A 57671-nucleotide genomic window follows, 5' to 3' on the forward strand; every position below is an offset into this window, starting at 1 on the left:
CAGGCCGGCCAGCCACTCCCCCGCCGCCGCGCGGCGGCCCATCGCCGTCACAACGCCGACCGTGCCCGGCACCTCGGCGAGCAGCCGGGCGGCCTCCGCGCGCACCGCGCCGGACAGCCCGTCCGGCTCGGGCGCGGTGGCGAACCGGGGCGCGAGGCCCGTTTCGCGCACCGCCCGCGGCGGCCGCGCGCCGGGCATCGCGCGGGCGAGCACCCCGTCGGCGACCCGGGCGATCTCGGCCGGGTTCCGGTAGTTGACCGTCAGCTCGAACTGGCGGCGGCGCCGGCCGCCCAGCGCCGCGTCCCGTTCCGCCGCCGCCTCCTCGGGCGCCGGCCAGGAGCTCTGCGCCGGGTCGCCGACGATCGTCCAGGTCGCCTGCCGACCGCGGCGCCCCACCATCCGCCACTGCATGGGCGTCAGGTCCTGCGCCTCGTCCACGATGATGTGCGCGTAGTCCACGCGCTCCCCCTCGCGCTCCGGCGCCTCCCGGCGCCCGGCCAGGCGATCGGCGTAGGTGGTGACCTCCTCCAGCCCGGTGAGCTGGTCCAGCGGGTCCGCCTCGCGCGGCCGGGCCGGCTTCGCCGGGGCGCCGAGCAGGACGCGCAGCTCGTCGAGCAGCGCCACGTCGTGCGCGGACAGCCCGCCGCCGGCCGGCGTGATCCGGCGCAGCGAGCGGGCGAGCAGCCGCACCTCGCGGGGGCGCAGCAGCCGCCGGGCCCAGCGGCCCAGCCGCTGCTCGTCGGTCATCGCGGTGAGCACCTGGAGCGGGGTGACCTCCGGCCACCAGGCGTCCAGGAAGTCCTGGAACGAGTCCTCGGCGCCGATGTCCTCGTTGAACGCCTCCCGCGCCTCGGCCGCCAGCGCCGGGTCCGGGTAGCGCTGGGGCGCGCCGGAGGTCTCCCACAGCGCGTCCAGCAGCAGCCGCCGGGCGCGCGGGCGCAGCAGGTTGACGGGGGCGGTGCCGGCCAGGGTCGCCTGCCGGACGCGCGCCAGCGCCTCGCCGGTCAGCTCCACCCGGCGGCCGAAGGCCACCACCCGCAGCCGGCCGGGCGCCCCGGGCCGCTCCAGCACGCCGCGCGCCGCGCGGTGCAGCACCCGGGCCATGGCGGCGGAGCCCTTGATCCGGGCGGTGGGCGGGTCGTCGTAGGAGTCGGCCTCGGCACCCTCGACCAGCGAGCCCAGGGCGCGGATGGCGACCTGGCCCTCCTCGCCGAGCGAGGGCAGCACGCCCTCGGTGTAGGAGACGAGCAGCGGGGTGGGGCTGACGATGAGGATGCCGCCCGCGTACCGCCGCCGGTCCTGGTACAGCAGGTAGGCGGCGCGGTGCAGGGCGACGGCCGTCTTGCCGGTGCCCGGGCCGCCGGTGACCTCGGTGACCGAGACGGCGGGGGCGCGGATGACCTCGTCCTGCTCGGCCTGGATGGAGGCGACGATGTCGGTCATCCGGTGGCCGCGGGTGCGTCCCAGCGCGGCCATCAGCGCGCCGTCGCCGACGATGGGCAGCTCGGCGCCCTCCCGCAGGGCCCGCAGCTCGGGGCGCAGCAGGTCGTCCTCCACGCCCAGCACGCGACGGCCCCGGCTGCGGATCACGCGGCGGCGCACCACACGGCCGGGCGCGACCGGGGTGGCGCGGTAGAACGGGGCCGCGGCGGGCGCGCGCCAGTCGATGACCAGCGGGACGTAGTCGGCGTCCAGGACGCCGAGCCGGCCGATGTGCAGGGTCTCGGCGATCTCGGCCACGGGGGCGCCGTCGCGCACGGTGACCGCGTCGTCGGCGGGCTCGACGGAGGTGAACGCGCCGTCCGGGCCGCGTTCCCCGTCCTTGCCGGCGAGCAGGTCGATGCGGCCGAAGAGGAAGTCCTCGAACTCGTTGTTCAGCCGGGCGAGATGGCGGCCCGCGCGGAACACCTGCGCGTCCCGTTCGGCCAGCGCGCCGGGCGTGCCGACATGGACGCGGCTGGCCGCGTCCGCCATGAGGTACTCGGCCTCGTCGATCTTCTCCGCCAGCCGTCGGTAGACGGCGTCCAGATGCCGCTGCTCCTCGCGGATCTCCCGCTCCCGCACATCCAACACTCGGCCCCCTTCTGGCTGTCGGCAGGGCAGCGGTCAACCGTACGCGACATCGGGCCCGTTTGCGCGGGTCGGAGCGGCTACTCGCCGTACTTCTGTCCGTCGAGGGTCGGGTCCAGGGCCAGCCGGTAGCCGCGCTTGACCACGGTGTGGATCAGCATGGGCGCGCCGAGTGAGCTGCGCAGCCGGGCCATGGCGGTTTCCACGGCGTGCTCGTCGCGGCCCGCGCCGGGGAGCGCGCGCAGCAGCTCCGCGCGGGGCACCACCCAGCCGGGGCGGCGGGCCAGCAGCCGCAGCATCGCCATGCCCGCCGGGGGCACGGGCCGGAGCGAGCCGTCGACGACGACGGCGTGCCCGCGGATCTCGAGCTGCCGCCCGGCCACCGGCAGCGGCCGGGTGCGGGCGGGCAGCTCATGGCACAGGAGCTGGACCAGCGGCCCGAGCCGGAACCGTTCCGGCTGGCGGGTGGCGACGGCGTGCGCCTGGAGCGGCAGCGCGGTCACCGGCCCCACACAGGCGGGCAGCACATGCTTCTGGAACGCGTCGAGCAGCTCCCCGAGCGCCCCGCGGTCCTCCGCGCGCCGGAGCAGCGAGGCGGCGGCGGGGGCGCTGGTGAACGTGACGGCGTCCAGCGACTGGGCGAGGACGGCGTCGATGAACCGGTCCAGGGGCGCCAGGTCCTCCGGCGGCATCCACCGGTAGACGGGCACGTCCACGACCTCGGCGCCGGCCTCCCGCAGCGCCTCGATGAAGCCGGGCAGCGGCTCGCCGTGCAACTGGAGGGCGACGCGGCGGTTCTGCACGCCCTCGTCGAGGAGGCGCTGGAGCACCTCGGCCATGGACTCGGAGGCGGGCGACCAGTCCTCGGTCAGCCCGGCCGCCCGCACCGCGCCGCGCACCTTGGGGCCGCGGGCCAGCACCTCGGCGGTGGCCAGGGTGGCGAGCAGGTCCTCGCCCAGCCCCCAGCCGTCGGCCGCCTCGATCCAGCCGCGGAAGCCGATGGCCGTGGTCGCGACGACGACGTCGGGGGCGTGCTCGATCAGGTCCCGGGTGGCCGCGAGCAACTGGTCGTCGTCGGAAAGGGGCACGATGCGCAGCGCCGGCGCGTGCAGCACCTCGGCCCCGCGCCGCCGCAGCAGGGCGACCAGCTCGTCGGCGCGCCGCGCGGCTGTCACGCCCACGGTGAAGCCGTCGAGGGGTCTGATGTCCTGCTGTCGTTCCGTCCGCATTTCCCGTTCCGCTCCGCCCAGAGTTGTGGGTGTCCGGATCCGAGCCTGTCAACACGGCGTGACAGGCTCGGATCGTCCCGGTTTCTCGGGCGTTACGCCCGGACCGTTGCGGGGCCGCTCAGACCCTCGCGTATGCCGGCCGCTCCTCCTCGCTGCCGTCCGTGCGGGCGGCGGGCCCGGTGGAGCCGGCGGCGGCGGAGGAACGTCGCAGGTATACGGCCCACGTGACCACGAAACACGCGGCGTAGAAGACGAGGAACGAGGTGAACGCGCCGGTGCCGGAGCCGGTGGAGAGGAACGACTGCCGGAAGGCGAGGTTGATGCCGAGGCCGCCCAGCGCGCCGACCGCGCCGATCAGGCCGATGGCGGCGCCGGACAGCCGGCGCCCGTAGGCGGCGGCCTCCTCGCCGGTCAGCCCCAGGGCCTCGGCCTTGGCCCGGTAGATGCCCGGGATCATCTTGTAGGTCGAGCCGTTGCCCAGCCCGCTGAGCACGAACAGGCAGATGAACCCGACGAGGAAGACGGGCAGCGACTCGCTGCCGGAGGCGAGGATCACCACGCCGGTGGCGGCGGCCATCCCCGCGAAGGTGTAGAGGGTGATCCGCGCGCCGCCGAACCGGTCCGCCCAGTAGCCGCCCACCGGCCGGATCAGCGAGCCCAGCAGCGGCCCGAGGAACGTGATGGACGCGGCCTGGAGCGGGGTGCGGTCGAACTGGTTTTGGAGCACCAGGCCGAACGCGAAGCTGTAGCCGATGAACGAGCCGAACGTCCCGATGTACAGGAACGACATGATCCAGGTGTGTGCGTCCCGGACCGACTCCCGGGCCGCGCCCGTGTCGTTGGTGACCGGCGCGAGGTTGTCCATGTAACGCCAGGCCAGCGTGGCGGAGACGAAGATCAGCGGGGTGTATACGGCCAGCAGCACGCGGGGCTGGCCCTCGCCCGCCGTCGCGATGACCAGCAGGCTGACGAGCTGGATCACCGGCACCCCGATGTTGCCGCCGCCCGCGTTCAGCCCCAGCGCCCAGCCCTTGCGGCGCAGCGGGAAGAAGGCGTTGATGTTGGTCATGGAGGAGGCGAAGTTGCCGCCGCCGACGCCCGTGAGGACGGCGACCAGCATGAACGTCGTGTAGGAGGTGCCCGGCTCCATCACCAGCCAGGCGGCGATGGTCGGCAGCAGCAGCATGGAGGCGGCGATGACCGTCCAGTTCCGCCCGCCGAACCGGGCCACCGCGAAGGTGTAGGGCACCCGGACGACGGCGCCGACCAGCGTGGCCACGGAGACGAGGAAGAACTTGCCGGCCGGGTCGATCCCGTACTCGGGACCCATGAACAGGACCAGCACGGACCACAGCGACCAGATCGAGAAGCCGATGTGCTCGGAGATGATCGAGAAGAGGAGGTTGCGGCGGGCGATGCGCTCGCCCTTCTCCTGCCAGAACCGCTCGTCCTCCGGGTTCCACTCGTCGATCCAGCGCCCCCCTCGTCGGGCGGCGGCGGGCTTGGGGGCTGACATGGCGCCTCCATCGAAGGGTCGGTCAGGGGCTCGTGCTGCCTGAAGGTAGGGAGGCCGCGTTTCGGCTCTGTGGCAGGACGTGACGTGGACGAAACCTTGCTCTCACCCGTCACGCTTCGCGCCCGTGAGCGGTCCCCGGCGGACCGCCGGAGTTAGTATTCCGGGCCCGCGACCGCCCCATTCCCGATGACTTCGGAGCTGTCAAGTCGCAGCGCCTGCACGGATGTTGGACCCATGGCATCCTCGTGATCCCCCGCACGACCCAACCGACACAAGGAGACAAGTGAAGGCGCTGCCCGTCGGCACCGGTGTGTTCCTCGCGGTCAGCCTCATCGCGCTGGCCGCCGTGCTCGGCTACCGGACGGGGCGGGAGGAGGTCCCCTACGAGTCGATAGCGGAGGTCTTCGAGGAACTGGGGCTGCCGCCGGCCGACGAGTTCCGCGCGCTGCACGAGGACGACGAGGACGCGCAGCGGGTCCAGTGGATCTACCCCACGATCGACGCGGAGGGCGCGCCGTTCTTCATCGTCGTGACCGACGGCGGCGAGGTGCGGGACACCGCGGCGCTGTGCGCGGGCGTCGCCGCCTATCTGGCGGAGCACCGCGGCATCGACTTCTCCGGCGGCCACACCGAGATGCTGTTCACGCCGGACGGCGAGATGCTGCGCCACTGGGAGACCACCCCGTGAGCGGCACCTGCCGGAAACCCTAGGAAGCGGACAGCCGCCCGATCTGGCCCGGCACGGGCACCGGGCCCAGGCTGGTGCTCTTCGGCGGCATCCCGGTGCCGCTGGCCGCGCCCGCCCAGATCTGGTCCCAGGTCGGCGGCGGCAGGATCAGGCCCGCCTCGCCCGGCCCCGGGTACTTGCTGGTGAAGCGGGGCACCGACGGGATGCCCTGGTCCTCGCACAGGGTGGGGATCAGCACGTGGTCGCTGATCGCGGCGGGCAACTCCACCCACTCCGGCGGCAGGAACCGCAGCCGCCCGGCCATGGTCGCCGGGGAGATCTCCGAAACGTCCCACGCGCGGCCGCCGCCGGTCAGCGTGAACGTGCCGGGCCGGGGCAGCGGCCGCACGCCCGGCGGGTGCGCGTTCACCCGGGCGATCCTCGACGCGGAGCGCACGGCCCGTTCGATGTCCAGGCCGGGCACCAAGCGGTGGGTCGCGGCCAGCCTCAGCGGATAGTGCCGGTGGTCCACCACCAGCGCGAGCAGCCGGTCGGCCACGGCGCCGGGGTGCGCGCGGTGCAGCCGCCGGGCCGCCTCCAGCCGGTGGTGGCCGTCGGCCAGCAGCACCGGGGGCAGCGCGGGCGGCGCGGCGGTCCAGGCGGCGGCGCAGGCCCACAGCCGCTGCACCCCGCCCTCGGGCGTGGCCAGTTCCTGGTCGGGCGGGCCCGCGACGGTCTGGTCGATGCACTCCTGGAACGCGCTCAGATCGGGCGCGGCCAGCACCAGCGGCTCGATGCTCTCGCCGCGCTCCTGGAGCAGCCGGGCCTGGAACCGCACGTCGGCGTCGGCCACCTGCTGGTGGCGCAGCACATGGCCGGTCTCCACGCCGTGCAGGCTGAGCGCGCCGATGACGCCGCGCTGCTCGACGCGGCCGGCGCCGTCGCGGCGTTCGAGCACGTAATAGCCGGCGCGGCCGAGGGGCCGGGCGAGCACGCCGTGGAAGGGGAGGAGCAGATCTGTCCGTGGGGCCGGGGTCCGGGGCGGGACCAACGCGGGGAACAGCTCAGACGGCAGTGTGCTCCTCCTCCCTCGCCGGCACGGGCACCACCGCGGGACGCAGTGTGTCCTGGGCCTTGCGGAGGACGACCTCCAGCTCTTGCGGTCCGTCGGCGACCGCGGTGACGAAGCCATGCCCGGCGACCCGGCTGGTGGTCTCCGGAACATGGCTGCCGATGGGAACGTCGATCTCCAGCCCCGTCACGCCCGGCAGCGCCCGCGCCTCCGCGATCCCGTCCACGGACTCCAGGAGCCCGGGCGGCATCCGCAGGAAGCGGATCCCCGCGTACCGGACGCCCTGTTCAACCGGGGGCGCGGGCACGGCGAGGTCGAGCACGGTGGCGATGGTCAGGGCGGCGATGTCCGTTCCGGTGGCCATCAGCAGCAGATCGCTGATGTGGTCCGCGCCCGGGTGGGCGTGGGACTCGATCAGCCGCGGCCCCGCCGGGGTGAGGATCACCTCGGTCTGCGAGGGGCCGAAACGCTGGCCCGCGGCGGAGAGCGTCGCGAGCACCAGGTCGTGAATCCCGGCGACGGTCCCGGGGTCCAGGTCCGCCGGCAGGTCGTAGCCGGTCGCCGGCCAACCCGGGGTCCCGGTGGTGTACTTCCTGGTCACGGCCAGCACGGTGTGCGTTCCGGCGCGGGAGTGCGCCTCGACGCTGTACTCCGGCCCGTCGAGGAACTCCTCGACGATCAGGGCCGGTTCATACGGCAGCTCGGCGGCCAGGAGCGCCGCGTCCGCCGCTGAGCGCAGCAGGTGGACGTCCTGGCCGCCGGAGCCGGTGCGCGGCTTGGCCACGCACGGGAAGCCGACGCGTTCGGCCACGGCCACCAAGTGCGCCGCGCGGTCGCAGTGCTCGAACCGGACGGGGGCACCGGTGAGCTGGTTGACCTTGCCACGCAGGGTAGCCTTGTCCGTGAGGTACGCGACGGCCGCATGGGGGTTGCCGGGGAACCGCAGTGCTTCGTTCGCACGAGCGGCGATGAGCGCGCTCTGCTCGGCGAAGCCGAACACCGCTGCCCTGGCGGGGAGGTGGGCGAGGTGACCGATGGCCATCATCAACCGGGGATGGTCCGACCAGTCCACGGTCATGGCTCCGTCCGCGGCCCGGGCGGCCTCCCGGATCCCGGGCACCGACAGGTCCGGCGCGAGCACCAGACTACGGGCGCCGACCCGGCGAGCCGCCGCCACCACGGCGGGCCGCGGGCTGAGCAGGACCGCCAGAGGAGCCTCGGGCGTCATCGTGCCGCCTCCTTGCCCTCACGGACAGCCGGATCAGAACCAGGTGTTCTGGGTGCCGACCGACTGCGGCGAGACACCGGTCACGCTCTGCGAGGACTGCGCGCCGGCCACGCCGGCCGAGGCCGCCGTGATGAGAAAAGCTGCGACGACACTGAGAACAAACTTCTTCACGGGTTCCCTCTTCCGTGTCCACATAGGCGAACATGAGTGGCATGTTGGCCCAATCATGCTCACGAGCTTTCACCAGGAAGTCGATAGAGTCGCTGTGGCATCATCTCGCCTGTCAGGTTGACGCCAAGGGGCTGGCTGTTGTCGTTCAAGGAAGAAGAGCGTGCACGAATCCGGCGAAATAGACGCAGCGGCCACCCGAGTTTATCGCCTCCGTGTGATCCATCCCACGGATTCCGTCGAACAGATCGCGGCGCGGGCGGGCCTGACGGCGGACGAGGTGACGGACGCCGAGTCGCGGCTCTTCGCGCTCGGACTGCTCCGGGCCTCGCCCGGCGGCGGGCGGGTGGCGATCAGTCCCGAGAGCGCCGCCGACGCGCTCCTCGCCCCCCTTGAACAGGACATTCTCCAGCGCAGAATCGCGATGGCCACGACCCGCGCGCGCCTGCATTCGCTGTCCGGGGATTACCTGGAGGCGCGCAGCATGCGGTCGGCCAAGACCATCATCGAGGTGGTCGAGGGCATCGACAACATCCGCGCGGTCATCGACGACTTGGCCCGCACCTGCGTGAAGTCGATCGACGCGCTGACCGCCAGCCGGCCCACCGAGGAGGCCATCCGCGCCTCGACGCCGCTGGATCTGGAGCAGCTCGAACGCGGCGTGCGCACCCGGCGCGTGTTCCAGCACGCGGCGCGCAAACACTGGACGAGCGTTCAGTTCCTGGAGACGCTGGCCGCGGCCGGCGCGGAGGTGCGGACCGCCACCGCGCTCCCCTCCCACCTGCTGATCTACGACCGGAGCTGCGCCGTTCTGCCGCTCGACCCCCAACGCACGGCCGCCGGCGTGGCGTTGGTCCGGGACCCGGCCGTACTCAACTTCCTGCAGCAGCTCTTCGAGCACTACTGGGACCGGGCGCTGGACTTCTCCGAGGAGGAGCAGCGCTCGGGCGCGGAGCCGACGGGCGTGGAGCGGGACGTGCTGCTGATGATGGCGGCGGGGAAGAAGGACGAGGCCATCGCGCACCAGCTCGGCATGTCGCCGCGGTCCGTCAGCCGGATCGTCGCGCGGCTGATGGACCGGCTCGGCGCGGAGAGCCGGTTCCAGGCGGGCACCCGGGCCGCGCTGAACGGCTGGCTGTCCTGACCGCGGAGGGGGGCACGGGGGTGACGGGGGAACCGGACGAGAGCGCGGCCGAGTCGTTCGACGACGAGCTGGACCCGGTGACCGTGCGGGTCTACCAGTTGCGGGTGACGCATCCGACCGACCTCGCCGGCCAGTTGGCCGCCCGGGCGGGGCTGACCGCGGCCGATGTGTCGCGGGCCGAGGAGCGGCTGTCCCGGCTGGGCCTGCTCCAGCCGTCGCCGGGCGGCGGCTGGGTGGCCGTCTCCCCGGAGAGCGCGGCGGAGTCCCTACTGGCGCCGCTGGAGCAGGACATCTTCGAGCAGCGCATCGCGATGGCCGCCGCCCGCGAGCAGTTGCTGGCGCTGTCCGGGGACTATCTGGAGGCGCGCAGCCTGCGGTCGGCCCGCAGCAGCATCGAGGTGGTCAAAGGCATCGACAACATCCGCGCCGTGATCGACGACCTCGCCCGCACCTGCACCGAGTCGCTGGACGCGCTGGTGCCCGGCGGCGGACAGAGCGACGCGGCCATCTCGGCCGCCACGCCGCTGGACCTGGAGCTGCTGGCGCGCGGCATCCGCATCAGGTCCCTCTTCCAGCACAGCGCGCGCCGGCACCGGGCCACCGTTCAATACGTGCAGACGATCAACTCGGCCGGCGCACAGGTGCGCACGGCCGGCGTGCTGCCGTCCCGCATGCAGATCTACGACCGCACGTGCGCCGTTCTGCCGCTGGATCCCCGGCACACGGGCGCCGGCGCCGCGGTGATACGCGACCCCGGGGTGCTCACCTTCCTGTGCAAGATCTTCGACCACTCCTGGGCGGAGGGCGTGGAATTCACCGAGGCGGAGCCCGCGAACGGCCGGGGCGGGGAGCCGTCCAACCTGGAGCGGGAGGTGCTGCACCTGCTGGCCGGCGGGCGGACGAACGAGGAGATCGCGCAGCGGCTGGGCATCTCCCAGCGGTCCGTCAGCCGGATCGTGGCGCAGCTCATGACGCGGCTGAAGGCGACCAATCGCTTCCAGGCGGGCGTCCGCGCGGTCCGCAACGGGTGGCTGGCCTAGGGCCTGTATCGAGTTCCCGGTCGGATCAGCCCGCGGCGTCAGACGCGGTGCCCCCCCAGGCCCTTGGGGGCCTGGGAGGTACCCCCAGCAAGGCACCGGATCGCAGCTCATACCCGGCCGTATTCGCGCGATTCGGCTGGGGGCACCTCCCAGACGGAGTCTGGGGGAGCGGCGAGGTGCCGTGACTGGCGTCGCGGGCCCGGACGGGAACTCGATACAGGCCCTAGGCACCCCTTGGCCGGTCAGCCCGCGGCGGGCAGGTCCAGCAGCTCGTGGTCGGCCGTCGGCAGCCACCAGTCGGCCGGACGCTCCAACCAGCCCTCGGCGGCGGCCAGTTCATCGGCGGCGGCGGTCAGCGCGGCCAGCCCGGGGTGGCGGAGGTCCCGGCGCCAGACCATGGAGACCGGCGACAGCGGCACGGGGTCGGTGAGCGGGCGCAGCACCATGCCCGGCACCCCGATGAACTCCTCGCTGGCCAGCACCGACCAGCCCTGCTTGCGCACCACCCGGTTGAACTCCGCCTCGCCCTCGATCTTGGGGAACGGCGGGGCCAGTTCGATGTCGCGCCCGGCGAACAGGCTGCGCGCGTAGTCCGTCCACTCGGTGGTCTCCTCGTTGCCCGCCGCCGCGTACAGCGTCTCGCCGGCCAGCGCGGCGAGCGGGATCTCGGACCGCGCCGCCAGGGCGTGGCCGACGGGCAGCAGCACCGCCAGCCGTTCCAGGCGGATCAGCCGGTGCGCGAGGCCGGCGCGCACGGCGGGCGGCAGGCCGGCGACGCGGCCGAACGAGACGTCCACCCGGCCGGCGGCGATCTCCGTCGCGCCGCGCGCGAGGCCGCTGTGGAAGCGGGCGACGAACTCCAGCTCCGGCGCGGCCCGGCGGGCCTGGACCAGCACCCGGTGCCCGGTGGCGACGGGCGCGGCCACGTCCACGACGAGCGGCCGGTCGCCGCCCGCGCCCAGGGCACCGGCCAGCTCGCCGTAGGCCGCCAGCACGCGGCGGGCGAGCGGCAGCAGCCGGGTGCCCTCGGCGGTGAGCGCCACATGCCGGGTGTCGCGGACGAACAGCGCCGTGTGCCACTCCCGTTCCAGGCGCCGCACATCGCGGCTCAGGGCCTGCTGGGCGACGAACAGCCGGGCGGCGGCGCGGGTGAAGTGCAGCTCCTCGGCGACCGCCACGAAGGCACGCAGGAGCCGGGGGTCGGTGTCGTGGCGCACGGGATCATTCTCGCCCACCGCCCGTGATTGACAACAGGAGTGCGTGAATGGGCGCTGATCAGGTGTTGGACGCCCCGCTGCGGGCGCGGCCAGGGTGGACGGCATGTCGCACTCCCGCACCGCCCCACCCGCAGTGGCCGGACGCTCCTCCCTGCTGACCGTCAGCGGCGGAACGCTGATCGCCGCCGGGCTCGGCGGCCCACCGCCGCGGCGGGGCCGCGGGCGCCGCGCGCCGCGCTGGCTGGCGCCCTACGCCCGGCTGTTCGCCGAGCCCGGGGCGCTGGCGTTCACCGTGCCCAACCTCATCGCGCGGCTGCCCTCCGGCATGTTCAGCGTGGCCGCCGTGATCATGATCACCGCGCACCACGACTCGTACGCGCTGGCCGGGGCCGTGGTGGCGACTGGTCTGGCGGTGTCCACCGTGACCGCGCCGCTGATCGCCCGGCTGGTGGACCGGCACGGCCAAGCCCGGATCGCCGTGCCCGCGGTGGCGACGTCCTGCGCCGGGCACGCCGCGCTGCTGGCCTGCGTGGTGTCGGGGGCGCCGGTGTGGAGCTACTTCTGCTGCGAGCTGCTGACGGCGGCCATGCCGAACACCGGCGGAATGTCCCGCGCCCGCTGGGCGCACATCCACCGCGGCTCCTTTCCCGAGCGGGTCGCCGCCCGGCACACGGCCAACTCCTTCGAACAGGCCATGGACGAGCTGTGCTTCATGTGCGGCCCGGTGCTGGCCGCGTTCCTGTGCACGGCGCTGTTCCCGGAGGCGGGCACGGTGACGGCCACGGTGCTGCTGTTCGGCGGGACGGTGGCGTTCGCGGCACAGCGGCGCACCGAACCGCCGGTGGCGCGGCGGGCGGCGGGCGGCCCCGCGCCGGTGCGCGCGCCGGGGATGGCGGCGCTGCTGGCAACGTTCGTCTGCACCGGCGCGCTGTTCGGCTCGATGGAGGTCGTGACCATCGCCTTCGCGGACGAGCGGGGACAGCAGGGCTGGGCGGGCGTGGTCCTGGCGGCGCAGGCCGCCGGGTCGGCGACGGCCGGACTGCTGTTCGGGCTGCTGCGGCCGGGCGGCTCGGTGCGGAGCCGGTTCGTGGTGTGCGTGGCGGCCATGGCCGTGCTGATGTCCCTGCTGGCCCCGGCGGCCCGTGCCGAGTCGCTGCTGCTGCTGGCGCCGGTGCTGCTGGTCGCTGGCATGGCCACCGCGCCGACCATGGTCACCGGGATGACGCTGGTCCAGGACGTGACGCCGGCCGGCCGGCTGAACGAGGGCATGACCCTGGCGGTGGCGGCGCTGCTGGGCGGCATCGCGCTCGGCTCGGCGGGCGGCGGCATGGTCGTGGAGGCGCACGGAGCCGTCGCCGGCTACTGGTTCCCCATGGGGGCGGCGCTCGTGGCCGCCGCGGTGGCCGCGGCGGCACACGGGCCGCGCCCGGGTCAGAGGGCGCGCAGGAAGTCCGCGGCGAGCGGCCCGGCGTCGGAGCCGCCGGAGCCGCCGTCCTCCAATATGACGGCGAAGGCCAGGTCGCGGTCGCCGAGATAGCCGATCATCCAGGCGTTGGTGGACAGTTCGCCTTCCTCGTCGGTGAACTCGGCGGTGCCGGTCTTGCCGTGCGGGTCGCCCGGCACACCCTGGAGGGCCGAGGCGGAGCCGTCGGTGACGGTGTCCCGCATCAGCGTCCGCAGCGCCTCGACGGTCTCCGGGGCGAGCCGGGCCTCCGCCTCGTGCCGCTCGGTGACCGCGTCGGGCACGAGCACCGGCTGCCGGAACGTGCCGTCGGCGACGGTCGCCGCGACGGACGCCATCACCAGCGGGCTGGCCTGCACCCGGCCCTGCCCGATCAGCGAACCGGCGAGCTGGTTGGGCGTCTCGGCGACGGGCACGGCACCGTCGAAGGTGACGGCTCCGACGTCCCACACCGCGCCGATGCCGAAGGCGGCGGCGGTCCGGTTCAGCGAGTCGTTCTCGAAGCGGTCGAGATTGTCGATGAACGCGGTGTTGCAGGAGGCGGTGAACGCGTCGTGCAGCGTGGTGTCCGGGCCGAGCTCGAACTCGTCCTGGTTCTCGAAGCGCTGGCCGTCCACCGTGACGTACTGGGGGCAGCCCAGCACCTCGTCGGGGGTCGCGCCGCCCTCCAGCAGGGCGGCCGTGGTCACCACCTTGAAGGTGGAGCCGGGCGCCAACTGCCCTTGCAGCGAACGGTTGAACCCGTCCTCCGGCCAGTCCGCGGCGGCCAGCACGTTCCCCGTGGAGGGCTGCACGGCGACGATCGACCCGGCCCGCCCCAGATCGGCGAGCGCCGCCTCGGCCGCCCGCTGCACCTCCAGGTCGAGCGTGGTCTGCACCGGCGTGCCGGGCTCGCCGCCCTCCTGCTCGTACAGCGTGTCCACGGCGTCGCCCGACTCGCGGTCGGCGATCACCACGGACGCCGCGGGCGTTCCGGTGAGCTGCTCGTCGTACCTGCTCTGGAGACCGGACGCGCCCGCGCCCGTCTCCGGGTCCAGCCCGCCGACCAGCGGCCGGGCAGCGTGCGCCAGCGGGCGGCTGCCCTCGGCGAACTGGAGCCCCTCGACGGCGCGCAGCGTGTCCTCGTGCTCCCGGAAGTCCGCGTCCCGCAGCGTGATCACCGGCACCGCGTCATCGGGCCCGGCCTCGGCCACGCGGTCACCCAGCGCCTCAGTGTCGATCCCGGCGTCGAGGCCGTCCAGCGCCCGGTACGCCGCGTCCGGATCGCTGAGCAGCGCCGGCCAGATGCTGATGTCCCACACGACCGAGGGTCCGGCCAACTGGCCGCCGTCGGCCGCGAGTATCGGCGCGCGCTCCTGCTCCTCAACCGAGAGGACCAGCGTCTGCCCGTCCTCCAGCTCCGGGTGCACCAGCGCGGACTCCCAGCGCACGGTCCACTCCTGCGCGCCCTCCTCGGCGGACAGCATCAGCGCGCTGGACTCATACGACCACTCCCCGACCCCGGCCAAGGTGAACGTGGCGGTGAACGGAACGGACAGCGCCCCCTCCTCGCCCTGCTCGGCGACCTCGTCCGATGTCTCGAACGCGACCGACTCGGGCCGCATGTTGGTCTGGACGGACTCCAGCAGCGACTTGGCGCCGGCCGGATCGTCGGTCAGCTCCGCGGCGGCGTCGACATCCCCGGCGGCCCAGGCGTCCAGAAACGCGTCGGCCTCGGCCCGCGCCTGCCCCTCCCGGTCCTCGCCATCGCCCCCACCCAGCAGAAGTACGGCGACCACCGCCAGCACGGCGACAACGGCGATCCCCGCGATGAGCGCGCTCAAACGCGCACGATTCCTCCCCATGACGCGCACCCTACCCCCGCCCACCGACAACATCCCGGAAGAGGGAATGTGACCCCGATCCCACCGAGGCCCCGAAGGGGGTGCGGGCGGCAAAGCCCCCGCCCCGCGAGGCGAAGCCGAGCAGAACACGACAAAGGCGACGCCGCCCGCACTTTTCCACCGGCACACACCGCCCACCCACCCCCAAAGGGGGTGCGGGTGGCAAAGCCCCCGCCCCGCGAGGCGAAGCCGAGCAGAACACGACAAAGGCGACGCCGCCCGCACTTTTCCACCGGCACACACCGCCCACCCACCCCCAAAGGGGGTGCGGGTGGCAAAGCCCCCGCCCCGCGAGGCGAAGCCGAGCAGAACACGACAAAGGCGACGCCGCCCGCGCTTTCCGCGGGCACACGTCGCCTGTCGCATTTGTGGAGATGGCGGGAATCGAACCCGCGTCCAACGAAGTGGAAGGAGGGCTTCTCCGAGCGCAGTCCGCTTCGATTTTCTCGGCCCCGGAGATCACGCGGACAAGTCTCCGACGGGCCCAGTCACTGTTTGTTGTCCCTCAGGCTCCCGTGACCGAAGCCCTTGGTGAGTTCCCTAGCTGATGCCAGGTCCCGGAGCGGGAACGCCCCCGGGCTGACACTTCGCAAGTCGCTGCTCAGGCAGCGAGGGCGAAGGAATCGCGCTTAGTGTTGGCGATTATTTTTTCGCGGCACGTGGTTAACGAGATCATTGCCGCGTTCCTCGGCTCGCTTCCCCTGCTTCGACATCCGCTGTCGAAACCGATCATCCCCATGTTGAGTTAACAAACAGCCCGCCGCGATGCTTCCCGACGATGCTCGGTCCAGTGTACGTCACGCGCGCTGCCGGCGGCGAGCCGCCGACACCGCGCGGTCCGCCTCCCGGCGGTCCTGCTTCTCCCGCAGCGTCTGCCGCTTGTCGTACTCCCGCTTACCGCGCGCCAGCGCCACCTCGACCTTGACCCGGCCGTCCTTGAAGTACAGGGCGAGCGGCACCAGCGTGACACCCGTCTCCTGCGTCTTCCCGATCAGCTTGTCGATCTCGGACCGGTGCAGCAGCATCTTCCGCTTGCGGCGAGCGCTGTGGTTGGTCCAGGTGCCCTGCGCGTACTCCGGAACGTGCACGTTGTGCAGCCAGACCTCGCCGCCGTCGATCTGCGCGAAGCCGTCCACCAGGGAGGCCCGGCCCATGCGCAGCGACTTCACCTCGGTGCCGGTCAGTACCAGTCCGCACTCGTACGTATCCAGAATGTGATAGTCGTGTCGCGCCTTCTTGTTCTGCGCGATGAGCTTGCGCCCCGTGTCTTTCCCCTTAGCCATGACCTTCCCACTCTACTGGCTGAGGAGTCCGAACCGCTCCGAATAGATCAGCGCCCGGCCGCCAGCCCGTCCAGCACCGTGCGGGCCTCGGCCTCCGCGTCCTCGCCCGCGTCGACGACCAGGTCCGGCACGATGCCGCCGTCGTCCACGGTCCGGCCGGAGGGGGTGGCGTAGTGCCCCACGGTCAGCTCGGCCACCGAGCCGTCCGGCTGCTCGCTCGGCATCTGGACGGTCCCCTTGCCGAACGTGCGCGAGCCGACGATCACCGCGCGGTTGCGCTCCTGGAGGGCGCCGGTCAGCAACTCGGCCGAGCTCATCGTGCCGCCGTCCACCAGCACCACCAGCGGGGTCGCGGTGTCGCCGCCGCGCTCCGCGTGCAGAGCGTGTTCGGTGCCGTACACGTCGTAGGTGGCGACCAGGCCGCCGTCGAGGAAGACGGAGGCGGCGTCGGCGGCCTCCGTGAGCAGCCCGCCGGCGTTCCCCCGGAGATCGAGCAGGATCCGGTCGCCCTCCGGCAGCGCCTCCACTGCCGAGCGCAGGGCCTCGGCGGAGCCCCGGGTGAACGCGCTGACGTGGATGCGGGTGACGCCGGGCACGTCCCGGTCGACGGTCACGGGCTCGACGGACAGCCGGGCGCGTTCCACGTCGGTCTCCCAGGCGCGGCCGTCCCGTTCGAGGCCGAGCAGCACCGTGCTGCCGGGGCCCGCCTGCTCCGCCTGGTCGCTGCCGCGCAGCCGCTCCACGGCATCGGTGACCGGGCGGCCGTCCAGGCCGGTGCCATCGATGGTGCGGATCTCGTCGCCGGGGCGGATGCCGGCGCGCTCGGCCGGGCTGCCCGCGTGGACCTCGCTCACCTCGATCCGGCCGTCGGCGGTGCGGATGACCGCTATCCCGGTCCCGACATACTCGCCGTCGAGGCGCTGCGCCACCTCCTCGTACTCCTCCGCCGAGTACGCCGCCGCCCACGGGTCGCCGCTCCGGCTCACCACCTGCCCGGCGTCCCCGCCGGCCGTCAGCTCGGTGCCGTCCGCGGCCTCCGGCCACGAGCCGGTGGCCGCGCCGGTGGCGAGCACGCCCGCGAAGACGCACGCCAGCGCCGCACCCCGCCGGACCCGGCGGCGGGACGACATATCGTGACACGGTCGTGACATGGTGCGGAGTGTAGGACACATAACGGGGGCGGATGGGAGTTGGACGAGAAGGCGCGGCAGGGAAAAATCACATCTGCCTTACACCTTCAGGTACTTGCGCAAAGCGAAGAAAGCTGCAATGGCGGGCATGAGCGCACCCACGGCCAGCACATAGGGCAGAACCGACAACACCGCGTCCCAGCCGATGAAGTCGATGACCGGGATCCGTTCGGCGAGGAAGTTGTTGATCGCGAAGTACTTGACGCCGACCAGCAGGAAGCAGGCCAGCACCGCGCCGAGCACGCCCGCGATCGTCGCCTCCAGGATGAACGGCAGTTGGATGTAGAAGCTGGAGGCGCCCACCAGGCGCATGATGCCCGTCTCGCGCCGGCGGCTGAACGCGGAGACGCGCACGGTGTTGACGATCAGCAGCAGCGCCACGACGAGCATGAGCGCCATCAGGCCGAGCGCCGCGTAGTTGACGCCGTTGAGCAGATTGAACAACGGCTCGACCGTGGAACGCTGGTCCGTCACCGACTGCACGCCGTCGCGCCCGGCGAACGCCGAGGAGATCACCTCGTACTTGGTGGGGTCCGTCAGTTTGATGCGGAACGACTCCTGCATCTGGTCGGGGGTCACCACCGCCGCGATGGGCGAGTCCTCCTGCTGTTCCTGGTAGTGCTCGTACGCCTCTTCGGCCGACTCGTAGTAGACCTCCTCGACCAGCGGGTGCTCGTTCAGCTCGGCCTCGATCTCGGCCTTCTGCTCCTCGGTGACCGCGCCCCGGGTGCAGCTCGGGTCCTCGGTCTCCGCGTCGTTGGCGTTGCAGAAGAAGATCGACACCTCGACCCGGTCGTACCAGTAGTCCTCCATGCTGTTGACCTGCTCGCGGGCGAGAAGCGAGCCGCCGAGCAGGCCCAGCGACAGGGCGACGGAAACGATCACCGCGAAGGTCATCGTGACGTTGCGGCGGAGACCGACCCCGATCTCCGACAGGACGAAGTGGGCGCGCATGGCGTCCTTTCAGTACTCGGTCAGTGCTGGTAGCCGTAGACGCCGCGCGACTGGTCGCGGACCAGCCGGCCCCGTTCGAGCTCGATGACGCGCTTGCGCATCTGGTCCACGATCTGTGCGTCGTGGGTCGCCATCACCACTGTGGTACCGGTGCGGTTGATGCGGTCCAGCAGCTTCATGATGCCCACGGAGGTCTGCGGGTCGAGGTTGCCGGTCGGCTCGTCGGCAATCAGCAGCATGGGGCGGTTGACGAACGCCCTGGCGATGGCGACGCGTTGCTGCTCGCCACCGGAGAGCTCACCGGGCATCCGGTCGTCCTTGCCGCCGAGTCCGACGAGGTCGAGCACCTCGGGGACGGTCTTGCGGATCTGGCCGCGCGGCTTGCCGATGACCTCCAGGGCGAACGCGACGTTCTCGCCGACGGTCTTGTTCGGCAGCAGCCGGAAGTCCTGGAAGACGGTGCCCAGTTGGCGGCGCACCTGGGGGACCTTCCAGTTGGACAGCCGGCCCAGGTCCTTGCCCAGCACGTGCACGGTGCCGGTGCTGGCCCGCTCCTCGCGCAGTATCAGCCGGAGGAAGGTGGACTTGCCCGAGCCGGACGAGCCGACCAGGAAGACGAATTCACCTCGTTCGATCTCCAGGGAGACATCGTGCAGCGCCGGCGCGTTCTGCCGGGGGTACGTCTTGGAGACGTTGTCGAATCGGATCACGGTTACACCATGTCAGGGCTGGGTACATGCGAGAGGCTCCCCCCTCGCTGGGGCAGACCATACGCGAAGCTGCGCTTGGTCCGCAGGCAGCGCCCCAAAGCATCCCCTTTGTCCAGATCTGGGTTCTGCGTTTCCGGCCCGACCCTGGCACAGTAGGAAGCGAGGGGAGATGAGAGGAGACGATCGCATGACCGCCGACTGGCTGGTATGCGCCAACTGCGCGGGGCGGGTGAGCGAAGGCCGCTGCGCCGTCTGCCGGGCCGAGCTGGCCCGGCTGCGCCAGGAGCGCGGCCCGTGGGCCGCCTTCGGCAGCCCGGCGGCGCTGGTCGCCCTGCTGCTGACGCTGGCCGCCGTCGCCTTCCTGGTGACGCGGCCCGCCTGAGAACGGCACGCGACGGGCCCGGAGCAACGTATCGCTCCGGGCCCGTCGCGCTGTGTCAGGGACTACCGGTCCGCCATCAGGCGGTGGTCATGCCCTTGTTGATCAGTCGCGGCAGGTAGCGGAAGGCCACACCGCCGGCGATCATGGTCGCGGCGCCGATGATCAGCAGCGTCTGGTTGGTCGAGGAACCGGTCTCGGCCAGCTCGCCCTCGCCCGCGTCCTCGGCCGGGGCCTGCGGCTCGGTGATGTCCTCGGTCGGGTCGTCCTGCTCGATGGGGGAGCTGCCGCCCTCGGTGTCGGGGTCGAGACCACCGCTGGTGGAGCCGCCCTCGTTCACACCCGCGACGGTGCCGCCCTGCTCGCCGTCCTGACCGCCTTCTTCGCCGTCCTGACCGCCTTCTTCGCCCTCCTGGCCGCCTTCGTCGCCGTCCTGGCCGCCTTCGCCGCCCTCGATCACGCCGACGATGGTGCCGCCGTCGTCCTGGCCACCTTCGTCGCCGTCCTGACCGCCTTCGTTGCCCTCGATCACGCCGACGATGCCGCCGTCAGCGCCACCGACGAGACCAACGATGGATTCTTCCTGAGCCTGAGGCCCCTGCTCGGCCGGGTCGTCCGCCGAAGCGGTGCCGACCACGGCGAGGGATGCCCCCGCGGCGAAGATCGCGGCCGCGGCCACGCGCGCCATGTTGGCCCGGGTCTTGGGACTGGCCATGTATCCACTACCCCCTGTAGCTGTTCGTTTGGTGACAACGTCCCGTCTCTGGGGCAGCCTCACGCAAGGGCAGCGCGGGCGGTAGGGGGTCTCCTGAGACTCTCACTCGGCCCTCGCGCAACACGCACCCCAGAACATAGGCATGCCAAGCGATTAGCTTTCCCGGTGAGCGGACAGTCGTCAAGCAGGATGTCCGGTAAATACCCGTCCGCTGGATGGAAGTTGCGTGAAGGTTACTTCTCGCGCTGCTTGCGCCAGCGGATTCCCGCTTCGAGGAAGTCATCGATATCCCCGTCCAAAACGCCCTGGGGGTTTCCGACTTCGTGTTCCGTGCGCAGGTCCTTGACCATCTGGTACGGCTGGAGAACGTAGCTGCGCATCTGGTTGCCCCAGGAGTTGCCCCCGTCGCCCTTCAGGGCGTCCATCTTCGCCTGCTCCTGGGCCCGTTGATGGGCCAGCAGGCGGGCCTGGAGGACGCGCATCGCGGCGGCGCGGTTCTGGATCTGGGACTTCTCGTTCTGGCAGGAGACCACGATGCCGGTCGGGAGGTGGGTGATGCGCACCGCGGAGTCGGTCGTGTTCACCGACTGGCCACCGGGGCCGGAGGACCGGAAGACATCCACCCGGATCTCGTTCTCCGGCACCTCGATGTGGTCGGTCTGCTCCACGACCGGCAGCACCTCGACGCCGGCGAACGACGTCTGGCGGCGGCCCTGGTTGTCGAACGGGGAGATGCGCACCATGCGGTGGGTGCCCTGCTCCACGGAGAGCGTGCCGTAGGCGTAGGGCGCCTTGACGGTGAAGGTCGTCGACTTGATGCCGGCCTCCTCCGCGTACGAGGTGTCCAGCACCTCGGTCGGGTACCCCTTGCGCTCGGCCCAGCGCAGATACATCCGCTGCAACTGCTCGGCGAAGTCCGCCGCGTCCACGCCGCCGGCCTCGGCCCGGATGGACACCATGGCCTCGCGCTGGTCGTACTCGCCGGACAGCAGGGTGCGGACCTCCAGTTCGGCGACCGCCTTCTGCACTGCCTCCAGCTCGCTCTCGGCCTCCCGGCGGGCGTCCGCGTCGTTCTCCGCCTCGGCCAGCTCGAACAGCACCTCGACGTCGTCGATCCGGCCGTGCAGCTCCTCGGTCTTGCGGAGCTGGCCCTGGAGCAGGGACAGCTTGCTGGTGACCTGCTGGGCGCGCTCGGGATCGTCCCAGAGCGTGGGTGCCGCGGCCTGCTCTTCGAGCGCGGCGATGTCGGCCCTCAGCCGGTCGAGGTCGATCACGGCCTCGATCGACTCCATGGTGGAGGTGAGGGACTTCAGAGCTTCGGAAACGTCGAGGAGTGCCACGCCCCCAGCGTAACCGCTGGCGCTCAGGGGGCGCCCGACTCGTCCATCTCCTCCACTCCGGGACCGCCGCCGCCGTCGTCGGCCGGGTCCTCGCCCCCGCCGCCGAACAGCAGCCAGCCGCCCAGCGCTCCGGCGGCCAGCAGCCCGGCGGCCGTCACCGCCAGGCGCCGCTTGCGGCGGGCCGCGGCGCCGTGCCGGGCGGAGCCGGCCCGCGGCTGCCCGGCCGGGCGGATGGTGCGCGCGGTGCCGTGCGCGCCGCCCGCCAGCTCCTCCGCGTCCGGAACCCGCATGCGGGTGTGGGTGGCGCGCTCGGAGTCGGGGGCGGCGCCGCGCACGAGCGGCACCGCGGCGCGGGTCGCGGTGCCGGAGGCGGCGCCCGCGGGCACGGCGGCGCGGTCCGCGTCCGCCGCGGCGGGGTCGGCGCCGGCGTCCCCGGTGGTGGCGGGCACCGGGTCGCCGATGTCCAGCGGCGGCAGCCCCTCCACTGCGGGCAGCAGCTCGCGCAGCCGGGAGGCGAGCTCGACGGCGCGCAGCCGGGAGGCGGGCGCCTTGGCCAGGCACTGCTGGATGATCTCCCACAGCTCGCGCGGGATGCCGGGCAGCTCGGCGGCCTTCTCGGTCACCTGGCGGCGCAGCACCGCGCCCGGGTGGCCGCCGCCGAACGGCGTGAATCCGGCGAGCAGTTCGTACAGGACGGTGACCAGCGCGTAGATGTCCACGGCGGCGCGCGGCGGCAGGCCCTCGACGATCTCCGGGGCCATGTAGTCGGGGGTGCCGACGACGCCGCCCTTGCCGCCGTGCCGGGGCTCGTCGATGAGCTTGGCCACCCCGAAGTCGGTGAGCAGCGCGGTGTGCCCGCCCGCGGCGGTGTCGAGCAGGATGTTCTCCGGCTTGACGTCGCGGTGCACGATGCCGGCCGCGTGCGCCACGGCCAGGCCGCTGGCCACGCCCGCGGTGATGGCGACGGCCTCGTGGGGCGCGAGCCGGCGCTCGCGGTCCAGGTGAGTGCGCAGGTCGGGGCCGCGGACCAGGTCCATCACCAGGGCGATGTCGCTGCCGTCGGGGCCGCCGATGATCAGCTCGCGGACGCCGACGATATGGGGGTGCTCCAGGCCGAGCAGCGCGTGCCGTTCATGCGCGAAGCGCTCGGCCAGCTCGGGATCCGCGGCGAGATCCTCGCGCAGCACCTTGATCGCGACCGGGCCCTCGGGACCCTCGCCGAGCCACACCGTTCCGGCGCTGCCGCGGCCGAGCACGCGATGGGTGGTGTAGTGGCTGCCGATGTTCCGTGCCATGGCGTGAGGCTACGACGCCGCTCCGACAACGGCGGCGGCAGCGCGCCCGGCTTGCCCGGTTTTATTGGCATGCCCCGGAGAAATTCCACCCCGAGAAGTCGATAAATCTCCGAGGTCATTCATTATTCGGCAGGCCGTCCTGGATCTCTTCGGTGCGCTGGTTCGCTTCTTCGATCAGTCCCATCCATTCGCGGACCTCGTCGAACCAGTCCGTGACCGTGTCCCAGAAACTCTTGCCGTCGGCAATCCACTCCTGAAGGGGTGTGAAGTTCCACACAAGAAAACAGATCACGACCAGGATGAGCACCATGAACAGGCAGCCCTTGAGACAGCCCAGCCCGGGGATCCGCATGGGGTTCGCGCTGCGTGACCGGGAACGCGGCTCGCGCGGCTCGCGGCGCGGCTCGGCACCCCGGCGGGGCGCCGGCTCCTGGTAGGGCGGCGGCACCGGGCGCTGGTACTGCTGGGGGTAGGGCTGCTGCGGCTGCTGGTACTGCTGCGGCGGGTAGCCGTAGCCCTGCGGGGGCGGCGGCGCCTGGCGGCGCTGCGGGCGGCGCGGGGGCTGCGGCTGCTGGTACTGCTGCGGCTGGCGGCGCGGCGCCCGGTGGAGCGGGTCCTGCCCCGGGTCCACCGGCTGGACGCGGGTGGGCTCGTTGCGGTCGCGGGCCGCGCGCATCTGGTCCTGCCAGGGGTGCGGGCCCTCGGGCTCGGGCGCCCCGGGGGTGGGCATCGCGCGGGTGACGTCCAGACCGGGGTCCGACTGCCGCGACGGCTGCTGGGGCGGCAGCACGCTGGTGGCCGCGAACGGGTCGGCGGAGCCGGAGCCGCCGGGCAGCGCCTGGGTCGGCTCGGCGGAGCCGGGCGGGCTGATGCCGGTGCCGGGCACCCGGACCGGCGCCGAGTCGGGCGTGAGCAGCGCGGTCACGCCGAGCGCGGCGCTGCGCTGCTCGGCGGTGGCGTGGTCGGTGATCCCGGCGGCCACGGTGCGCAGGGCGCGGGCCAGGCCGGCGGCGCCGGGGCGCTCGTCGGGGCTCTTGCGCAGACAGCAGTCGATCACCGTCCACAGCGGGCCGGGCATGCCCGCCGGCCTGCGGGGCTCCTCGGTGATGTGGCGCTGGAGGACCTGGAGGGTGCTGCTGCCGCTGAACGGCGGGTGGCCGACGACCAGTTCGTACAGGAGGATGCCGGCGCTGTAGATGTCCACGGCCGAGGTCTGCGGGCGGCCCTCGGCGGACTCGGGGGCGACGTAGGAGGGCGTGCCGACGAACTCGTGGGCGCGGGTGACCCCGGGGGAGTCCGCGAGGCGCGCGATGCCGAAGTCGGTGAGCATCGGGCGCAGCGGGCCGGATTCGTCCCCGGCGCCGGCGAGGAGCACGTTCGCCGGCTTGAGGTCGCGGTGGACGACGCCCTTGGCGTGCGCGGCGGCCAGCGCGTCGGCGATCTGGGCCGTGAGCAGGGCGGCGCCGACGGGGCTGAGCGGGCCGTTGTCCCGCAGATAGCGGTGCAGGTCCGGACCGTCGATCAGGTCCATGACCAACGCGATCAGGTCGCCCTCGACGACCAGGTCGCGGGTGCGCACGATGTTGTCGTGCTCGTCGCTGCCGAGCCGGAGCAGGACGGCACGCTCGCGGAGGAAGCGCATGACGACGTCGGGGTCGTGCGCGAGCTCTTCCTTGAGCACCTTGACGGCGACCTCTTCGCCCGGCTGCCCGGGGACGGCCGCCTCCTCGCCCGCGGCCTCCCGCTGGCGCGCGCGCCACACGGTGCCCGTGGCGCCGCGTCCGAGCGGCTCTTCAAGCAGGTACTTGCTGCCTACCGGCCGCACGTGTGCTCCCTGATGCTTCGCTGGTGGTACCGAGACCCGAGCCACCTACTGTAGTGGCGCCGCCCGGGTGACCGGCGGGCCGCCGAGGGGGCGGCCCACGGAGTGGAGGACGCGGGCGCGGGGGCGCGCGGTTGCCGCCGGGGGCGGGGCCGGGCTGGGTCGCGGGGGCGCCCCTGTTGGCCTTACGATCGCCGGGCCCCAGGCCGAGTTGGCGTTCCCCACCGATCAGATCTGGTCATATCCGGCCAATCAAGATCATTAAGCGTCGGTGACGGGACGAGCTGTCAGTGGCGGGTGCGAGGATGCTTTCAGCATCACCATCCGATGCGACGACTCACGCGGTCGGGAGCGTGAACGGCCGGGGCTGGCGAGTGACCGGGAGGGCCGCCGATGCAGATCAGGTTGACCGTTCTCGGACACGGCGACGCCACCACCGGCGTCGATGTCGATGTCACCGCTCCCGCCGACACCCCGCTGGCGGCCGTGCTCGGCCCGCTCGCCGCCGCGGTCACCCCGGGCGCGGCCCCGCCCGGCGCGGTCTTCTGCGAGGACCAGCGGCTGGACCCCAAGGACACCGTCCTGGGCCGGCCGCCGCTGGTGGACGGCGCGGTCCTGGCGTTCCACCGCCCGCAGGAGGGCCCGGGCCGGGAGCCGGTGCCCGCCACCCTCCAGGTCGTCTCCGGGCCGGACGCGGGCGGCGTGCACCTGCTGCGCGGCGGCGAGGCGCGGATCGGCAGATCCGCGGAGGCCGACGTGCCGCTGGACGATCCCGACGTCTCCCGGATGCACTGCGCCCTCGCCCTGGCCCCGGACGGCACCGTCACCGTCACCGACCTCGGCTCCACCAACGGCACCCTGCTGGACGGCGCCCCGGTGCGCCGCGGTCCGGTGCCCGTGCGCTCCGGCGCCCTGCTGCGACTGGGCGAGTCCGTGCTGCGCGTGGAGACCAGCGGCGTCGCCGCGCCACCGCCGCCGCCCCAGCCGCCGCGCGGCGGGCGGCGCGGGCTGGCCGGCTGGGCGCGCGGCCGGCTGGGCGGCGCGGCCGAGCCGGGCGAGCGGGCCCCGGCGGCGGCCGGGCCCCGCGAGGACGCGGGGGACGCCCGGTGGCCGGATCTGGCCGCCGTGCTGCTGATGGCACTCGACTCCGGACCCCGGCTGTGGGAGCGCGACGGGGACCACCCCGACGCGTTCACCGTCCGGCTCGGCACCACCCAGCAGGCCCCCGGCGTACTGCCGCCGGTCACGGTGGCCCTGCCCCGGGCCGGCTCGCTCGGGCTGGCCGGGCCCCGGGAGCGGATCACGGGCGTGGCCCGCGCGGTGCTCGCCCAGCTCGCCGCCCTGCACCCGCCGAGCGCGCTGGAGCTGGTGGCGCTGGCCGTCGGCCGGGCCCCGGACTGGTCGTGGCTGGGCTGGCTGCCGCATCTGCGCCCGGCGCGCGGGCAGGACTGCCGACTGCTGCTCGCCTTCGACGCCCGGCAGGCCGCGGCCCGCGCCCGGGAGCTCACCGATCTGCTGGACCGGCCGCCCGGCGGGCGGCGCACCGTCGTGCTCGTCGACGGCGACCCCGGCGAGCCGGAGACGCGGGCCGCGCTGGTGCGGCTGGCCGAGGAGGGCCCGGCCGTCGGGATCCATGTGCTCGCGCTGGCCGAGGCGCCGCCGGCCACCGCCCTCTCCCCGCTGAACGAGACGCTGGCCGCGGCCGGGGCGGCCTCCCCCGTCTTCCGCGCCTGCGGCACCGCCGGCGTCCTCAGCGGCCCGGTCGCCACGGCGCTGCGGCTGGTCGGCCCGGCGGGCGTCGCGGGGGCGACGGCCGGGGCGGACGCGGTGTCGCCGGCCTGGGCCGAGCGGTTCGCCCGGGCGCTGGCCGCGGTCGGCGAGGACGCCGCCGGGGTGGCGCCCGCGGCGGCTCCGCTGCCGGAGAGCTGCCGGCTGCTGGACGCCCTGGAGCTGGGCCGGGTGACGCCGGGCGCGCTGCGCGAGCGGTGGGCCACCGGCGCCGGGCTGCCGGTGGTGCTGGGCGCGGGCGTTCAGGGGCCCGTCACGCTGGATCTGGCGGAGGCGCCCGGGCCGGTGGCCGTCGAGGGCGGCGCGGGGTCGGGGCGCACGGAGCTGCTGAGCGCGCTGGCGGCGTCGCTGGCCGCCGCCCAGGCCCCGGAGGACCTGTCGCTGCTGCTGGTCGAGGGGTCCGGCGAGGGGCTGCGGCCGTGCGCCGAGCTGCCCCATGTCACCTCTTATCTGGGCGCGACGGATCCGGTGCGGATGCGGGCGTTCGCCCAGGCCCTGCGCGACGAGCTGAAGCGGCGGGCCGCGCTGCTGGGCGAGGCGGACTTCGCCGCGGCCCGGGCGCGCGGCGGCCGGGCCGCGCGGGCGGCGGCCGACGGGCCGCTGCCCTGGCTCGTCGTCCTCGTCGACGACTACGACGCGCTGGCCGCGCCCGCGCTCGGCGCGCCGGGCCGGCCCTCGGCCGGTTCGGTGGTGCGGGCGCTGGACGCGGCGGCCCGGGAGGGGCCGCGGCTCGGGGTGCGGCTGGTCATGGCCGGCGGCATCCCAGCCGCGGCGATACGCGTGGCCCTGAGCGGCCGGCCGCCCGGCCGGGCCGAGCTGCGGGGAGCGGCGGGCCCGGCCACCGCGTTCCAGGCGGGCCGGGTCACGGCCCGGATCCCGCGCACCTCGACCCTGCGGCCCACCGTCGCCCGGCTGGACTGGGCGCGGGCCGGCGACCCGCCCGCCCGCCGCCCGGTGCGCGAGCTGGGGAACGGGCCGACGGACGTCGCCCTGCTCGCGAGCGCCGCCACGCGCGCGGCGCGGACCGGCCACGCGGCCACCGCGAGCTTGGTCTGAGCCACCATCACCTGCCGCCCCGCGCCTCTACCGGACATGTCCGCCGATGACCATGCCCAGGGGTAACATCATGATCACAAAGGGCACTTGAGAGCCGTCCCGGTCTTGCTCGCATCCGCTGGTGAGCGTAGGAACGTTCGCCGTAGGACGTGCGGCGTGGCAGGCCCTGCGCTCGGTAGGGCATTGCCGCACCAGATGGGGTGAGGGCGGTGCTCATGCACGAACCGGGCCGGATGTCCCGGCGGAAAGGCACCCGCGTTGCGGCGGCGGTGATCGCGGCGGGCGCGCTGACGCTGACCGCGTGCAGCGATGACGGCGACGCGACGCCGAGCGGCAGGGAGTCCACGATCGAACTGCCCGACCTCAGTGGTCAGGAGCTGGAGGTCTCGGGGGTCTGGACGGGTGCCGAGCGGGACAACTTCATACGGGTACTGGACGAGTTCGAGGCGCTCACCGGCGCCTCGGTGAGCTATGTGCCCAGCGGGGACAACGTCTCGCAGTTCGTCGGCACCAAGATCGAGGGCGGCTCGCCGCCCGACATCGTGTTCGTGCCCCAGCCGGGCGTGCTGCACGAGTTCGCCGAGAACGGCTGGATAGCCCCGGTCGGCGACTCGGTGCAGGAGCAGTTGGACGCGAACTTCACGCAGGGCTGGCAGGACCTGGCCTCCCACGAGGGCACGCAGTACGGCGTCTATGTGAAGGCGGCCAACAAGTCGCTGGTCTGGTACAGCGCCACCGCGTTCGAATACGCGGGCGTCGAACCGCCGGAGACCTGGGACGAGTTCGTGGCCACCGCCTGGACGCTGTGGGAGTCGGGCACCACCCCGCTCTCGGTGGCCGGCGGCGACGGCTGGACCCTCACGGACTGGTTCGAGAACATCTACCTTTCCCAGGCCGGGCCGGAGATGTACGACCGGCTGGTCGCGCACGAGATCCCGTGGACGGATCCCAGCGTGGCCGACGCGCTGACCACGCTGGGCGAGGTGTTCGGGGAGTCCCGGCTGCTGGAGAACGGGACGGAGGGGTCGCTCCAGACGCTGTTCCCGGATTCCGTCACCCAGACGTTCATCGATCTGACGGCGCCGGACGCCGGGATGGTCTTCGAGGCCGACTTCGTCGGGGCCGTGATCACCGACAGCACGGACGCGGTGATCGGCGAGGACGCCCGGGTGTTCCCGTTCCCGGCGGTGGGCAGCGAGTCGCCCGTGGTCAGCGCGGGCGACGCGGCGGTGGCCGTGGCGCCGGACGGCGAGGCCAGCGAGGCGCAGCAGGCGATGCTGACCTTCCTCGCCTCCACGGACGCCGCCCGGGTCTGGGCGGGCGGGGGCGGCTTCGTCTCCCCCAACAAATCCCTGGAGTTCGAGGCCTACCCCAACGACGTGCAGCGCGGCATCGCCGAGGCGCTGATCGCGGCGGGCGACGACTTCCGCTTCGACCTGTCCGACCAGACGCCGGCCGCGTTCGGCGGAACGACGGGCCAGGGCATGTGGCGGGGCCTTCAGGACTTCCTGCGCAACCCCGAGGACATCGCGGGGGCCCAGGAGTACCTGGAGTCGCAGGCGGCCGAAGCCTACGGCGAGTGACGAACCAGACGGACGGAGACTGACTTTCCATGGCATCCGGCAAAGTGGCGGTGATCAGGGCCCGGCCCTGGGCTGCCGCGTGCTTTCTGCTGCCCGCGCTGCTGCTGCTGGGCGCGCTGGTCGTCTACCCCATCGGGTACTCGATCTGGCGGAGCCTCTACGACGCGTCGGGCGACTCGTTCGTCGGGCTCGACAACTTCCAGGAACTGTTCACCAACGACGCGATCAGGACCGCACTGCGCAACAACCTGATCTGGATCGTGGTGGCCCCGACGGTGGCCACCGCGCTCGGCCTGGTGTTCGCCGTACTGACCGAACGGATCCGGTGGGCCACCGCGTTCAAGCTGATCGTCTTCATGCCGATGGCGATCTCGATGCTGGCCGCGGGCATCATCTTCCGGCTGGTGTACGAGCAGAACCCGGACCGGGGCCTGGCGAACGCGGTCATGACCACGGTCCACGACACGTTCGCCGAGAGCTCCTCGTGGCCCGACGCGCAGCCCCGCCCGGGCGGCTCGGTCGAGGTCCAGGAGGACGGCTCGTACGTGCTGCTGCCGCCGGCCGACGCGAACGCCCCGGCGCTGCTGCCGCTGGTCGCGGTGCCGCAGCCGGAGCTGGCCGACGCCGAGCCGGCCGCCGTGCCCGAGAGCGGGAACGGCGAGATCAGCGGCGCGGTGTGGATGGACTTCACCCGGGGTGGCGGGGGTACGCCGGGCGCTGTCGATCCCGAGGAGAAGGCGCTGGCGGGCATCACCGTCGAGGCGGTGGTGGACGGCGAGGTGATCGCCGAGGCGGAGACGGCCGAGGACGGCACGTTCACGCTGCCCGCCGAGGCCGACGGCGCCCAGCTTCGGCTGCCGTCGGACAACTTCACCGCCCCCTACAACGGCGCCGAGTGGCTCGGGCCGAACCTCATCACCCCCGCGATCATCGGCAGTTGGGTGTGGATGTGGGCCGGGTTCGCGATGGTGCTGATCGCCGCGGGGCTGGCGAGCGTGCCCCGGGAGACCCTGGAGGCCGCGCGCGTGGACGGCGCCAACGAGTGGCAGGTCTTCCGCCGCATCACCGTTCCCCTGCTCGCCCCGGTGCTGGCGGTGGTCATGGTGACGCTGATGATCAACGTGCTGAAGATCTTCGACCTGGTCTACGTCATCGCGCCCACCTCCGTTCAGGACGAGGCCAACGTGCTGGCCCTCCAGCTCTATCTGACCTCCTTCGGCACCGACACCCATCAGGGCGTGGGCAGCGCGATCGCGGTGTTCCTGCTGCTGCTCGTGGTGCCGGTGATGATCATCAACGTGCGTAGGCTGCGACGGGAGAACCAGCGGTGACCGCTCCCACCAAGACCGCTCAACTGCCGAACCCGGCGGACGTCCCGGCGCCGGCCGGCGGACCGCCCCCGCGGTCCCTCGTCTCCCGGCTCGCCTCGCTGGCCGCGGGCGGCGGGGTACGGGTGATCCTCGTCGTGCTGGCCGTGGTGTGGCTGCTGCCCACCGCCGGGCTGTTCGCCTCCTCCTTCCGCGACTCGCGGGACATCGCCTCCACGGGCTGGTGGGAGGTACTGACCGACTTCGACCAGTTGACCTGGCAGAACTACGACGCCCTGATCAACAACGACAACTTCACCAGCTCGATCTGGACTTCGGTGGCCATCACCGTTCCCTCCACGATCGCGGTGGTGGTCCTGGGCGCGCTGGCCGCCTACGCGTTCGCCTGGCTGGACTTCCCCGGCCGCGACTGGTGCTTCCTGCTGGTCGTGGCGCTCCTGGTGGTCCCGGTGCAGGTGGCGCTGATCCCGGTGGCCCGGCTGTTCAACTCGCTGGGCATCTTCGAGACAACGCTCGGCGTGGTCATCTTCCACACCGCCTTCGGGCTGCCGTTCGCCGTCTTCCTCCTGCGGAACTTCTTCGCGGAGATACCCCGTGAGCTGCTGGAGGCGGCGCGCCTGGACGGCGCGGGCGAGCTGCGGCTGTTCACCCGGGTGGTGCTGCCACTGGGCGGCCCGGCGATCGCGGCGCTGGCGATCTTCCAGTTCATGTGGGTGTGGAACGACATGCTGGTGGCGCTGATCTTCTCCGACTCCGGCTCCCCGCCGATGACGGTGGCGCTCCAGCAGGAGATGCGGCAGTTCGGCAGCAACTTCGACGTCCTGGCCCCCGGCGCGTTCCTGACGATGCTCATCCCGCTGGCGATCTTCTTCGCCTTCCAGCGGCAGTTCGTCTCCGGGGTGATGGCGGGCGCGGTGAAGTAGCCGGGCCGGCCGGCGACCGCCGGCACCCGAGCACACGACGAAGTACGCGAACGAGCACACGACGGGCGGCCGCCGGCACACACAGCCGGCGGCCGCCCGCGTTGCTGAGCCGAACGGGCGAAAGGGGCACGACGACACCCCGGGCTCCCCGGAAACCCACACCGGAAGAGCGATTGTCGGATGGTCCGCTATTCCGTCACGCCGTTTCCGGAAGCCCCTGGATGTCATCGTGCCCCGCTTCAGCATCATCGTTCCCGCCCATCAGGTGCAGGCGTACCTCCCCACCTGTCTGACGTCCGTGCTCGCCCAGGACTTCCGGGACTTCGAGCTGATCGCGGTGGACGACGCGTCGCCGGACGCGTGCGGCGACATCATCGCCGAGACGGCCGCCGCCGACGCCCGGGTCACCGGTCTGCGCCTGCCCCGCAACGCGGGTCCCGGCCCCGCCCGCAACGCCGCCCTGGACCGGGCGAGCGGGGAGTACGTGCTCTTCCTCGACGGCGACGACACCCTGGCGCCCGGCGCCCTGGCCGCCGTCTCCGCCCGCCTGGCCGACGCCGGCGAGCCCGACCTGCTGCTGTTCGACCACGTCCGCGTCGCCTGGCACGGCGCCGTCGCGCCCGGCGTCCGGCCCGGGCTCCTCGCCGACCGCGGTCCCGCCGCTGCCGCCCGTCCCCTGGCCGAACGCCCCGCGCTGCTGCGGCTGCCGCCCGCCGCCTGGGCCGGCGTCTACCGCCGCGATCTCGTCGAGGGGCTGGACCTGCGCTTCCCGCCCGGCCACTACCAGGACCTGCCGTTCGTCTATCCCGCGCTCGCCGCCGCCGCGTCCATCGCCGTGCTGGACCGGGTCTGCGTGCGCCACCGGGGACGGCGGCACGGCGGCCGGACCCGCACCGCGGGCCGCCGCCGCTTCGACGTCCTCACCCAGTGGGACCGGGTCTTCGACCGGCTCGCCACCCTGCCCGACGGCGACCGCTGGCGGCCCGCGCTCCACCGCCGCATGGTCGATCACCTCACCGCCGTCTACCGCGCGCCGGACCGGCTGCCGGCCGCCGACCGCGCGGAGTTCTTCCGGCGCGGCGCCGCGCTCTGCCGCCGCCACCGCGCCGCCGCGGGGGCCACGGCCCTGGGCGGCGGGCGGCGCCGGAGGGCCGGGCTGCGGACGTTGCTGCTGCGCCTCGGCGCGCGGCGCGCGTTCTCCCTACTGCTGTCCTGGCACCGGCTGATGCGCCGGGCGCGCGCCCGCACCCGCGGCCGGCTGCGCGCCGCCCTGCTCGGCGCGCACTACCGGCTCCAGTTGTGCCGCCCGCTCGACCGCCGGCTCGCCGTGTTCACCAGCGACGGCGGCGCCTACGCGGGCGATCCGGCCGCCATCGAGGCCAAGGTGCGCCAACTCGCCCCCGCCATCCGGACCGCCTGGATCACCGGCCCCTCCCCCGGCCCGCTGCCCGCCGGCGTGCGCCCCCTGGTGCCGGGCACCGCCGCCCACCGGACGGCGCTGGCGCGCGCCCGTTTCCTCGTCAGCGACTGCGACTTCCCCGACACGCTCGTCAAACGGCGCGGCCAGCGCCGCCTCCAGACCCACCGCGGCACCCCCGTCGCGCACACGGGCCTGGACGCGCCGGGCCGCGATCTGCCCCGGCTGCTGCGGCAGATCGACGGCTGGGACTACTGCCTCTCGCCGAGCCGGCACGCCACCCTCGCCCGGGAGGGCGCCTTCCCGTCCGCCTATGTGACGCTCGAGTTCGGCTCGCCGCGCGCCGATCTGTTCCACACCGCCACACCGGCCGGGGTGCACCGCGTGCGCGCCGCGCTCGGCGTTCCCGAGGGCGTGCTCGCCGTGCTCTACGCCCCCGCGCCGCGCGGCTACGACCGCGCCCGGCCGCCGTTCGACCCCGGGCGGGTGGCCCGCGAACTCGGCCCCGGCTTCCTGCTGTTGGTGCACGCCCCCGGCGGTCCCCAACGCGCCGGCGCGGGCGTGCTCGACGTCACCGCGCACCCCCGGCCGGAGGAGCTGTGCCTGGCGGCGGACGCGCTGGTCACCGACTACGCGCCACTGCTCTTCGACTACGCCGGGCTGGACCGGCCGATCATCCTGCACGCCGACGACTGGGAGGCGTACCGGGCCGTGCACGGCGCCTACCTCGATCTGCCGGCCGCCGCGCCCGGGCCGGTCACCCGCACCGAGGCCGAACTGGTCGCCGCCCTGTCCGGTCCCCGGCTGTGGACGGACCCGGAGGTCGCCGCGCGGCGGGCGGCGTTCCGGCGGCGCTTCTGCCCCTACGGCGACGGGTTCGCGGCCGAACGCGTCGTGCGCCAGGTCTTCCTGGACGGCCGCGGCATCCCGCCCGTCGTGCCCCACGAGGACCGCCGTCCGGTGCCGGGCGCGGTCACCGTGCGCGGCGCCTCGGCCCCGCGTCCGCGTTCCGCCCACCCCGCCTGCGCCCGCGGCTGAGCCGCCTCGCGGCAATCGTTGTTGCCGTCCTGGGGACGGCCGGGTGGAATGGCCGCATGGCCCAGGAGTTCTCGGCGGAGATAGGCGACGTCCTGGCCGGGGTCGGTCCCCGGCTGCGGCGGCTGCGTTCGCGACGGGGGGTGACGCTGGCCGCGCTCTCGGCGGCCACCGGCATCTCCACCAGCACCCTGTCCCGGCTGGAGTCCGGGCAGCGGCGGCCCAGCCTGGAGTTGCTGCTGCCCATCGCCCAGGCCCACCAGGTGCCGCTGGACGAGCTGGTGGGCGCGCCCGAGGCCGGCGATCCGCGCGTCCGGCTCTCGCCGCGCATCGCCCACGGCAGGACGGTGGTGCCGCTCACCCGGCAGCCCGGCGCGCTCCAGGCGTTCAAGATCATCGTCCCGGGCGGGCGGCAGGATCCGGACCCGAAAACGCACGAGGGCTATGAGTGGCTGTACGTCCTGGCCGGGCGGCTGCGACTGGTGCTCGGCGACCGGGATCTGGTGCTGCGGCAGGGCGAGGCGGCCGAGTTCGACACGCGGCTGCCGCACTGGTTCGGCAGCGCTGACGAGCAGCCCGTGGAGATCCTCAGCCTGTTCGGCAGCCAGGGCGAGCGCATGCACGTCCGCGCCCGCCCCAGCGGCCGGTGATGAGAGGCCCCCTGGCTCAGCGGTTGGCCCGCAGCAGGGTGCGCATCGTCCGCATGGCCACCGACAGATTCGCCAGGTCGAAGCTGTCCGAGGACTGAATCTCCCCCAGGGTGTTCCGCGCCCGGCCGAGGACCGCGGCGTTGCGCTGGGCCCAGGCCGCGAACCTCTCCTCCGGGTCGGCGTCCGCGTCGCCCACCGCCAGCACATCGGCGGTGATCAACTGGTGCGCCGCGTACAGGTCCTCGCGGATCGCCGTGCGGGCCATGGACTGCCAGCGGTCGGCGCGCGGCAGCTCGCTGATCCGGTCCTGGAGCCGGGAGATGCCCAGCTCGTCGCTGAGGTGGTAGTACACCTCGGCGACGTCCAGCAGCGCGCGGCCGGTGCGGTCGGCGACGGCCACCACGTCCAGCGCCGGGAAGGCGGCCGAGAACCCGGCGACCTGATGCGCCAGCTCGGCGGGCACCCCGGCCCCCGTCAGCTCGTCCAGCACCGTGGCGTGCCACTTCAGATCCTGTCCGCGCAGCAGCTTGGGCAGCTCCTGCCAGACATGGCCGACCCGGTCGGCGAACAGGTCGATGGTGTCGGCCAGCTTCAGCGGCTGCGGGCGGTTGTTGAGCAGCCAGCGGGCGCCGCGCTCCACCAGCCGCCGGCCGTGCAGCCGGATGCGGGTGAGGGTCGTGGCCGCCACCTCGTTGTCCAGGCGCTCGGCGGTGTCCCAGATGTCGGCCAGGCCGAAGATGACGCGGGAGGCGGTGTGCGCCCGCACGATCTCCTCGGTGGACGCGCCGGACTCCTCCTGCATGCGGTGGACGAACGAGCAACCGCCCACGTTGATCGTGTCGTTGACCAGCAGGGTGGTGATGATCTCGCGGCGCAGCGCGTGCATCTCGACGCGGTCGGCGAACCGCTCGCCGAGCGCCGTCGGGAAGTACGCGTGCAGGAGCCTGCTGACGTACGGGTCGTCCGGCAGATCGGTGCCGATCAGCTCGGCGGTGACCGTCAGCTTGGCGTAGGCCAGCAGCACCGACAGCTCGGGCTGGGTCAGGCCGCGCCCGGCGGCCCGGCGCTCGCGGAACTCGTCGTCCGAGGGCAGGAATTCCAGCTCCCGGTCCAGCCTGCCGTCCGCCGTGAGCTTGCGGATGTAGCGCTGGTGGGCCAGGACGAGCCCGGGGGCGGTGGTGGCGCCGTTGGCCAGGGCGACGTTCTGCGCGTAGTTGTTGCGCAGGACGAGGGCGCCGACCTCCTCGGTCATCTCCGCCAGCAGCTTGTTCCGCTGCTTGACGGTCAGATCGCCGTTGGCCACCACCGAGTTGAGCAGGATCTTGATGTTGACCTCGTGGTCGGAGGTGTCGACCCCGGCGCTGTTGTCGATGGCGTCGGTGTTGCAACGGCCGCCGGCCAGCGCGTACTCGATGCGCCCGCGCTGGGTGAGGCCCAGGTTCCCGCCCTCGCCGACGACCTTGGCGCGCAGGTCGCGGCCGTTGACGCGGATGGCGTCGTTGGCCTTGTCCCCGGCGTCGGCGTGCGTCTCGCCGGACGCCTTCACATAGGTGCCGATGCCGCCGTTCCACAGGAGGTCGACGGGTGCCTTGAGGATCGCCTGCATCAGCTCGGCGGGCGTCAGCGCCGCCGCCCGGCTGTCGATGCCGAGCGCGGCGCGCACCTGGGGAGTGATCGGGATGGACTTGGCCGAGCGGGGGTGGACGCCGCCGCCCTTGGAGATCCGCTTGGGGTCGTAGTCGGCCCAGGAGGAGCGGGGCAGCTCGAACAGGCGCCGGCGCTCGGCGAACGACGCGGCGGCGTCGGGGCTGGGGTCGAGGAAGATGTGCCGGTGGTCGAAGGCGGCCACCAGCCGGATGTGCTCCGACAGCAGCATCCCGTTGCCGAAGACGTCGCCGGACATGTCGCCGATCCCGGCCACGGTGAAGTCCTGTGTCTGGGTGTCGTGCCCCAGCTCGCGGAAGTGCCGCTTGACCGACTCCCAGGCGCCGCGGGCGGTGATGCCCATGCCCTTGTGGTCGTAGCCGGCCGAGCCGCCGGAGGCGAACGCGTCGCCCAGCCAGAACCCGTAGGACGTCGCCACCTCGTTGGCGATGTCGGAGAACGTGGCGGTGCCCTTGTCGGCGGCGACGACCAGATACGTGTCGTCGCCGTCGTGCCGCACGACGTCCGCGGGCGGCACGACGCGGCCGTCCACCAAGTTGTCCGTGATGTCCAGCAGGCCGGAGATGAACGTCCGGTAGCAGGCGATGCCCTCGGCCAGCCAGGCGTCGCGGTCGGCGGCCGGGTCGGGCAGCCGCTTGGCGACGAACCCGCCCTTCGCGCCGACCGGGACGATCACCGTGTTCTTGACCTCCTGCGCCTTGACCAGGCCCAGGATCTCGGTGCGGAAGTCCTCGCGGCGGTCGGACCAGCGCAGTCCGCCCCGGGCCACCTTGCCGAACCGCAGATGCACGCCCTCCACCCGGGGCGAGTACACCCAGATCTCGAACGCGGGCCGCGGCTGCGGCAGTTCGGGAATGGCCTTGGGCTCCAGCTTCATCGACAGGTAGGCGTGCGGGGCGCCCGCGCTGTCCACCTGCCAGTAGTTGGTGCGCAGGGTGGCCTTCACGACGGTGAGGAACGCGCGCAGCACCCGGTCCTCGTCGAGATTCGCCACATGCTCCAGGGCGCCGTCCAGCTCCTCCAGCAGGCCGTCGGTCAACTCCCGGCCGGCCGCCTGCCGCTGCGGCGACAGCCGGGCCTCGAACAGGCTCACCAGCAGGCGCGTGGTGTGGGCGTTCTTTCGGAGGGTGGCCTCCATCGTCTCCTGGTTGAACCGGGCGCCCGCCTGCCACAGGTACTTGGCGTAGGCGCGCAGCACCATCGCCTCGCGCCAGGTGAGCCCGGCGGAGAGCACCAGGGCGTTGAAGCCGTCGTTCTCCGCGGCGCCGGTCCAGGCCGCGGCGAACGCCTCCTGGAACCGCTCGCGGGCGTCCCCGCCCAGGCCGGAGGCCAGCGTCTCGGGAACGCGCAGGCCGAAGTCGTAGATCCAGGCGGTCGGCCCGCCCGCCGGGCGCAGCTCGTAGGGCCGCTCGTCCACGACCTCGACGCCCAGGCACTGGAGGACGGGCAGCACGGCGGAGAGCGAGACGGGCTCGCCGGTGCGGTAGATCTTGAACCGCCGCTCGCCGGGCCCCGCGTTGACCGGCTCGTACAGGCTGAGCGCGAAGTCCTTGCCGGGGGCGGGACGCAGCCCGGCCACGTAACTCACGTCGGCGACGGCGACGCGCGGCGGGAAGTCCGCCTTGTAGCCCTCGGGGAAGGCGTCGTGGAAACGGCCGCCCAGCTCCGCGGCCTGCTCCTCGCCGCACTCGGCCAGCAGCGCGTCGGCGAAGCCGTCGGTCCAGGAGCGGGACGCCTCGGCGAGCCTGCGCTCGATGCGGTCCACGTCGGCGTCGGTGAGCTCGGGCAGCTCGGTGCCGGGCGCCACACGGATGACGAAGTGCAGCCGGGAAAGCACGCCTTCGGTGTTCCACGCGGTGAAGTCGACGCTGGTGCCGTCCAGTTCCTCGCGGAGGATGTCGGTCAGCCGCAGCCGGACCGAGGTGGTGTAGCGGTCGCGCGGCAGATACACCAGCGCCGAGTAGTACCGCCCGTACTCCTCCTGGCGCAGGAACAGCCGCAGCCGGCGCCGCTCCTGGAGGTGGAGCACGGAGGTGGCGATGCCGCGCAGCGTCTCGGTGGGCGTCTGGAACAGCTCGTCGCGCGGATAGGTCTCCAGGATCTGGAGCAGGTCCCGCCCGCTGTGGCTGTCGGCGGCGAACCCGGCGGCGGCCAGCACCTCCGACACCTTCCGCCGGATGACGGGGATCCGCCGGACGGACTCGGTGTAGGCGGCGGCGGAGAACAGCCCCAGAAAGCGGCGCTCGCCGATGACCCGGCCCTCGGCGTCGAACTTCTTGACGCCGATGTAGTCCAGGTAGGAGCGGCGGTGCACGGTGGCCCGGCTGTTCGCCTTGGTGAGGATCAGCAGCCGCGGCTCGCGCGCCTTCGCGCGGGCGGAGGAGGACAGCCGGCCGAACGCGGCCGAGGCGCCGGGGTCGCCGGTGTCCGGGCCGGGCGCGGGGTCGGAGCGCAGGATGCCCAGCCCGGTGCCGGGAACGGCGCGCAGCACGTCACCGGCGCCGCCGTTGTCCTCGCGGGCGAGCTCGTACTCGCGGTACCCGAGGAACGTGAAGTGGTCCGCGGCCAGCCACCGCAGCAGCTCCTGCGCCTCCTCGATGTCCGGCTCGCGCAGCTCCTCCGACAGCGGCTCGGTGGGCAGCCCCTCGGCGATGCGCAGCGCGGCGGCGCGCATCTTCCGCCAGTCCTCGACGGCCTCCCGGGCGTCGCTGAGCACCCGGCGCAGGCCCGTCTCCATCTGCTCCAGATCGGCCCGGTCCGTCTCCCGGTCGATCTCGACATGGATCCAGCTCTCGACCACGGCGTCGGGGGGCAGCTCGTCCGCGCCCCCCGTGGCGTCCAGTACCTGAAGGAGCCGGCCGGTCACGTCGCGGCGGACGGTGATCTGCGGGTGGATGACGAGGTGAATCCCCCGGCCCAGCCGGGACAGTTCATTGGTGACGGAATCGACCAGGAAGGGCATGTCGTCGGTGACGACCTCGACCAGAGTGTGGCTGCACGTCCAGCCCATCTCCTCGACGGTGGGGGTGTACACCCGCACTTCCGCGGTGCCCTGCGGCCGGTGTGCGGCCAGCCGGAGATGCGCGAACGCGGCGCCGTACACGTCGACCGGCTCGCGGTCGGCCAGATCCTCGGGGGCGATGTAGAGGTAGTAGCGCTGGAGGTACGCCCGGATCGCGGCGGAGTCCATGCCCGGCCCGGGTGGTGCCCCGGCCGTGCCCCCCTCCGCCACCTGGGCGGCCTGTGTCAGTAGTTCAGCCTTGGCTTCGTCCAGCTTGGTCTGCATGTCCTCTGGCTCCTGTCGCGCGCCGTTGCGTGACGTCGAGAATCGAATCACCGGGCACGCTCGATCTCGCGGCATGGTCGCGCCCGGCGGCACGGACCAGTGGCGAAGCTGGCCCGGGTGAGCACCGGGCGCCGAGGGGAGGCCGCGTCGCCTCCGGCCGGGACGCCAGCCGATATCGCACTGATCACAGGGGCAAGGCTAGCGCCCCGCCTTTGACGCGCGAGTCATCGCCAGGTGAAATCCGGACTGTCCGCACCCTCTCGAATCGCCGGTCGATTCACCCGTGAACCGCCAACTCCTCGGCCACCGCGACGGCTTCGTCCAGGCTGTCCACCACCGGCACCCCGGCCGCGAGCAGGCTGCGCCTGCTGTGCGAGCCACCGGTGTACAGCACCGCCCGGACCCCGGCGTGCGCGGCGGCGGCCGCGTCGTCCGTGGCATCGCCGATGACCACCACGCGCCCCGGGTCCACGCCGGCGAGCGCGGCCAGGTGGCGGGCCATCTGCTCGGCCTTGCCCGTCACGATGCTGTCCCCGGTGTTCCCGTCGACCCGGGTGAAGTGCGCCGCGATGCCCAGCCTGCTCACCCAGGGCAGCAGCCGCTCGTGCGGGGCGAGGGAGCACACCGACTGGGTGCGGCCCGCCGCCTGCCACTCCGCCAGCAGCCGCGCCGCGCCCTCCGCGAGCCCGGCCGTGTCGGACCGGGCGAAGTAGTGCCGGTGGAACGTGCTGTCCATCACCGCCCACTCCTCGTCGCTGGGCAGCCGGCCGAGCAGCCGCTCGTAGAACTTGGGAACGGGCACGCAGTACAGCTCCCGGTACCGCTCCAGGGTGATGGGCGGTATGCCGATCTCGGCGAAGGACGCGTTCGTCGCGTCGATCACCACGTCGATGTCGTGCAGGAGGGTCCCGTTCCAGTCCCAGACGATGTGCGCAGCCATGGGGCCGACGGTACGTCCTCCCACTGACAAACTCACACGAGGCCGTCGATCTCCTGCACCGCGTACCACAGCAGCTCGTGGTCGGCGGCGCCGTCCACGGTGAACCTCGCGTCGTCGTCGCCCAGGTCCGCCGCGCCCACGGCGTCGGCCGCCACCGCGATATCGGCGGCGGCGTCGGGCGCGTCCACGTGCACGGCCGCGATCTTCGCCAGCGGAACGGGCTCGGTCAGCCGCACCTCGCCCAGCGCCTCGGCGTCCAGGGCCCGGTCGGGGTCGGCGACGGCCGTCCGGTCGGGCACGTCCGCGGCGACCACCACGCGCCGCCGGGCGGCCGTCGGGTCCATCGCGAGCAGCCGCAGCGAGGCCTGGGCGGCGCGGCTGAGAGCGGCGTACTCCAGCTCCTCCTCGTTCCCCGAGAGGTACCACTCGCGCAGCGCCGGAGTGACGGCGTAGGCGGTCAGGGGCGCGGGTCCGGCCTCGCCGGCCTTGTGCAGCCGGGCGAGCCAGGAAAGTGTGAGGGGAACGTAGACGCGCATCAACTGCCGCTTTCTGTCCGACCCGCGAGCGGGGTCACTGTACCAGGCGGACCCGCCTTGCCTCTCTGTGATCACCCCATTACAATCCGCTTCAGTTACTGGTCGGTAGCTTCTCTCGGGGGGTGGTCTCACCATGAAGACCGGCAAGCGCGGCCCCAGTTCGCGCACGAACGCACGCCGCACCGACTCGCGCCGCCCCGCGCGGCGGATCACCGCCCGCCGCCGCGGGCCCCAGGACTGGTTCGCCGAGCAGCTCCTGCTCGTTCTCAGCGGCCAGCGCCCGGTGCACGTGATGCTCGGCCACGCGCACCAGCGCGCGTACGAACAGCTCAGCCGCCTCGCGCCGCGCGCCCCGCTGCGCCCGCCCCCGGGCGGCCGGGCCCCCGTCCTGGTCGGCGTCGGCGTCTGCCGCCCCAGCTCCGAGGCCATCGAGGCGTTCGCCCGCATCGGCGCCGGCGACCGCACCCGCGCCTTCGCGTTCCGCCTCGACCGCCGCCCCGGCGACGGCCGTTGGCAGTGCTCCGCCGTGGAGCTGGACACCGTTCCCTGAACCGCACGCACCGGACGGAACGCCGAACGCCCGCCCGGCCAGCGGCCGGACGGGCGTCGTGTTCAGCGTGCGGGCGTCACTTCTTGCGGCGCCGGCCGCCCTTCTGGGCCTTCCGCCGCTCCGCCCGGCCGCCCGTCGTGGGCGCGCCGCCCTCGGTCGCACCGGCGGTGTCCGCCGAGAAGTCGCCCTCGACGACGCCACCCGCGCCGTCCACCGTCGGCGCCGAGAAGTGCAGCCGGTCGGCGCGCTTGGGTACCTCCAGGCCCTTCGCGCGGATCGCCGGGGCCCCGGCCCGCGGCGGGGCGCCGGCCGGCACCGCCTCCTGCGGCTCGCCCGCCGCGACCTCCGCGGGCTGCTTCTCGCCACCCTGCACCGGCACCTGCTCGACCTGCCGCTCGACCTGGACCTCCAGGTTGAACAGGTAGCCGACGGACTCCTCCTTGATGCCGTCCATCATGGCGGTGAACATGTCGAAGCCCTCGCGCTGGAACTCCACCACCGGGTCGCGCTGCGCCATCGCGCGCAGCCCGATGCCCTCCTGGAGGTAGTCCATCTCGTAGAGGTGCTCACGCCACTTGCGGTCCAGCACCGACAGCACCACGCGGCGCTCCAGCTCGCGCATCACCTCGGAGCCCAGCTCCTCCTCGCGCTTGTCGTACTGCGCGTGGATGTCCTCCTTGATGGACTCGGTGAGGAACTCGGGGGTCAGCCCCTCGCGGCCGCCGGCCTCCTCCTCCAGCTCCTCCACCGTGACCTTCACCGGGTAGAGCTGCTTGAACGCGCCCCACAGCCGCTCCATGTCCCATTCCTCGGCGAAGCCCTCGACCGTCTCGGCCCGCACATAGGCCTCGATCGTGTCATCCATGAAGAACCGCACCTGCTCGTGCAGGTCCTCGCCCTCCAGCACCCGGCGCCGCTCGCTGTAGATGACCTCGCGCTGCCGGTTGAGCACCTCGTCGTACTTCAGAACGTTCTTCCGGATCTCGAAGTTCTGCTGCTCGACCTGGCCCTGGGCGGAGGCGATGGCGCGGGTGACCATCTTGTTCTCGATCGGCACGTCGTCGGGGACGTTGGCCATGGACATCACGCGCTCGACCATCTGCGCCTTGAACAGCCGCATCAGGTCGTCGCCGAGCGACAGGTAGAAGCGGGACTCGCCCGGGTCGCCCTGCCGGCCGGAACGGCCGCGGAGCTGGTTGTCGATGCGGCGCGACTCGTGCCGCTCGGTGCCCAGCACATACAGCCCGCCGAGCTCCTTGACCTCCTCGAACTCGGCGGCGACCGCCTGCTCGGCCCGCTCCAGCGCGCCGGGCAGGGCCGCGGCCCACTCCTCCGCGTTCTCCACGGGGTCCAGGCCCTTGGCGCGCAGCTCGCCCTCGGCGATGTCGTCCGGGTTCCCGCCGAGCTTGATGTCGGTACCGCGGCCGGCCATGTTGGTGGCGACGGTGACCGCGGCCCTGCGGCCGGCCTTGGCGACGATCGCGGCCTCGCGCTCGTGGTTCTTCGCGTTGAGCACCTCGTGCCGCACCCCGCGCTTGTTCAACTGCTGGGAGAGGTACTCCGACTTCTCGACCGAGGTGGTGCCGACCAGCACGGGCTGGCCCGCCTCGTGCTTCTCCACGATGTCGTCGACGACCGCGGCGAACTTGGCCACCTCGGTGCGGTAGATGAGGTCGGAACGGTCGGTGCGCGCCATCGGGCGGTTGGTCGGGATGGGCACCACGCCGAGCTTGTAGATCTGGTGGAACTCGGCGGCCTCGGTCATGGCCGTACCGGTCATGCCGGCGAGCTTGCCGTAGAGGCGGAAGTAGTTCTGGAGGGTGATCTTGGCGAGGGTCTGGTTCTCGTCCTTGATCTTCACCCCCTCCTTGGCCTCGATCGCCTGGTGCATGCCCTCGTTGTAGCGGCGGCCGGCCAGGATGCGCCCGGTGTGCTCGTCGACGATCACGACCTCGCCGTCCAGGACGACGTAGTCCTTGTCCTTCTTGTAGAGCTCCTTGGCCTTGATGGCGTTGTTCAAGTAGCCGACCAGCGGGGTGTTCACCGACTCGTAGAGGTTGTCGATGCCCAGCCAGTCCTCGACCTTGGTGACGCCCGCGTCGTGGATCGCGACGGTGCGCTTCTTCTCGTCCACGTCGTAGTCGCCGGTCTCGGCCTGCTGCCGGGTGGGCACGGCCGGCTCGCCCTTCTCCAGACGCTGCACCAGCTTGGCGAAGTCCGCGTACCACTTGGTCGCCTGGTCGGCCGGGCCGGAGATGATCAGCGGGGTGCGCGCCTCGTCGATGAGGATCGAGTCGACCTCGTCGACGATCGCGTAGTTGTGCCCGCGCTGCACCAGTTCCTCCTTCGACCACGCCATGTTGTCGCGCAGGAAGTCGAATCCGAACTCGTTGTTCGTGCCGTACGTGATGTCGCACGCGTACTGCTGGCGGCGCTTGGACGGCGGCATGCCCGCCGTGATGCAGCCGACGGTCAGGCCCAGGAAGCGGTGCACCCGGCCCATCCACTCGGAGTCGCGCTGCGCCAGGTAGTCGTTGGTGGTGATGAGGTGAACGCCCTCACCCGCCAGGGCGTTGAGATACGCGGGCAGCGTGCCGACCAGCGTCTTGCCCTCACCGGTCTTCATCTCGGCGACATAGCCGAGGTGCAGCGCCGCGCCGCCCATGAGCTGCACGTCGTAGTGGCGCTGGCCCAGTACGCGCTTGGCCGCCTCCCGGACCGTGGCGAACGCCTCCGGCAGGAGATCGTCAAGACTCTCACCGTCCGCGAAGCGCTCCCGGTACTCGTCGGTGAGGGCGCGCAGCTCGGCGTCGGACAGGTCGACGAAGTCCTCTTCAATGGAGTTCACCTGGTTGGCGAGGCGATTCAGCCTGCGCAGGATCTTGCCTTCGCCTGCACGCATGATCTTGTTGAAGACGGACACGAGGGCTGGTCTCCTTGCCGGTCGGGCGTGGCTCGGTTGGGAAGCGCGGGCACAGCGAGATGGCCCCGCCGCACCGGCCATGGTATGCGAGTGCCGCAAGGAGTGTCAGTGCTCCGCTCTACGATCCCTCGCATGACCTCCGCATCGTTGCAACTGTCCGCCGACGAGGCCCGCCGGATCGCGCTGCGCGCGCAGGGGCTGCTCGGCGCCGTGGACCGCCGGGCCGGGGTGCGCGGTGTCCTGCGGCGGCTCGGGGCCGTTCAGCTCGACACGATCTCGGTGCTCGCCCGCTCCCACGAGCTGCTGCCCTACGCCCGTCTCGGCGCGGTGGGACGGCAGGCGGTGGAGGCGGCGTACTGGCCGGGGGACCACGCCTTCGAGTACTGGTCGCACGCCGCCTGTGTGCTCCCGATCGAGGAGTGGCCGCTGTTCGCGTTCCGCCGCCGCGCGTACCGCGCCCGCCGGTCCTGGCATCACGAGCTGGCTCCCAGCACCTACGAGAAGGTGCTCGACCAGCTCCGCGCCGAGGGCCCGCTGACCGCCACCGAGCTGGGCGGCGCGAAGAACGGCGGGCCGTGGTGGGACTGGAGCGACTCCAAGATCGCGGTCGAACGGGCCCTGATGCACGGGGACGTGGTGTGCACGCGGCGGCGCGGCTGGAAGCGGGTGTACGACCTGGCCGAGCGCGCGATCCCGGGTGAGCTGTACCACGACGACCTTGACGACGCGGAGTGCGTGCGCCGGCTGGTGGCGCAGGCGGGGGCGGCGATGGGCGTGGCCACGCAGGCCGATCTCGCCGACTACCACCGGCTGTCGTCGGAGCAGGTGGAGTCCGTCGTCCGGGACACCGGGCTGGTCCCGGTGGAGGTGGCGGGCTGGGGCACGGCCGACGGGCGGAGCGGCCGGCACCGGGCCTGGGCCGATCCGGCCGCGCTGGCCACCGCGCCCCGGGGGCGGCACCGCACCACGCTGCTCTCGCCGTTCGACTCGCTCATCTGGGACCGGCCGCGCACGGAGCGGATCTTCGGGTTCGTGCACCGGCTGGAGGCGTATGTGCCCAGGCCCAAGCGGATCTACGGCTATTTCTCGATGCCGCTGCTGTCCGGCGGCAAGCTGCTGGGCCGGGTGGATCCGGCGCGCGAGGGCAGCACGCTGGTCGCGCGGCACGCCGCGTTCGAGGGCGGACCGGCGCGGGCGGTCAAGGCGATACCGGCGATGGCCGAGGCGCTGGCGGAGGCCGCGCGGTGGGTCAACTGCACGGAGATCAGGGTCGAGCGGACGACGCCGGAGGAGTTGCACGACGCGCTGGTGAACGAGGTGGCCCGCGTGGAGATATGAGCCACGGGAGAGGGAGCCGCGGGGGGCCCGATCGTCAACCGGTGCCCAGATCCAGGATCTTCTCGCGCATCGCGTAGACCACGGCCTCCATCCGGGAGTGGAGCTGAAGCTTCTCCAGGATGTTCCGCACGTGGTTCTTCACGGTGTTCTCGCTGATGAACAGGTCCTTGGCGATGTCCCGGTTGTTCTTGCCGGTGGCGACCAGCTTGAGCACCTCCAGCTCCCGGTCGGTCAGCTTCGGGGCCGGGACCAGGCGGCGCTCGTCGGTGCGCTGGATCAGCGCCTTGAACTCGGTCAGCAGCTTGGCCGCCATCGAGGGGCTGATCTGCGACTGGCCGTCGGCCACGGCCCGGATCGCCGCGGTGACCTCGTCCGTCGAGATCTCCTTGAGCAGGTAGCCCGTCGCGCCGGCCTTGATCGCGTCGTAGAGGTCGGCCTCCTCGTCGCTGATCGTCAGCATGATGATCCGCGCGCTGGGGGCGACTTCCTTGATGGAGGTGCATGCCTCGATCCCGCCCCGGCGCGGCATGCGCACGTCCATCAGCACGATGTCGGGCAGCAGGTCGGCGGCCTTCTCCACGGCCTCCGCGCCGTCCCCCGCCTCGCCGACGACCAGGATGTCCTCCTCCTGGGCGAGCACGATCTCCAGCCCCCGCCGGAAGAGCTCGTGGTCGTCCACGACCAGCACCCTGATCGGCTCCCGCTGCTCCTGGGACGGCGTCTCGCGGGCCAGGCGGCGCTGCCCCTGGGACATCGCGGGTCCGAAAGTGTCCACCATCGTTCCTCCCCCTGCCGGTCGATACGCGACTGCCACAATCGGCAACCCCATGATTCCATGGCGGCACCCCCGGCCAGGTCCGTGTTCCGGCCGGGGGGTGCCCGTTGGCAGCGGACGGGTCAGCCGCCCAGCGCGCCTCCGGCCTCCTCCGGGGCCGTCTCCTCGGCCAGTGGGTCCGGCTCCAGGTGGATCACTCCGTAGTCATACGCGTGCCGGCGGTAGACGACGCTGGGCTGCTTGGTGTCGGCGTCGACGAAGAGATAGAAGTCGTGCCCCACCAACTCCATTTCGTACAGGGCCTGTCCGAGCGACATCGGGGCCGCCGCGTGGGTCTTCTCCCGGACGACCAGCGGCCCGTCCCCCTCGACCACGACCGATCCGATGCGCCGCAGGGTCGGCTCGGCGGCGGGCTCCGGCTCGCCCGGGAGGGCGGACACGAGCACGCCGTCCCCGTTGAGCATGGCCGCCTCGGGTGTCACCGCGGCGACCTCGCTGGCCGGGATGCGGTCCCGGCCGCGGCGGGAGCGGCGCTTGTCGTGCTGCCTGCGCAGCCTGGACTCCAGCTTCTCCACGGCCAGATCCAGGGCTCCGTACGGGTCGGCGGCCGACGCCTCGGCCCGCACGACGGGACCGCGGTGGCGCAGCGTGATCTCCACCCGGTCGGAACGGTCTGCCTGACGCGGGTTGTGCTCCTTGGACACTTCCACGTCGAGGCGGGTCACCTTGCCGTCGATCCTCTGGATCTTTTCCAGCTTCAGCTTCTCGGCCACGTGCCGCCGGAATCGCTCCGGCACCTCGGTCTTGCGGCCCTTGACGACGATGTCCACGCAGAACTCCGTTCCCGGGCGGCACCGCCATCTCTGGCGGGGACGCCCTTCGTGCACTGGTCCGGAAAGTGCCGGTGTCCACGGCACGTTCCCGGCGTTACATCGGGGTTACGACTTTCACCTCCTTCTCCCCCGGGAGGAAGATCAACACCCTCCTGAACTCGAAGAGGAAGATCCGAAGTCGAACAGTCGCTGGAAAGCGGTTGATATCCACTTATGCCGGAATGGCGAGCATGCCGCCTGATACCGAACGTACCTCCGTGAAGGCTCGATTGGCACCCCTACCGGCGCGTAGCGTAAGACCACTCGAACGAAGGACCCGCGACGACGGCCGCGCCCAGCACGGTGCCACCGGCCGCGGTGACCGCGCGCGCCGCCTCGGTGAGCGAGGCCCCCGTGGTGACCAGATCGTCCACCAGCAGCACCGGATCCCCCGGCCGCAGCGCCCCGGGCCGCACCGCCAGTGCCCCGGCCAGGTTCGCCCGCCGCTCGGCCGCGGTCAGCCCCGCCTGGTCGGCGACCACGCGGGTCATCCGCAGGGCGGGCCGCACCTGCACCGCCCGCCCCTCCGCGCGCAGCCGGCGAGCCGCCGCGAGGGCGATCCGCCGTACGGGGTCATGGCCGCGCCGCGCGACCGCGGCCCGCGTCGAGGGCACCGGCACGAGCCCCACCGCCCGCCCGGCGCCGGCCGCCGGGGCCACGGCGCGGACGCTGACCGCCAGCGCCCGGCCCAGCGGGGCGGCCAGCGCCAGCATCCCGCGCTCCTTGTGGGCGAGCAGGACCGCCCGCGGCTGGTCGGCGTACCCGGTGGCGGCGTATACAGGCGGCAGCCCCACCGGCTCCGGAACGGGCCGCACCCGCCGCGCCGGCCCGGCGCACACCGCCCGCCGGCACGCCTCGCACAACACCTCGCGCCCGGCCCCGCACCCGGCACACGCCGTGGGCAGCACCAGCGAACCGAGCTCCCGCCACCATCCCCGCATGGCCCCCACCGTGCCGGAGGGGACGGACCCGGCCAATCCCCGGAAGGAGGGATGTGGACAACCGGACCCGGAGCGTTCCGTCAGCCCGGATAGACCGGTGAACTCCCCTGCTCCGCGCCGGGGATGAACTTCCACTGCCCTTCCTGGAGCCGGGCCATGGAATCGCCGGTGTCCGCCAGCAGCGGGCGCTGCTCGTCCTCCGCGGCGGCCACCCCGGTGACATCGCCGAAGCCCACCATGGTCGCCACGTTGACCGGGGAGCCGTCGGTGATCACGTACTGGAGCTGCTGCCCGCCGTCGGCCGGCCGCCCCACCACCACGAGCCTGCTGTCCCCGGCCCAGGACACCGCGGTCGCGTCCTCGAGCTGGGGCGCGATCTCGCGCAGCGCGTTGACGGTGACCGTCTCGCCCTCGCCCTCGCCCGCGCTCACGCGTTCGATGCGCCCGAGCTGGAGCGTCGTGTGCCCGTTCTCGTTGATCAGCATCGCGACCCGCACACCGTCCGACGCCACGCGCAGCGCCTCGATCCGCGCGCCCGGCGCCAGGCCGGTCACCGGTATCTCGCGGGCCGTGCCCTCGCCGCCGCTCAGCCGCAGCAGCCGCGACCCCTCGGCCGAGCGGTCGGCGACCCACAGGTCGCCCAGCCCGTCCCAGCTCGGCGCGCTCAGCCCGGTGTCCGCCCCGGGCGAGTCGCTGGTCAGCGCCGTCGCGCTCTGCGCGTCCGCCTTGCTCAGCGAGGACACGAACAGCGTCGAGCCGTCCGCGCTGACGCCCGCCGCCGTCTCCCCGTCCCGGCTGACCGCCGCGCCGCGCAACTGCGCCTCCGCCGCGCCCAGCGGGCCGCCGACCGGCCGCGGCGCCGAGTCCGGGTCGGTGGCGGACAGGGACACCAGCCGCCCCTCCTCGTCGAGGAAGTACGCGCGGTTCAGCTCGCCGTCCAGCAGGCCGGGCGCCGACGACTCGGCCTCGGTCCGGCTCACGGCGCACACCTGGGCGCCGTTCCCGTCGACGAGCCGCGCCTCCGACAGATCCCCGGAGGACACCTCCGTCACCGTGTAGAGAAGCTGGGCCGCCATCTGCTCGCAGCGGTCCCCCGGCAGATCGCCGGGCAGGCCCTCCAGCCCCACCGTCAGCCGGCCGGACTCGCCGATCACCGGCCGGTCCTCGGCCAGCGTCACCCCCTCCGGGAAGGCCGAGGTGACCACGGGCGCGTACCAGTCGCTGGGCCCGTCGAGCAGCGCCCCCACGATGTCCCCCACCGGGTCGATCCGGCGGCGCACATACACCGGGTCGGACACCAGCACCTCGCCGCCGTCCGCGACCCGCCCCGCCTCGCCGCCCAGTTCGGCGAAGTAGAACGTGTCCACGGAGCGGTAGATGCGGCGGAAGTCGGCCTCGCCCATCACCAGCCCGTCCTCCAGCGAGTCGATCCGCCACTCGCCGTCCACCTGCGCCAGCCGGAACGACACCGAGTACGGGTCGTCCACCGCCGTGTACACGCGCGCGTCGTCCACCGTCGCCAGCCGGGTGCCGCTGAGCCTGGCGAGCGAGGGGTCCCCGCCCGGGTTGGTCAGGCCGTCCGGGCCGCCGGAGAGCACGGTGATCCCGGAGAACGGGTCCCACTCCCGCGCCGCGTCCGGCGTCAGGTACTTCTTCGCCGTCTCGAACCGCGCCTCGTCGCTGGTGATCGCCTCCAGGAAGCCCCGCACGATCTGGAGCGGCGTCATGCCCTCCTCCGGCGGAACGCCGTAGACCAGCACCTGCGACTCGCCCTCGGGGCGCTGCGAGGACTCGACCTCCTGCACCGGGCCGCCGCCCGGCATCGAGGCACACCCCGTCAGCAGCAGCGCGCCGGCCAGCAGCGCGCCGACCGTTCGCACCCGCGCGCCGCGTATGCGGATCCGGTCAGTTGCCATGGCCGTCCTCCCCGTCCGGCTCCCTGGTGTCGGCGCCCGCCGCCACCGCCCCGGAACGCGCCACCGCGCGCCCCTCCCGCGCCCGCCGGGCCCGCGAGTCGGCCGGCTCCAGCGGCAGCGGCGAACCGCTCAGCCCGCCGCCCACGCTGCGCGGCAGCGTCAGCCGGAACTGGGCGCCACCGCCCGGCTCGCCCCACGCCTCCAGCCGCCCACCGTGCAGGTGCGCGTCCTCCAGCGCGATCGACAGCCCGAGCCCGGTGCCGCCCGTGGTCCTGGCCCGCGCCGGGTCGGCCCGCCAGAAGCGGCTGAAGACCCGGTCCGCCTCGCCCGTGCGCAGCCCGATGCCGTAGTCCCGCACGGCGACCGCCACGGCCCCGCCGTCCGGCGCGGACGCCAGCCGCACGACCACGTCCCGGCCCTCGCCGTGCTCGATGGCGTTGACCACCAGGTTCCGCACGACGCGCTCGATGCGCCGCGGATCGACCTCGGCCACCACCGGCAGCGCCGCGCCCCGGACCAGCAGCCGGCTGCCCTTCCGGTCGGCCAGCGGCTCCGCGCCCTCCAGCACCCGGTGCACCACGTCCCGCAGATCCGTCTGCTCGGCCTCCAGATGGGCCGCCCCGGCGTCGAACCTGCTGATCTCCAGCAGATCCGCGAGCAGCAGCTCGAACCGGTCGAGCTGGCTGAGCAGCAGCTCCGCGGACCGCGCAGTCGCCGGATCGAACTCGCCGCGCGACTCGTGGATGACATCGGCCGCCATCCGCACGGTCGTCAGCGGCGTGCGCAGCTCGTGCGAGACGTCCGACACGAAGCGGCGCTGCATCCGCGACAGCTCCTCCAACTGCTGGATCTGCGTCTGGAGGTTGCGCGCCATCTTGTTGAACGACTCGCCCAGCCGCGCGATGTCGTCCTCGCCGCTGACCTTCATCCGCTCCTGGAGCCGCCCCGCCGCGAGCCGTTCCGCGATCCGGGCCGCCATCCGCACCGGCGTCACCACCTGCCGCACCACCAGCCAGGCGATCGCGCCCAGCAGCACGACGACGAACAGCCCGGCGGTCGCGATGGTGCCCGTGACCAGGCTGAGGGACTTCTCCTCCTGGGTGAACGGGAAGAGGTAGTAGAGCTGGTACTGGCCGCCCTGCGGATCCGTCAGCCGCTTGCCGATGATCAGGCCCGCCTCGGACGTTCCGTCCCTGCGGACGATCGTCCCGTACTGCCGGTGGGTGTTGAGGTCGCCGTCCAGCGCCTCCCGCATCTCCTCGGAGATGCTCCGGTGCACATCCACATCGGGCGAGGCCCGCGCCCCGCGCGCCGAGAACTCCGGGTACTCCACGAACGGCATGCCCGCGTGCTCGGACGGCATCGCCACCACCGAGAACACGCCCTGACCGCCGCTGGAGAGCTGGGTGACGAGATCCGTCATCCAGTTCCAGGCGTCCTGGGTCTGCCCGGCGCCGCCGCCCTCGTCGCCCCCGGTCGTCGCCATCTCGTGCGCGACGTCGAACCCGCCCTCGGCCTGGCTCTGCGCCGTCTGCCGCTTCGCCTCCAGCAGCCCGTTGCGCACCTGCCCGATCACCACGACGCCGAGCACCAGCACCACGGCCATGGACAGCAGCAGCGTGCTGGCGACCACCCGGAGCTGGATGTTGCGCCGCCACAGCCGCATCACCGACAGCAGCGGCCCCCGGGCCCAGCGGCCGAAAATCCGGATAGCGGGCTGCGCCCGGCTGCCCGTCGCCCCCTCCGACAGCAGCCGGGAGCTGTGCCACCAGACCCGGTCGGTCACGTCAGCTTGACCCGGCCTTGTAGCCCACGCCGCGCACGGTCACCACGATCTCCGGCCGCTCCGGGTCCTTCTCCACCTTGGAACGCAGCCGCTGCACATGAACGTTCACCAGCCGGGTGTCCGCCGCGTGCCGGTAGCCCCACACCTGCTCCAGCAGCACCTCACGCGTGAAGACCTGCCACGGCTTGCGCGCCAGCGCGACCAGCAGGTCGAACTCCAGCGGCGTCAGCGAGATCGTCTGGCTGCCCCGCTTCACCGAGTGCCCGGCCACGTCGATCACCAGATCCCCGATGGCGAGCTGCTCGGGCGCCGGCTCCTCCGAACGCCGCAGCCGCGCCCGGATCCGGGCGATCAGCTCCTTCGGCTTGAACGGCTTGACGATGTAGTCGTCCGCCCCCGACTCCAGGCCCACCACGACGTCCACGGTGTCGCTCTTCGCCGTGAGCATCACGATCGGCACCCCGGACTCGCCGCGGATGAGCCGGCACACCTCGATGCCGTCGCGCCCGGGGAGCATCAGATCGAGCAGCACGAGATCCGGCTTGATCTCCCGGAAAGCGGCCAGAGCCTTGTCCCCGTCAGCCACGAACGACGGCTCGAACCCCTCCCCGCGCAGCACGATGCCGAGCATCTCCGCCAGAGCGGTGTCGTCATCGACGACGAGTACGCGTCCCTTCATGCCTTCATCATCCCATTACCTGTTCATGACTCGGTCGAACGTGATCTGGAACACACTTCCGCGAGGTTCCCCCGGTCCACCGGCGACACCACTCCTCGCTCGGTGACGATCGCCGTCACCAGCTCCGGCGGCGTCACGTCGAACGCCGGGTTGTACGCCAGCGCGCCCACCGGCGTCACCGGCGCCCCCGGCCGGATCTCGGTCACCTCATGCCCCGGCCGCTCCTCGATCCGGATCCCCCTTCCGTCCACCGTCTCCCGGTCCACCGTGCTCACCGGCGCGACCACCACGAACGGCACCCCGTGGTGCCCGGCCAGCACCGCCAGCGGATAGCTCCCCACCTTGTTGGCCACCGAGCCGTCCGCCGCGATCCGGTCCGCGCCGATCAGCACCGCGTCCACCTCGCCCGCCGCGAACAGCGACCCGGCCGCCGCGTCCGCCAGCACGGCGTACGGCATCTCCTCGCGCGCCGCCTCGTACGCCGTCAGCCGCGCGCCCTGGAGCAGCGGACGCGTCTCGTCCACCCACAGCCGCCGCAGCTCCCCCGCCCGGTGCGCGGCGGCCACCACCGCGAACGCGGTCCCGTTGCCGCCGGAGACCAACGCCCCCGTGTTGCAGTGGGTCAGCAGCCGGTACCCGCCCCCGGGCAGCAGCTCGGCCAGCAGCTCCGCGCCCAGCGCCGCCATCCGGTCGCTGGCCTCCGTCTCCTCCCGGTGCAGCGCCCGCGCCTCCGCCAGCGCCGCCTCCGCCGCCGCGGGCCCGTCGCCCCCGGCCGCCCGGTGCGCGGCCTCCGCCCGCCACACCCCCCGCGCCAGATTGACCGCGGTCGGCCGGGCCTCCGCGAGCAGCCGCGCCGCCTCCGGCACGTCATATCCCCGCGCCGCCGCCAGCGCCACCCCGTACGCGCCCGCGATCCCCAGCAACGGCGCACCCCGCACGACCAGCGACTGGATCGCCGCCACCAGCGCCGGCACATCCGTGCACACGTACTCGGCTTCCTCGGCCGGCAGCCGCGTCTGGTCCAGCAGCACCAGCACCGGCCCGTGGGGCGGCTCGGCCCAGCGCAGGGCGGGGACTCTGAGATCAGCCATTGGCACAGTCTGCCCGCCGGAGGGGGGCGAGAGAAGGCGGGTCCCCCGGCATCGACCACACGGACGCGCCCGGCGGGGCGCCATGGCACGATGGGCGCCAGGAACTTGACGGCAACAAAGGTGCGAAGCGAACAAGGAGACGTCGTGAGCGACACGCCGGGCTGGGCCTCCCCCGGATCCCCGCCGCCGGAGCGCGGTCCGGAAGATTCCGCCCGCCCGCCGGCCCCCCAGGGGTGGAACGCCGCACCGCCGCCGTCCCCCGGCCAGCCCCCGCAGCAGCCCGGCCCTCAGCAGGGCTGGGGCCAGCAGCAGCCCGGCTGGGGCGGCCCCCAGCAGCCCGGCAACTGGGGCGGCTGGCACCCACACACGTTCGCCGCCAAGCCCGGCGTCATCCCGCTGCGCCCCCTCGGCATCGGCGAAATACTCGACGGCGCGGTCTCCACCGCCCGCGCCCACTGGCGGACCGTGCTCGCCATCGCCCTGGGCATCGCCGTCATCACCCAGCTCATCTCCACCGTCGCCATGCGCACCTGGCTCAGCGACAGCTCCGGCCTGGCCGCCCTGGAGGACAACCCGAACCCGACCGACGAGGAGATCCGCGACGCCTTCACCGACCTCGGCGCCTTCGCCTCCGTCACCGGCGTCATCACCATCCTCGGCAGCGTTCTGGCCACCGCGATGCTCACCATCGTGGTCAGCCGGGCCGTCCTCGGCCGCGAGGTCACCTTCGCCGAGGCGTGGCAGGACTCCCGCAGCCGGCTGCTGCGCCTGCTCGGCGTCGTGCTCCTCGTGCCGCTCATCGCCGTGCTCGCCGTCGCCGTCCCCACCCTCCTCGGCGCCCTGACCGGCAACGGCGGCGCCGTCGCGCTCGGCGTCATCGGCGGCATCGTCCTGGCCATCTGGCTCTGGGTCCGGTTCTCGCTGGCCGCGCCCGCCCTCATGCTGGAGCGGCAGGGCGTCATCGCGGCCCTGCGCCGCTCGGCCAAGCTCGTGCGCGGCTCCTGGTGGCGCGTCTTCGGCGTCCAGCTCCTGGTCCTCGTGCTGCTGACCGTGGTCGCCGGCATCATCGAGTTCCCGACCTCGGCCATCGCCGGCATCGTCTCGGGCGACGGCGCGAACAGCTTCTTCGAGGGCTCCTTCTCCGACATGTCCTGGACCTACCTCGCCATCTCCGGCATCGGCGCGGTCATCGCCTCCACCATCACCCTGCCGGTCAGCGCCGGCGTCACCGCCCTGCTCTACATCGACCAGCGCATCCGCCGCGAAGCCCTCGACATCGAACTGGCCCGTGCCGCGGGGGTCGGCACCCCGCCCCGGGAAAGCTGACGCCATGGCGCTGCCCTGGGCGGACGAGCCGGGCCCGCCCGTCACCGTGGGACGCGACCCGGCCCGGGAAGAGGCCGAACGCGAGCTGTCCAAGCAGATCTACACCCAGCACGAGCCCGGCCTGCTCCGGCGCCTGTGGAACTGGCTCTGGGACCGGATCTTCGGCGCCCTCGAATCCGCCGCCTTCCACACCCCCGGCGGCTGGGTCGGCCTGCTCGTCATCGCCGCCCTCGTCATCGCCCTCCTCGTCGCCCTGCGGCTGCGCCTGGGCGCCCTGCGCACCGCCACCGGCCCGCGCGCCCCGGGCGCCGTCTTCACCGACCGGCCCCGCACCGCGGCCGAACACCGCGCCGCCGCCGACGAGCACGCCCGCGCCGGCCGCTGGACCCCGGCCGTGCAGGAACGCATGCGCGCCCTCGTCCGTTCTCTGGAGGAACGCGCCCTGCTGGACCCCCGCCCCGGCCGCACCGCGAACGAGGCCGCCGCCGAGGCCGCCCGACCCCTGCCCGCCTTCACGGCCGAACTGAGCACCGCGGCCACCACGTTCGACGCCGTCACCTTCGGCAGCCTGCCCGCCGCCCCGGCCGACCACGACCGGCTGCGCGACCTCGACGAGCGGCTGCGCCACGCGAAGCCGGACCTCACCACGACCGCTGCCTGGACGGCTCCATGACCGGCGACACGGCCGTCTCCCCCGACGCCCGCGCCCTGTGGCGCCGCGGCCGCGGCTTCCTCGCCGCGTTCGCCGTCCTCGTCGTCACCGGACTCCTTATCGCCCTCCTCACCTCCGGCGACAGCGGCACCCTGAACCCGCGCTCGGCCACCCAGACCGGCAGCCGCGCCATCGCCGAGCTGCTTGCCCGGCACGGCGTCGACACCACCCCGGTCACCACCGCCCGCGAGGCCGCCGCCGCCACCGGCCCCGACACCACGCTGCTGGTCACCGACTCCGAGGACCTGACCGACAGCAGCCGCGCCACCCTGCGCGAGGCCGTCGCCGACAGCGGCGCGCGCACCGTTCTCGTCGCCCCCGGCCAGCGGGCCCTGGACGCCTTCGCGCCCGGCGTGACCACCGCCGCGCCCGCCCCCGTCGAAGAGCGCGCGCCGGCCTGCGCCTCGGACATCGCCGAACACGCCGGCAGCGCCCGGATGGGCGGCACCCGCTACGACCTGTCCGGCCTCCCGCCCACCGGCGTCACCGCCTGCTACCCCGTGGCCGGCCTCCCCACCCTGGCCACCGTCCCGACGGCCAGCCCCGGCGGCGAGACCGTCCTCCCCACCCTGGCCACCGTCCCGACGGCCAGCCCCGGCGGCGAGACCGTCCTCCTCGGCGCCCCCGACCTCCTCTACAACCAGCACCTCGACGAGGACGGCAACGCCTCCCTCGCCCTCCAGCTCCTGGGCGACCGCGCCCACGTCGTCTGGTACCTGCCCTCCCCCGCCGAGGCACCGGCCTCCGGCGAGGAGGAGAGCCTGACCGGCCTGCTCGACCCCGGCTGGCGCTGGGCCACGCTCCAACTCGGCATCGCCGCCGGCCTCGCCGCCCTCTGGCGCGCCCGCCGCCTCGGCCCCGTCGTCGCCGAACGGCTCCCCGTCTCGGTCCGCGCCACCGAGACCACCGAGGGCCACGCCCGCCTCTACCACCAGGCCGGCGCCCGCGACCGGGCCGCCGACGCGCTGCGCGCCGCCACCCGCGACCGGCTCGCGCCGCTCGTCGGCCTCGCCCCGGCCGCCGCCCACACGCCCGAGGCGCTGCCCACCGCGCTCGCCGCACACACCGGCGAGAGCCCCCAGGCCGTGCACGCACTGCTCTTCGGCCCGCCCCCCGCGGACGACCACGCCCTGGTCCGCCTCGCCGACGACCTGGACGCCCTCGAACGCCGCGTCACCCCGCACACGACATCGGAAGGCAAGGACCCACGCTCGTGACCGCACCCACGGATGGAAACCCGCTCGCGGCCCTGGAGGCCCTGCGCGGTGAGATCGGCAAGGCCGTCGTCGGCCAGGACGCCGCCGTCACCGGCCTGGTCGTCGCCCTGCTGTGCCGCGGCCACGTCCTCCTCGAAGGCGTTCCCGGCGTGGCCAAGACCCTCCTCGTCCGCGCCCTGGCCACCGCGCTCGAACTCGACACGAAGCGCGTTCAGTTCACCCCCGACCTGATGCCGAGCGACGTCACCGGCTCGCTGGTCTACGACGCCCGCACCGCCGAGTTCTCCTTCCAGGCCGGTCCCGTCTTCACCAACCTGATGCTGGCCGACGAGATCAACCGCACGCCGCCCAAGACCCAGGCGTCGCTCCTCGAAGCCATGGAGGAGCGCCAGGTGTCGGTGGAGGGCACACCGCGCGCGCTGCCCGACCCGTTCATGGTGGCCGCCACCCAGAACCCAGTGGAGTACGAGGGCACCTACCCGCTCCCCGAGGCCCAACTGGACCGCTTCCTCCTCAAGTTGAACCTCCCGCTGCCCAGCCGCGACCAGGAGATCGACGTCCTCGCCCGGCACGCGGCCGGCTTCGACCCGCGCGACCTCGCGGCGGCGGGCGTCCGCCCGGTCGCCGGCCCCAAGGACCTCGCCGCCGCCCGCGCCGCGGTGGCCGACGTGTCCGTCACCCCCGACATCACCGGCTACGTGGTCGACCTGTGCCGCGCCACCCGCGAATCGCCCTCGCTCTCCCTGGGCGCCTCCCCGCGCGGCGCCACCGCCCTGCTCAGCACCTCCCGCGCCTGGGCCTGGCTGTCCGGCCGCGCCTATGTGATCCCCGACGACGTGAAGGCCCTGGCCCTGCCGACCCTCCGCCACCGCGTCCGGCTGCGCCCGGAGGCCGAGATGGAGGGCGTCACCGCGGACAGCGTGCTCACCGGCCTGCTGGCCCGCGTCCCGGTGC

The 57671-nt window shown here is 73.1% G+C and carries 44 protein-coding genes and 1 other RNA gene (2 of these 45 only partly in view); 17 read left to right on the plus strand and 28 right to left on the minus strand.

What is annotated here, in order from left to right:
- The 3 genes from RM590_RS10300 to RM590_RS10310 form a co-directional block, all read right to left on the minus strand.
- Positions 1–2070, minus strand: partial view of a HelD family protein gene (locus tag RM590_RS10300; protein ID WP_311704191.1) — the 5' portion only. 219 nt of this gene lie to the left of the window's left edge; 2070 of the gene's 2289 nt are visible here — the first part of the coding sequence; its start codon is at positions 2068–2070; the stop codon falls past the left edge of the window.
- Positions 2071–2150: 80 nt separating this feature from the next.
- Positions 2151–3299: a uroporphyrinogen-III synthase gene (locus RM590_RS10305; RefSeq protein ID WP_311704131.1), complete on the minus strand. Its 1149-nt coding sequence runs from the start codon at positions 3297–3299 to the stop codon at positions 2151–2153.
- Between the two features lie 118 nt (positions 3300–3417).
- A complete protein-coding gene (locus tag RM590_RS10310) occupies positions 3418–4815 on the minus strand; it encodes a nitrate/nitrite transporter (RefSeq protein WP_311704132.1) in 1398 nt (465 codons plus the stop codon).
- A gap of 283 nt (positions 4816–5098) precedes the next feature.
- Here RM590_RS10310 and RM590_RS10315 point away from each other — a divergent pair, with 283 nt between their 5' ends.
- Complete coding sequence (locus RM590_RS10315; protein ID WP_311704133.1) at positions 5099–5503, plus strand: hypothetical protein; 405 nt, start codon at positions 5099–5101, stop codon at positions 5501–5503.
- A 19-nt stretch (positions 5504–5522) separates the two neighbouring features.
- Here the strand turns inward: RM590_RS10315 and RM590_RS10320 are convergent, their stop codons facing one another.
- From RM590_RS10320 to RM590_RS10330, 3 genes are all read right to left on the minus strand, one after another.
- Positions 5523–6476: a DUF1015 family protein gene (locus RM590_RS10320; RefSeq protein WP_311704134.1), complete on the minus strand. Its 954-nt coding sequence runs from the start codon at positions 6474–6476 to the stop codon at positions 5523–5525.
- 70 nt (positions 6477–6546) lie between these two features.
- Entirely contained in the window at positions 6547–7782 is a 1236-nt protein-coding gene (locus tag RM590_RS10325; protein WP_311704135.1) for an ATP-grasp domain-containing protein, read from the minus strand.
- Between the two features lie 33 nt (positions 7783–7815).
- Positions 7816–7953, minus strand: coding sequence for a hypothetical protein (locus tag RM590_RS10330; RefSeq protein ID WP_311704136.1), 138 nt, complete (start codon positions 7951–7953; stop codon positions 7816–7818).
- 214 nt (positions 7954–8167) lie between these two features.
- Between RM590_RS10330 and RM590_RS10335 the strand changes: the two genes are divergently transcribed.
- Positions 8168–9094 (plus strand): helix-turn-helix transcriptional regulator, encoded by a 927-nt coding sequence (locus RM590_RS10335; RefSeq protein WP_311704137.1) that lies wholly within the window; start codon positions 8168–8170, stop codon positions 9092–9094.
- Between the two features lie 20 nt (positions 9095–9114).
- Positions 9115–10134: a helix-turn-helix transcriptional regulator gene (locus RM590_RS10340; protein WP_311704138.1), complete on the plus strand. Its 1020-nt coding sequence runs from the start codon at positions 9115–9117 to the stop codon at positions 10132–10134.
- Between the two features lie 242 nt (positions 10135–10376).
- On the opposite strand, the gene RM590_RS10345 is transcribed toward RM590_RS10340, so the two are convergent.
- On the minus strand, positions 10377–11351 hold the full coding sequence (locus RM590_RS10345; protein WP_311704139.1) for a LysR family transcriptional regulator: 975 nt from the start codon (positions 11349–11351) through the stop codon (positions 10377–10379).
- Positions 11352–11454: 103 nt separating this feature from the next.
- On the opposite strand from RM590_RS10345, the gene RM590_RS10350 reads away from it, so the two are divergent.
- Positions 11455–12888, plus strand: coding sequence for an MFS transporter (locus RM590_RS10350; RefSeq protein ID WP_311704140.1), 1434 nt, complete (start codon positions 11455–11457; stop codon positions 12886–12888).
- Here the strand turns inward: RM590_RS10350 and RM590_RS10355 are convergent.
- The 6 genes from RM590_RS10355 to ftsE form a co-directional block, all read right to left on the minus strand.
- Positions 12783–14636, minus strand: coding sequence for a penicillin-binding transpeptidase domain-containing protein (locus RM590_RS10355; protein WP_311704141.1), 1854 nt, complete (start codon positions 14634–14636; stop codon positions 12783–12785). The genes RM590_RS10350 and RM590_RS10355 overlap by 106 nt on opposite strands.
- A 426-nt stretch (positions 14637–15062) precedes the next feature.
- Positions 15063–15433: a transfer-messenger RNA gene (gene ssrA, locus RM590_RS10360) on the minus strand.
- Between the two features lie 60 nt (positions 15434–15493).
- Positions 15494–15979, minus strand: a complete 486-nt coding sequence (gene smpB, locus RM590_RS10365; protein WP_311704142.1) for an SsrA-binding protein SmpB — start codon at positions 15977–15979, stop codon at positions 15494–15496.
- A gap of 47 nt (positions 15980–16026) precedes the next feature.
- Positions 16027–17130 (minus strand): S41 family peptidase, encoded by a 1104-nt coding sequence (locus tag RM590_RS10370; protein ID WP_311704143.1) that lies wholly within the window; start codon positions 17128–17130, stop codon positions 16027–16029.
- Between the two features lie 78 nt (positions 17131–17208).
- Entirely contained in the window at positions 17209–18123 is a 915-nt protein-coding gene (ftsX, locus tag RM590_RS10375) for a permease-like cell division protein FtsX (RefSeq protein ID WP_311704144.1), read from the minus strand.
- Between the two features lie 20 nt (positions 18124–18143).
- A complete protein-coding gene (gene ftsE, locus RM590_RS10380) occupies positions 18144–18833 on the minus strand; it encodes a cell division ATP-binding protein FtsE (RefSeq protein ID WP_311704145.1) in 690 nt (229 codons plus the stop codon).
- 187 nt (positions 18834–19020) lie between these two features.
- Between ftsE and RM590_RS10385 the strand changes: the two genes are divergently transcribed.
- Positions 19021–19215 carry a hypothetical protein gene (locus tag RM590_RS10385; RefSeq protein WP_311704146.1) on the plus strand — a complete coding sequence of 65 codons (195 nt, stop codon included), beginning with the start codon at positions 19021–19023 and terminating at the stop codon, positions 19213–19215.
- Positions 19216–19291: 76 nt separating this feature from the next.
- On the opposite strand, the gene RM590_RS10390 is transcribed toward RM590_RS10385, so the two are convergent.
- From RM590_RS10390 to RM590_RS10405, 4 genes are all read right to left on the minus strand, one after another.
- The gene (locus RM590_RS10390; protein WP_311704147.1) at positions 19292–19900 is read right to left on the minus strand and encodes an LPXTG cell wall anchor domain-containing protein; all 609 of its coding nucleotides are present in this window, start codon (positions 19898–19900) and stop codon (positions 19292–19294) included.
- Positions 19901–20160: 260 nt separating this feature from the next.
- Positions 20161–21267, minus strand: a complete 1107-nt coding sequence (gene prfB, locus RM590_RS10395) for a peptide chain release factor 2 (RefSeq protein ID WP_311704148.1) — start codon at positions 21265–21267, stop codon at positions 20161–20163.
- 23 nt (positions 21268–21290) lie between these two features.
- Positions 21291–22562: a serine/threonine-protein kinase gene (locus RM590_RS10400; RefSeq protein WP_311704149.1), complete on the minus strand. Its 1272-nt coding sequence runs from the start codon at positions 22560–22562 to the stop codon at positions 21291–21293.
- Positions 22563–22677: 115 nt separating this feature from the next.
- Positions 22678–24387 (minus strand): serine/threonine-protein kinase, encoded by a 1710-nt coding sequence (locus RM590_RS10405; protein WP_311704150.1) that lies wholly within the window; start codon positions 24385–24387, stop codon positions 22678–22680.
- Between the two features lie 390 nt (positions 24388–24777).
- On the opposite strand from RM590_RS10405, the gene RM590_RS10410 reads away from it, so the two are divergent.
- From RM590_RS10410 to RM590_RS10435, 6 genes are all read left to right on the plus strand, one after another.
- A complete protein-coding gene (locus RM590_RS10410; protein WP_311704151.1) occupies positions 24778–27228 on the plus strand; it encodes an FtsK/SpoIIIE domain-containing protein in 2451 nt (816 codons plus the stop codon).
- A 215-nt stretch (positions 27229–27443) separates the two neighbouring features.
- Positions 27444–28811 (plus strand): ABC transporter substrate-binding protein, encoded by a 1368-nt coding sequence (locus tag RM590_RS10415; protein ID WP_311704192.1) that lies wholly within the window; start codon positions 27444–27446, stop codon positions 28809–28811.
- A gap of 29 nt (positions 28812–28840) precedes the next feature.
- Positions 28841–30142 carry a carbohydrate ABC transporter permease gene (locus RM590_RS10420; protein WP_311704152.1) on the plus strand — a complete coding sequence of 434 codons (1302 nt, stop codon included), beginning with the start codon at positions 28841–28843 and terminating at the stop codon, positions 30140–30142.
- Positions 30139–31062 carry a carbohydrate ABC transporter permease gene (locus RM590_RS10425; RefSeq protein ID WP_394813840.1) on the plus strand — a complete coding sequence of 308 codons (924 nt, stop codon included), beginning with the start codon at positions 30139–30141 and terminating at the stop codon, positions 31060–31062. Before RM590_RS10420 ends, RM590_RS10425 begins: the two co-directional genes overlap by 4 nt.
- Positions 31063–31291: 229 nt before the next feature.
- The gene (locus tag RM590_RS10430; RefSeq protein ID WP_311704153.1) at positions 31292–33517 is read left to right on the plus strand and encodes a bifunctional glycosyltransferase/CDP-glycerol:glycerophosphate glycerophosphotransferase; all 2226 of its coding nucleotides are present in this window, start codon (positions 31292–31294) and stop codon (positions 33515–33517) included.
- Between the two features lie 56 nt (positions 33518–33573).
- Positions 33574–34164 carry a helix-turn-helix domain-containing protein gene (locus RM590_RS10435; RefSeq protein ID WP_311704154.1) on the plus strand — a complete coding sequence of 197 codons (591 nt, stop codon included), beginning with the start codon at positions 33574–33576 and terminating at the stop codon, positions 34162–34164.
- 16 nt (positions 34165–34180) lie between these two features.
- Here the strand turns inward: RM590_RS10435 and RM590_RS10440 are convergent, their stop codons facing one another.
- The 3 genes from RM590_RS10440 to RM590_RS10450 all read right to left on the minus strand — a co-directional run bounded on the left by RM590_RS10440 (position 34181) and on the right by RM590_RS10450 (position 40591).
- The gene (locus tag RM590_RS10440; RefSeq protein ID WP_311704155.1) at positions 34181–39115 is read right to left on the minus strand and encodes an NAD-glutamate dehydrogenase; all 4935 of its coding nucleotides are present in this window, start codon (positions 39113–39115) and stop codon (positions 34181–34183) included.
- A gap of 277 nt (positions 39116–39392) precedes the next feature.
- Positions 39393–40055 (minus strand): HAD family hydrolase, encoded by a 663-nt coding sequence (locus RM590_RS10445; protein WP_311704156.1) that lies wholly within the window; start codon positions 40053–40055, stop codon positions 39393–39395.
- 32 nt (positions 40056–40087) lie between these two features.
- The gene (locus RM590_RS10450) at positions 40088–40591 is read right to left on the minus strand and encodes a DUF6912 family protein (protein ID WP_311704157.1); all 504 of its coding nucleotides are present in this window, start codon (positions 40589–40591) and stop codon (positions 40088–40090) included.
- 133 nt (positions 40592–40724) lie between these two features.
- Here RM590_RS10450 and RM590_RS10455 point away from each other — a divergent pair, with 133 nt between their 5' ends.
- Positions 40725–41141 (plus strand): Rv3235 family protein, encoded by a 417-nt coding sequence (locus RM590_RS10455; protein ID WP_311704158.1) that lies wholly within the window; start codon positions 40725–40727, stop codon positions 41139–41141.
- A gap of 76 nt (positions 41142–41217) precedes the next feature.
- Here the strand turns inward: RM590_RS10455 and secA are convergent, their stop codons facing one another.
- The gene (gene secA, locus RM590_RS10460) at positions 41218–44064 is read right to left on the minus strand and encodes a preprotein translocase subunit SecA (RefSeq protein ID WP_311704159.1); all 2847 of its coding nucleotides are present in this window, start codon (positions 44062–44064) and stop codon (positions 41218–41220) included.
- Between the two features lie 132 nt (positions 44065–44196).
- Here secA and RM590_RS10465 point away from each other — a divergent pair, with 132 nt between their 5' ends.
- Positions 44197–45402 carry a winged helix-turn-helix domain-containing protein gene (locus tag RM590_RS10465; protein ID WP_311704160.1) on the plus strand — a complete coding sequence of 402 codons (1206 nt, stop codon included), beginning with the start codon at positions 44197–44199 and terminating at the stop codon, positions 45400–45402.
- 34 nt (positions 45403–45436) lie between these two features.
- Here RM590_RS10465 and RM590_RS10470 read toward each other — a convergent pair whose 3' ends face one another.
- The 7 genes from RM590_RS10470 to mtnA all read right to left on the minus strand — a co-directional run bounded on the left by RM590_RS10470 (position 45437) and on the right by mtnA (position 53462).
- Positions 45437–46180 carry a response regulator gene (locus RM590_RS10470; protein ID WP_394813841.1) on the minus strand — a complete coding sequence of 248 codons (744 nt, stop codon included), beginning with the start codon at positions 46178–46180 and terminating at the stop codon, positions 45437–45439.
- Between the two features lie 119 nt (positions 46181–46299).
- Complete coding sequence (gene hpf, locus RM590_RS10475) at positions 46300–47007, minus strand: ribosome hibernation-promoting factor, HPF/YfiA family (protein ID WP_394813842.1); 708 nt, start codon at positions 47005–47007, stop codon at positions 46300–46302.
- A 281-nt stretch (positions 47008–47288) separates the two neighbouring features.
- On the minus strand, positions 47289–47990 hold the full coding sequence (locus RM590_RS10480) for a ComF family protein (protein ID WP_311704162.1): 702 nt from the start codon (positions 47988–47990) through the stop codon (positions 47289–47291).
- Positions 47991–48070: 80 nt separating this feature from the next.
- Complete coding sequence (locus RM590_RS10485) at positions 48071–49906, minus strand: LpqB family beta-propeller domain-containing protein (RefSeq protein ID WP_311704163.1); 1836 nt, start codon at positions 49904–49906, stop codon at positions 48071–48073.
- Positions 49896–51692, minus strand: coding sequence for an MtrAB system histidine kinase MtrB (gene mtrB / locus RM590_RS10490; RefSeq protein WP_311704164.1), 1797 nt, complete (start codon positions 51690–51692; stop codon positions 49896–49898). Before mtrB ends, RM590_RS10485 begins: the two co-directional genes overlap by 11 nt.
- Before the next feature lies 1 nt (position 51693).
- The gene (gene mtrA, locus RM590_RS10495; RefSeq protein WP_086160249.1) at positions 51694–52371 is read right to left on the minus strand and encodes a two-component system response regulator MtrA; all 678 of its coding nucleotides are present in this window, start codon (positions 52369–52371) and stop codon (positions 51694–51696) included.
- A 23-nt stretch (positions 52372–52394) separates the two neighbouring features.
- Positions 52395–53462 (minus strand): S-methyl-5-thioribose-1-phosphate isomerase, encoded by a 1068-nt coding sequence (gene mtnA, locus RM590_RS10500; protein ID WP_311704165.1) that lies wholly within the window; start codon positions 53460–53462, stop codon positions 52395–52397.
- A gap of 144 nt (positions 53463–53606) precedes the next feature.
- Between mtnA and RM590_RS10505 the strand changes: the two genes are divergently transcribed.
- The 4 genes in view from RM590_RS10505 to RM590_RS10520 are tightly spaced (at most 4 nt apart) and all read left to right on the plus strand, a layout consistent with a single transcriptional unit that may run on beyond the window.
- Positions 53607–54788 carry a DUF7544 domain-containing protein gene (locus RM590_RS10505; protein WP_311704166.1) on the plus strand — a complete coding sequence of 394 codons (1182 nt, stop codon included), beginning with the start codon at positions 53607–53609 and terminating at the stop codon, positions 54786–54788.
- A 4-nt stretch (positions 54789–54792) separates the two neighbouring features.
- Positions 54793–55461 (plus strand): DUF4129 domain-containing protein, encoded by a 669-nt coding sequence (locus RM590_RS10510; RefSeq protein WP_311704167.1) that lies wholly within the window; start codon positions 54793–54795, stop codon positions 55459–55461.
- Positions 55458–56717 (plus strand): DUF4350 domain-containing protein, encoded by a 1260-nt coding sequence (locus tag RM590_RS10515; protein WP_311704168.1) that lies wholly within the window; start codon positions 55458–55460, stop codon positions 56715–56717. The genes RM590_RS10510 and RM590_RS10515 overlap by 4 nt, the downstream gene beginning before the upstream one ends.
- Positions 56714–57671, plus strand: the 5' portion of a protein-coding gene (locus RM590_RS10520) for an AAA family ATPase (protein WP_311704169.1). It continues 8 nt past the right edge of the window; 958 of the gene's 966 nt are visible here — the first part of the coding sequence; its start codon is at positions 56714–56716; the stop codon falls past the right edge of the window. Before RM590_RS10515 ends, RM590_RS10520 begins: the two co-directional genes overlap by 4 nt.

The sequence above is a fragment of the Streptomyces litchfieldiae genome, assembly GCF_031845365.1.
Taxonomy (GTDB): domain Bacteria; phylum Actinomycetota; class Actinomycetes; order Streptomycetales; family Streptomycetaceae; genus Streptomyces; species Streptomyces litchfieldiae.

Bases quoted from the DNA above. Each gene is read 5' to 3' on its own strand.
- RM590_RS10390 (WP_311704147.1), bottom strand. From the start codon at position 19,900: ATGGCGCGCGTGGCCGCGGCCGCGATCTTCGCCGCGGGGGCATCCCTC.
- RM590_RS10440 (WP_311704155.1), bottom strand. From the start codon at position 39,115: ATGCAGACCAAGCTGGACGAAGCCAAGGCTGAACTACTGACACAGGCC.
- RM590_RS10350 (WP_311704140.1), top strand. From the start codon at position 11,455: ATGTCGCACTCCCGCACCGCCCCACCCGCAGTGGCCGGACGCTCCTCC.
- RM590_RS10485 (WP_311704163.1), bottom strand. From the start codon at position 49,906: ATGGCAACTGACCGGATCCGCATACGCGGCGCGCGGGTGCGAACGGTC.
- RM590_RS10455 (WP_311704158.1), top strand. From the start codon at position 40,725: ATGAAGACCGGCAAGCGCGGCCCCAGTTCGCGCACGAACGCACGCCGC.
- RM590_RS10415 (WP_311704192.1), top strand. From the start codon at position 27,444: ATGCACGAACCGGGCCGGATGTCCCGGCGGAAAGGCACCCGCGTTGCG.
- RM590_RS10410 (WP_311704151.1), top strand. From the start codon at position 24,778: ATGCAGATCAGGTTGACCGTTCTCGGACACGGCGACGCCACCACCGGC.
- RM590_RS10445 (WP_311704156.1), bottom strand. From the start codon at position 40,055: ATGGCTGCGCACATCGTCTGGGACTGGAACGGGACCCTCCTGCACGAC.
- RM590_RS10420 (WP_311704152.1), top strand. From the start codon at position 28,841: ATGGCATCCGGCAAAGTGGCGGTGATCAGGGCCCGGCCCTGGGCTGCC.
- RM590_RS10470 (WP_394813841.1), bottom strand. From the start codon at position 46,180: ATGGTGGACACTTTCGGACCCGCGATGTCCCAGGGGCAGCGCCGCCTG.
- RM590_RS10370 (WP_311704143.1), bottom strand. From the start codon at position 17,130: ATGTCACGACCGTGTCACGATATGTCGTCCCGCCGCCGGGTCCGGCGG.
- RM590_RS10480 (WP_311704162.1), bottom strand. From the start codon at position 47,990: ATGCGGGGATGGTGGCGGGAGCTCGGTTCGCTGGTGCTGCCCACGGCG.
- RM590_RS10310 (WP_311704132.1), bottom strand. From the start codon at position 4,815: ATGTCAGCCCCCAAGCCCGCCGCCGCCCGACGAGGGGGGCGCTGGATC.
- RM590_RS10515 (WP_311704168.1), top strand. From the start codon at position 55,458: ATGACCGGCGACACGGCCGTCTCCCCCGACGCCCGCGCCCTGTGGCGC.
- RM590_RS10305 (WP_311704131.1), bottom strand. From the start codon at position 3,299: ATGCGGACGGAACGACAGCAGGACATCAGACCCCTCGACGGCTTCACC.
- smpB (WP_311704142.1), bottom strand. From the start codon at position 15,979: ATGGCTAAGGGGAAAGACACGGGGCGCAAGCTCATCGCGCAGAACAAG.
- RM590_RS10435 (WP_311704154.1), top strand. From the start codon at position 33,574: ATGGCCCAGGAGTTCTCGGCGGAGATAGGCGACGTCCTGGCCGGGGTC.
- ftsX (WP_311704144.1), bottom strand. From the start codon at position 18,123: ATGCGCGCCCACTTCGTCCTGTCGGAGATCGGGGTCGGTCTCCGCCGC.
- mtrA (WP_086160249.1), bottom strand. From the start codon at position 52,371: ATGAAGGGACGCGTACTCGTCGTCGATGACGACACCGCTCTGGCGGAG.
- RM590_RS10325 (WP_311704135.1), bottom strand. From the start codon at position 7,782: ATGACGCCCGAGGCTCCTCTGGCGGTCCTGCTCAGCCCGCGGCCCGCC.
- RM590_RS10450 (WP_311704157.1), bottom strand. From the start codon at position 40,591: ATGCGCGTCTACGTTCCCCTCACACTTTCCTGGCTCGCCCGGCTGCAC.
- RM590_RS10385 (WP_311704146.1), top strand. From the start codon at position 19,021: ATGACCGCCGACTGGCTGGTATGCGCCAACTGCGCGGGGCGGGTGAGC.
- mtnA (WP_311704165.1), bottom strand. From the start codon at position 53,462: ATGGCTGATCTCAGAGTCCCCGCCCTGCGCTGGGCCGAGCCGCCCCAC.
- RM590_RS10510 (WP_311704167.1), top strand. From the start codon at position 54,793: ATGGCGCTGCCCTGGGCGGACGAGCCGGGCCCGCCCGTCACCGTGGGA.
- RM590_RS10400 (WP_311704149.1), bottom strand. From the start codon at position 22,562: ATGGCACGGAACATCGGCAGCCACTACACCACCCATCGCGTGCTCGGC.
- RM590_RS10465 (WP_311704160.1), top strand. From the start codon at position 44,197: ATGACCTCCGCATCGTTGCAACTGTCCGCCGACGAGGCCCGCCGGATC.